Origin of the sequence: Vibrio sp. YT-15, assembly GCF_033337445.1 — a bacterium.
Lineage (GTDB): Bacteria > Pseudomonadota > Gammaproteobacteria > Enterobacterales > Vibrionaceae > Vibrio > Vibrio alginolyticus.
This window is the reverse complement of sequence record NZ_JAWOQR010000011.1, coordinates 115,344-167,590: the sequence shown is the minus strand read 5'-3', so window position 1 is coordinate 167,590 and position 52,247 is coordinate 115,344. Positions and strand designations below refer to the sequence as shown.

Below are 52,247 nucleotides of genomic sequence, written 5' to 3'. Positions count from 1 at the left end.
GAGCTTGCGACTTACATTAACGGTCAAACTGACCTAGTGAAAGCCTCAGTAGACCAAGACGGTAAACTGCAAATCTTCGCTGGCAACAACAAAGTTGAGGGCGAGGTCGAGTTTTCAGGCGGTCTATCTGGTGAACTAGGTTTGGGCGAAGGCAAAAAAGTAACGGTAGATACTATCGACGTAACCTCAGTTGGTGGCGCACAAGAATCTGTTGCTATCATCGATGCGGCACTGAAATACGTAGATAGCCACCGCGCAGAGCTGGGTGCTTTCCAGAACCGTTTCAACCACGCAATCAGCAACTTGGACAACATTAACGAGAACGTGAATGCGTCGAAGAGCCGTATCAAAGATACAGATTTCGCGAAAGAAACGACGGCAATGACCAAGTCACAAATTCTATCGCAAGCGTCAAGCTCAATCCTTGCGCAAGCGAAACAAGCGCCTAACTCAGCGCTAAGTCTGCTAGGTTAATCAATTTAACAAAGCAAGAAACCAAAGCCAGGCTCATCCCTGGCTTTTTGCTTATTGGCTATAACGATTCAGATGTGTCCTGACATTATGTTCGATAAGGCATTCATATCGATTAGATGATCTCTTTAAATTCCAATGTTTCTGCGATGGTGGCGCAGAGACACCTGAGTCAAGCAGCTGCGCAAAATGTTGAGTCACAACGCAACCTAACTTCGGGGTTTCGAATCAACTCGGCGAGCGATGATGCGGCAGGTTTACAGATATCGAATACTCTCCATGTACAAACGAGAGGGCTTGATGTCGCCTTAAGAAATGCGCACGACGCTTTTTCTGTTGCTCAAACAGCGGAGGGAGCATTGCACGAAAGCAGTGACATATTGCAACGCTTACGCTCTCTGGGGCTTCAAGCAGCAAACGGCAGTTATGACTCAAGTGATCGGCAAAGTATTCAATATGAGGTCGTAGCGCTGCAAGATGAGCTTGATCGTGTCGCGATCACGACAACATTTGCGGATAAAAACCTGTTTGATGGATCTTACGGTTCACAAAGTTTCCATATTGGCGCGAACGCTAATTCAATCTCTTTGACGTTACGTAACATGCGTAGCCACATCCCAGAGATGGGAGGGCAGCATTATGTTGGTGATGCGGTCGATAAAGATTGGCGAGTCACTAAAGATAACCAAACTCTCAAAGTCGAATACCAAGACAGTAAAGGGCAAACCCAAACGGAATCCATTGGACTCAAATTGGGTGACCGTATAGAACAGGTCGCCACTTACATCAATGCTCAACAATCGATAGTGAATGCTTCAGTAACGGAAAACAACGAACTGCAATTCTTCGCTTCTATGATGAAGGCGCCAGAGGGTGTGGTTCTCGAAGGGAGTTTAGCGGATGAGCTTGATGTGAGCGCTGGTCAATTAGTCACAATGGATGACATTGATATGTCGACGGCAGGTAAGGCTCAGCTTTCAGTTGGGGTGATTGATGCAGCAATTAAGTACGTTGATTCGCACCGAAGTGAAATTGGCAGCTTTCAGAACCGTGTAAACGGCTCGATGGATAACTTAAATACTGTGAATCGGAGTGTTACAGAGTCCAAGAGTCGAATAAGAGATACAGACTTCGCAAGAGAATCTACGGAAATGGTGCGTTCTCAAGTGCTCCAAGATGCGACAACTGCATTACTCGCTCAAGCGAAGCAAAGGCCGAGCTCAGCACTAGGCTTGCTCAGTTGAACGTGTTTCAGCGATGCACATCGCTCAGAAAAAAGTCAGATAATAAAAAACGCTGTCATTGGCAGCGTTTTTTTCGTGTTCGATTAAGTAAAAATTACTTAGTTACACGTAGAACTGGAGTTTCACCAACAGTTACAGAACCAGAAAGCTTGTTTAGCTCTTTGATTTCGTCCATGTTAGAGATAACAACTGGAGTTAGCGTTGACTTCGCTTTCTCTTCTAGAAGAGCTAGATCGAATTCAATTACAGTGTCGCCAGCTTTAACAGTTTGACCTTCTTCAGCGATACGCGTGAAGCCTTCGCCTTTTAGTTCAACTGTGTCGATACCGAAGTGAACGAAAAGCTCAACACCGTCGTCAGACTCGATAGAGAACGCGTGATTAGTTTCGAAGATCTTACCGATAGTACCGTTTACAGGAGCTACCATTTTGTTGCCTGCTGGCTTGATAGCAATACCGTCACCAACGATTTTCTCAGCGAAAACAACATCTGGCACGTCTTCGATGTTTACAATCTCACCAGAAAGTGGCGCGATGATTTCGATAGCACCAGCGTCAGCGCTGTCATCAGATACAAGCTTCTTAAGTTTGTCAAACAGACCCATTGTGTCATGCTCCTAAGGTTTGGTTTTATTCTGTCGAATTATAGTATACCAATATAGCTCATTAGACGACTTTTTTCGCCGTCTAATGGCCATTAAGTATTGAATTACTTGGTACTACCGATTACTGAGCTTTCTCAGCAATAAACTTTTCTACCACGGCTTCGATTTCTTCTGCTGTTGGTAGAGAAAGGGCTTCTTCAGCCATTGCTTTCACTTCTGCGAAGTTAGAGTTACGAACTACTTTCTTCACTTTAGGGATTGAAATGCCGCTCATTGAGAACTCGTCCAGACCCATACCTAGAAGTAGAAGTGTTGCACGCTCGTCACCTGCAAGTTCACCACACATACCAGTCCATTTACCTTCTGCGTGAGAAGCGTCGATAACTTGCTTGATCACTGTAAGTACAGCTGGTGATAGTGGGTTGTATAGGTGAGAAATCATCTCGTTACCACGGTCAACCGCTAGCGTGTACTGAGTTAGGTCGTTTGTGCCGATAGAGAAGAAAGACACTTCCTTCGCTAAGTGGTGTGCGATCGCAGCAGCAGCAGGAGTTTCAACCATAACACCGATTTCGATGTTTTCGTCGAACGCGTGGCCTTCAGCGCGTAGCTCTTCTTTGTACTCTTCGATCGCTTTCTTAAGCTCACGGATTTCTTCGACAGAGATGATCATTGGGAACATGATACGCAGTTTGCCGTGTGCAGAAGCACGTAGAATGCCACGTAGCTGATCACGAAGGATTTCACGACGATCCAGACTGATACGTACAGCGCGCCAACCTAGGAATGGGTTCATCTCTTTTGGAAGATCCATGTATGGGAGATCTTTATCGCCGCCGATATCCATAGTACGGATGATCACAGCTTGACCGTTCATTGCTTCCGCAACTTCTTTGTACGCTTGGTACTGTTCTTCTTCAGTTGGTAGCGCAGTACGGTCCATAAATAGGAATTCAGTACGGTACAGACCAACACCTTCACCGCCGTTACGAAGGATACCGTCACAGTCTTTCACTGTACCGATGTTACCGCAAACTTCTACACGGTGACCGTCAGTCGTTTCTGCGTGTAGGTCTTTCAGTTTCGCTAGCTCTTCTTTTTCAGCTAGGAATGCTGCTTTAACCGCTTTCGCTTCTTCTAGCTCAGCTTCTGATGGGTTAACAACAATCTTGTTGTTCATTGCGTCAAGAATCAGCATGTCGCCATTCTTAACTTTCTTCGTGATGTCGTTAGTACCAACGATAGCTGGAAGCTCAAGTGAGCGAGCCATGATTGAAGTGTGAGATGTACGACCGCCGATATCACAAGCAAAACCAAGCACGTAGTCTAGGTTGATTTGTGCAGTTTCAGATGGCGTTAGGTCGTAAGCAACAAGAATTACTTCTTCGTTGATATCGCTAAGCGAAACAATGTTGATGCCTAGTGCGTTCTTAACAAAACGAGAACCGATATCGCGGATGTCAGTTGCACGCTCTTTTAAGTATTCGTCATCTAGAGACTCAAGAGCACATGCTTGCTCTTCGATCACTGAGTGGATAGCGTGATCAGCAGTCATCTTGTCGTTTTTGATAAGTGCTAGGATTTCCTCTTCTAGCTCTTCGTCTTCAAGAAGCATGATGTGACCTTCAAAGATCGCTTCTTTTTCTTCGCCAAACGTTTCAAGCGCTTTTTGCTTGATAGTTTCTAGCTGAGCTGCAGATTTGTTACGAGCGTCAAAGAAACGCTGAACTTCAGCTTCTACTTGATCGTCAGAAATAGTGTTTGTGTTTAGGACAATTTCATCTTCTTGAAGTAGTAGTGCTTTACCGATTGCAATACCAGGAGATGCTAGGATGCCTGAAATCATAGCCTTACCTTAAGTTTGGTCAACTTTATAAAACGGGAGAATAATGGGTGCGCTAACGAATAGTTTTAGCTTAGTTTTGAGCCTATTTCCAACGAAGCCATTTTGCTTTCACAAAATGGCTTCTGGAGTAGGAGACCGGATTAGTGTAGTTGGTCCATTAGAGCAACTAGGTGGTCAACTGCTTGCTGAGCTTGTGGGCCTTCAGCAGAAATAGTAACTTGAGTACCTTTTACTAGGCCTAGTGTTTGTAGTTTGAACAGGCTCTTAGCGCTAGCGCTTTTACCGTTAGAAGTCACAGTGATGTCTGCGTCGAATGCTTTTGCTTCTTTAACAAACTGTGCAGCTGGACGAGTGTGAAGGCCGTTTTCTGCTGTGATTTCTACTTGCTTCTCGTACATGTGATATACCCCAATAAATGTATTTTTTTGTTAGTTTGTGACCAGATTTTAGCTTAACTGCTTTACATCTTGTGCGCTAGCACGGGAAGAGTTCAAAGCGCGTCAGTTCTGATACTAGTCAAAAGTTTGGTAACTACGCAACTGTTTGCGTGCGTAATCACTTTGAAACCTTTTTTTGTTCTGCTTCTTTATTTTGAAGCTAGAAATAAAACACCCTGATATTACCAAAGGTAGGGCAGGGATCAACAAAAAAGCCCCTAAACGGGGCTTTTTTAAACTAAAAATTGATTTGAACACATATTATTGTTGGTTCTCTTTTTCGGTAAAGATACCTGCAAAGAGTGCTGTACTTAGGTAACGCTCACCGGAACTTGGCAAGACAGTTACAATTGTTTTTCCTTCAAATTCAGGTAGTTCTGCAAGTCGGTTCGCTGCAACAACCGCTGCGCCAGATGAGATACCAGCTAGGATACCTTCCTCTTCCATTAGGCGGCGAGCCATCTCAATCGCTTCTTCTGAGGTAACTTGCTCAACACGGTCAATAATGTCTAAATCGAGGTTACCAGGGATGAAACCAGCACCGATACCTTGAATTTTGTGTGGGGCAGGTTGGATTTCTTCGCCAGCAAGTGCTTGTGCAATAACCGGAGACTCTGCTGGCTCAACTGCAACAGAGGTGATGGCTTTGCCTTTTTCACCTTTGATGTAACGGCTTGTACCTGTGATAGTACCGCCCGTACCAACACCAGCAACGAATACGTCGATTTCACCGTCTGTCGCTTCCCAAATCTCAGGGCCCGTAGTCTTTTCGTGGATTTCTGGGTTCGCTGGGTTGTCAAATTGTTGAAGAAGTAGGTACTTCTCAGGGTTGCTTGCTACGATTTCTTCTGCTTTAGCAATCGCCCCTTTCATGCCTTTCGCCGCTTCAGTCAGCTCAAGGTTCGCGCCTAGTGCTTTTAGTAGCTTACGGCGTTCTAGGCTCATTGATTCAGGCATGGTCAATGTTAGCTTGTAACCGCGAGCAGCCGCTACGAATGCTAGAGCAACACCAGTGTTACCACTGGTAGGTTCTACAAGCTCTACACCTGGCTTAAGAAGGCCCGCTTTCTCTGCTTCCCAAATCATGTTTGCACCGATACGGCACTTAACACTGAAGCTAGGGTTACGCGCTTCAATTTTTGCGAGAACTTTGCCTTTACTTACTTTGTTTAGACGAACGAGAGGTGTATTACCAATAGTAAGAGAGTTATCTTCGTAGATTTTGCTCATAGTGATGTTCCTTCATTACACGTTGTGTGAATATGGATAGAAGAATATGCGGTATGAAAAAAAGGGAAAAGGATTAAAAAGTTATATCTTATTAGGTTGGCCCAGAACTTGATAAAAGAAAAGGGAAAAGCTGGCGCTGATCCCTTTCCTTAATCTCTAATCGACTATCGTTGGTGCTTAAACTCCGCGACCCACATAGCGGTTGCACCACATATTGCTACAGGCATGACGATAAGGTTCAAAATTGGAATCGTTGTAAACACAGACACCAATACCCCAAAGCCATAGGCTTTACCTTGCTTTTGTTTCAATTTGTAACGCATGTCGTTAAATGGGATTTTATGGTTATCAAACGGGTAGTCACAATATTGAATCGCGAGCATCCAGGCGGTAAAGATAAACCATAAAAATGGGCCTACTGTTTGTCCAAGGGCAGGGATGAGCAATAATAGGAATAGGCCTATTGCTTTAGGTAAAATGTAAAGGAGCTTTCTCCACTCACGAGCTAAAACGCGAGGAACATCTTTCAGGACGGCAGTGAAACCATCATCATTTACTTTTTGTCCCGTTAAGTACTCTTCCACTTTTTCAGCCAAGAGGCCATTGAATGGCGCGGCGATAAAGTTCGCGAGCGTGCTGAAAAAATAGGAGAAGGTAGCGAGTATCGTCAGAGCGAGTAAAGGCCAAAGAATGTAAGTTAACCAGGATAAAAACTCAGGCAGCTGCCCAATCCAGCCTTCTATCCATATATTAAGGTTTGAAAATAGATAGAAGATGGCACCACCTACAAGCAAGATATTTGCAAGTAGAGGTAAGATGACAAAGCGCCTGATTTTAGGGGCAAGTGCCAATTGTATCCCGTATAGAAAATAACCGAACCCGGTTCTCTGCTGATTGTTTTGCTTCATGTCTATTTTGGCTTCGTGTAAATGAAAACTCATTGTACCTGTGAGGACTTTTCTTTCAATGCCCTGACAAATGACGTCTTGTTAAGTGGAATCGTGGCAAGAATCACAACAAAAAACGGAACTTCTTGCATTAAGTTGTTCTAAATCTACATATAGTTTTGGTAAAGTAAACGTATCATTCAGATTTATTGCACTTGGGTTGCTGCTCAAGGAACTGCGAGTAGTAAAAACAAGTATATTGAGAGTAAATAATGCAGGAATTGCGATTCGTACTCATTGTTGTTGGCGCATTAGCCATCGCGGCATTACTGTTTCATGGTTTATGGAGCAGTAAAAAAGAAGGCAAAGCAAAGTTTGGTAACAAGCCACTTGGTAAGCTGGATGTTGACCAAGAAGACAAAAATGATCTTGTTGAGAAAGAACGAGACTTCGCTCCCGCTCCTGAAGATGACTTTGAGATCATTCGCAAAGATCGCAAAGAACCAGATTTTGGGATGGCGAATTCTTTCGACAACAAGTTTGAATCTGACCCGTTATTCGGTGGTCCATCTGAAGTCAAACAGACGCAGCAGGAGCCGGATGACATCCCTTCATTTGTTGCAGAAAAAGATAAAGAAGAGGACGTTGAGCCTGTTGTTCAAGCAACAGTAGCTGAAGAGCCATTCCAGCCCGCTGTGGAAGAAGACGCTATTCCCGCCGCGTTTGATATTACGGAGAAAGAACAGCAAGTCGAAACGGTTAGTGAGCCTGTCGTTGCAGAGCCTAAGGAAGAGCCAAAGCCAGAACCTGAAATGCAAGTGATTGTATTGAATGTGCACTGTGCTGGTGAAGAGCCATTTGTTGGTACTGCTTTATTTGAAAGTATGCAACAAAACGGTCTAATTTATGGCGAGATGGATATTTTCCACCGTCATGTCGACTTGTCCGGTAACGGCAAAGTGCTGTTTAGCGTCGCTAATATGATGCACCCTGGTACGTTTGAGCATGCTGATCCTGCTGAGTTTACAACGAAGGGTATTTCATTCTTCATGACATTGCCTTGTTATGGCGAGGCTGAACAGAACTTCAACTTAATGCTCCGAACTGCGCAGCAAATTGCTGATGACTTAGGTGGTAACGTACTTGATGACCAGCGCAACTTAATGACGCCAGATCGTTTAGCATCTTATCGACGTCAAATAGTTGAGTTTAATGCCGCTAACGCATAATCTTAACAGCAAATAATAATAGGGCTCCGGATGGAGCCCTTTTTCTTGGATTTCCCAACCTCACCGATTGAAAATACACGGGGCTTTACTATGTCTGAATCAGTACTTCAGCGACTAGAAGAACTAAAAGAGTCGTTGCATTACCACGCTGTGCGTTACTACGTGGAAGATAACCCAGAGATCCCTGATGCCGAGTACGACCGTTTAATGCGAGAGTTACTGGATATTGAAGCTGAGAACCCTGACTTAATAACCGTAGACTCGCCAAGCCAACGTGTCGGTGGACAACCTCTCTCTGCGTTTAGCCAAGTGACACATGAAGTACCGATGCTTTCGCTTGATAACGCGTTTGATGATAGTGAACTTGATAGTTTCCACAAGCGCGCACAAGAGCGCGTGGGCAGCCAGAGTGTGAAAGAATACTGTTGTGAGCCTAAATTGGATGGACTCGCCGTAAGTTTGTTATATGAGAATGGCGTGTTAGTTCAAGCGGCCACTCGAGGCGATGGTACTACGGGTGAAAACATCACAGAGAATGTGCGTACGATTAAAGCCATTCCTTTAAAACTCAGAGGTAATGACTGGCCAAATCGTCTTGAAGTTCGTGGTGAAGTCTTTATGCCGAAAGCTGGGTTTGAAAAGCTCAATGAATTAGCAAGGAAGAAAGGCGAGAAAATCTTTGTTAATCCACGTAACGCTGCGGCAGGTAGCTTACGACAATTGGATTCACGTATTACGGCTTCTCGTCCGCTTAGCTTCTATGCATACAGTGTAGGCGTGGTGCAAGGCGCAGAATTGGCAGCAAGTCATTACGAACGCTTTTTGCAAATCAAATCTTGGGGACTGCCAATGTGTCCGGAAACTAAGCGAGTTGAAAGCTTGGCGGATGTAAAAGCTTACTACCAAGATATATTGCAGCGTCGTGATGCCCTCCCTTATGAGATCGATGGTGTCGTTATTAAAATTGACGATATTGCCGTGCAAGAGCGTCTGGGGTTTGTTGCTCGCGCTCCACGTTGGGCGATTGCCTACAAGTTCCCAGCACAGGAAGAAATGACGACACTGAATGAAGTGGAGTTCCAAGTCGGTCGCACTGGTGCGATTACACCTGTTGCTAAACTAGAGCCTGTATTTGTTGGCGGGGTAACGGTAAGTAATGCGACGCTTCATAACGCAGATGAGATAGAACGTCTGCAGGTCAAGATTGGTGATCACGTTGTGATCCGCCGTGCTGGCGATGTTATTCCGCAAGTCGTATCTGTCATCAAAGAGCGTCGACCAGAAACAGCTCGAGATATTGTTTTCCCAACTCAGTGTCCTGTTTGTGGTTCGCATGTTGAGCGGATCGAAGGAGAAGCGGTAACACGTTGTATGGGGGGCTTAGTTTGCCAAGCCCAACGCAAACAAGCGCTAAAACACTTTGTTTCTCGTAAAGCGTTAGACGTTGACGGTTTAGGCGATAAAGTGATCGAGCAGCTTGTTGATCGTGAGATGGTGAAAACTCCTGCTGACTTATTTAAGTTATCAGCGGGGATTTTAACCGTACTAGATCGCATGGGGCCAAAGTCTGCGCAGAATATTGTGAATGCGTTAGAAAAATCCAAAGAGACAACTTTACCTCGGTTTTTGTATTCACTGGGGATCCGTGAAGTTGGCGAGGCAACCGCAGCAAACTTAGCAATGCACTTTAAAACGTTGGGAGCGATCCAAAATGCTACCGAAGAGCAGTTGATTGAAGTGCAAGACATCGGTGCTGTGGTTGCTCAACATATTACGACTTTCTTTAGTGAAGAACAGAACCAAGCGGTGGTTAAAGATTTGCTTGAACAAGGAATTCATTGGCCAGAGATTAATACTACTGAGCAGGTGGGGGAATTACCATTAGAAGGTAAAACAGTAGTATTAACGGGAACACTTTCTCAACTGGGGCGTACAGAAGCCAAAGAAGCCCTCCAAGCACTGGGGGCTAAAGTGACGGGTAGTGTTTCTAAGAAAACCGATATTTTGTTTGCTGGTGAAAATGCAGGTTCGAAGCTCGCAAAGGCACAAGAACTGGGTATCGAAATTAAAACAGAACAAGACTTACTCGAACTGATGAATTAAGTCTTCTCAAAAAAGCTAAAAAATAACTAAAAGCCCCGTATGGTAAGCATGCGGGGCTTTTTATTGTTCATAATTAAGTGTTGTTTTATTGAGTAATTGATGCCTTTGTTCTTTTCAGTGATCAAGATCGAACCTTGGGTTATTGGTTTTTTTGGCTTTTTTAGTCTGCGAGTGACTTCAAGTTGATACTTTTAAGTTCAATTTAAGTATTTGATTTTAAATAATAATTTATTGTGTTGTGTTGATGTTGTTAAAAATAAGATCTGGATCAATAAGTTATATGGAACTTTGGAGTGGCTCATATTTTTTTAGAAAAAAAATAAGTTCCATTTGGATGTTTTTAGCTGCGAAGTTAGTCTTAATCACGTGGATACACGGTGTGTATGCAGGAACTAAAAAAAGCCAAATTAGAAATAATGAGGTTTGATCAGGAATTTACTTCTCTCCTTCGGCGGCCAACTAAAGGTGAGATAGAAAAATACAGCTATATCCATTTTTAGGAGTTTTTCCATGGACAAATTTTTTAAGGTTTCAGCGTTAACCGCAGCAATGTTTGGTGTTGTTGCTGTCGCTCCAGCTACAGCGTCTACTGAAAGTGCAGCAGGTGGCGAGTACGTAGAGAAAGTGAACGAATTTATGCAAGACTCAAGTCTGAATGCATTATTCATAGTTGATACTCGTTCACGAACTCGTACAACAGGTAAGCCCGGCGGTGAAAATGGTGACCGTTGGAGTCGTCTAAACTACTCTTCTTACAACGCAATTTTAGACTTCACTTCTGGCTACCACGATGGTTGGGTGGGCGCAGATGTTGCGGCTTACTACTCTGGCGATCTTTACAACGATAGTCTTTACAATTCAAACGAAGGCTACCTATGTAACGAAATCTCAACTTGTAACAACCTAGACTGGGGTGCAGGTGATGGTCAGCAGCTTAAAGTTTACAAAGCAGCGCTGAAATTCAAAGCAAACGAAAACTTTAATGCTCGTTTCGGTATGTTACAGGCTGGTGGTAACGGTACAATCGGTAACGTTTGGAGCTTTGTACCTGGTACTTACCGTGGTTTCGAACTGAACGCTAAACTTGGTGATTTCAACCTAAGCTACTTTGGCGCAGACCAATTTACAGCACCTTGGCTGCTTCACGAAGATGATTACGCACCAGCGCTTTGGTCTGACACTTCATGGAGCTACCTACACTCTCTAGGTCTAAATGGTAATCTAACTGACAGCCTGTTTATGCAACTTGGCCTAGGCCAAGCAACTGGCGTTCAATATGCAAATGGTGTTGACTGGGGTGCAGGTCAAGTGACTAGCTACCACAACGAGACTGATAACACATCTTACAAAGCGTATTTGAAGTACACAGTGAGCGATCGTACAACTCTAGCATTTGATTTCTACGGTGTTGATGACGATGTGAAATACGATGGTCTAGGTTTCCACACTGGTCTATCTTTGAATCAATCTTTCGGCAAGCTAGCTTGGATGTCTGAGTTGCGCTACACAGACACAGATAACCGTGCGGACTTCGTTCCTCGTACTATTCATACATATGGTATGAACAATGGTACTTGGTCTCAGTGGTGGGACGCGCTATCTGACTGGAACAAAGCGGGTGAGCTAGCATGGTACAACCGTCTATCTTACAACCAAGGTAACGGCTGGAACTACTACCTAGGCTTTGGTTACGGTACTGGCGCTGACTCTGCAGCAAGCGGAGCATCAGGTGACTGGGATTACGAAAGCGAATACGCAGTTAACGCAACAGTATCTTACTCACTACAAAGTGGCGCGCTTAAAGGTTCTACCATTCGTTTACACGGTACAATCCTAGAACGTGATGAGTACGCAGGTGCAGGCGATGCGGATGAGACAGACTTACGTCTACAAGTTCTTATCCCTTACAGCTTCCACTAATACTTAGTGAAATAATAAAAGGAGCCGCTAGGCTCCTTTTCTATTTCACTTCTTGGCCGTCGTATATTTTGCAATATAACGGTGGCAACATATGTACATTACCGTTTGGCAACTCACACTTTATCTCTGGGCCTAACGTACGACCACCGGATGCACCATTAGCATGAGTGGTTAACGGAATTATGGCAAAAGATATTACTAATAGACCAGATAAAAATCTCATAATAATCACCTTAATATAAACTTTAAATATCTACGTGCTTGTATAAACCGTGACTACGCAGAAAGGCAAGGTTGAATAGGGCTCTTATATCAAACTAAGCTCTTACTTCTTTACTATTCCCATTCCCCACCTCTAAATCGACACATTTCACTTGGAATATTCGTAACGTCGCCACTTGGCATCTTACATTCGACTATAGGTCCCAAATTAGTTGTACCGCCGTTTCCGTTGTTGTAGGCAAAGGAAGAAAAAGAAAAAATACCGCACAACATTAAAAAGAGAAGCTTATTCATAGTACATCCTCTTACTTACCAAATAAAAAGCACTCAACTTAAATGCTTATGCGTTAAGTATGTATCCGAGGATAAAAAGATCAAAAAATAATTCAATAAAGTTTTATTTTTTAAAATAAAATTAGATCGATAATTTACCTAGATATATTTCTATCTTATTGATTGTCGTGTGTTGAATAATTAAATAATAGGAAATGGTAGGTAGGGTATTAATAATATTACTAATACTTATTTTTTTCTCGATTTTAATTAAGGTAATGAAATGAAAGCAGTTGTTTAGATTAAAGTAATGGAGCATGATTTGCCCCATTACTTTGGCATAAATTAATTAGAATCAGGCTCAATGATTAAAATAATACCTTCAACATCGGTGATTCTTACGCGGGTACCGGCTGGAAGTGCTTGATCCGATTGTGCGGACCATGTGGTATCGGCTACCTTGATGCGATTGAGCCCGACGGAAAAGTCTTCTTCAAGGATAAGAGTACGCCCAATTAACTGCTTGTACTTTTGGTTCAGATCTCTTTCTTGGTCTTCTTGCTTGTCTTTAGACCATTGTCGTCGCCACCAAAGCCAGGTGGTGATTAAGCTGAAGCTTGCAAAGCAAAGCCATTGCAATTGCCAGCTCATTGGCAAAACGGTCATGAGTGCTCCAACGATAAGTGCAGACATCCCGAGCCAGAGAAAATACCCTGCGGTACCAAGTAGCTCAACTGCTAAAAGAGCAAAGCCAAACGCTAGCCAATGCCAGAAAGAGATACCTTCCAACAAACTAAAAAAGTCCATAAATTATTCTTTATCTTGCTGTTTAAACATTTCTGCTATCCCTGCAACCGAGCCCATTAGTCCGGTTGCTTCTAATGGAAGCATAATGATTTTACCATTTTCGGCTTGACCAATGCTTTTGATCGCTTCGGTATAACCCTGTGCAATGAAGTAATTGACGGCTTGCATGTCACCTTTTGCAATGGCTTCGGAAACCATGTAAGTCGCTTTTGCTTCTGCTTGCGCGGCACGCTCACGTGCTTCTGCATGGAGAATAGCAGACTGCTTTTCGCCTTCAGCTTTTAATATCTCTGATTGTTTATGACCTTCGGCCTTTAATATCTCAGCTTGGCGAACCCCTTCTGCTTCAAGAATTTCCGCACGCTTATTACGCTCGGCTTTCATTTGCGCATTCATTGCAGCGGTCAGATCGGCTGGTGGCTGGACATCTTTAATCTCAATTCGTGTGACTTTTACGCCCCAAGGGTTTGTTGCTTGGTCAACAATTGCCAGCAGCTTGGAGTTGATCATGTCACGCTGACTCAGCATTTCGTCCAACTCCATTGAGCCTAAAACGGTACGGATATTGGTGAGAGTTAAATTTCTGATGGCATGTTCCAAATCGTTGACTTCATAAGCCGCTTTGGCAGCATCGATGACTTGAACAAATCCGACGGCATCAATAACCACGTTAGCGTTGTCTTTTGAAATAACTTCTTGCGCTGGAATATCAAGAACGCGCTCCATCATGTTGACTTTTTGCCCTATCTTATCAACAAATGGAATGATCAAGTTTAAGCCGGGTTTTAGCGTATGGGTGTAGCGTCCGAAGCGTTCGACTGTCCAGTTATTTCCTTGTGGCACCGTCTTAATGGCTGAAGATAAGATAACTACAGCAAGAACGACGAAAATACCGATGGTAATCAGTGAATCAATTGGCATGAGTTATTCCCTTAAGTGCATAATGTTCGATCCATTTTTACCTATTTATAGACAATAGACAATTGAAGTTCTGAGACCTTTGAGAGGTTATTGGTTTTTTATATGACAAAGGCCGGAAACACCGGCCTTTGTCATGGCATGGTTTTACTCTCGCTATTTTGCGGGGTATTCAATCCAACTTGAACCATCAAGAGAAACATAATACTTCCCTTGTACTTCAATCACAGTAGAGCCTGAGTTCTGCGCGACAACTCGTGTTTCTGGTAGGTTCTCTGTCAATATTGAAGGGCTAAACGTCTTACTTTGATAAATGTTTTTATCCAGGATATTCGAAACGAGCTGCGACAATGCCAGATAGCTAGATGGCTCGCTTACGTGTTCGGTGTCGCCCTGACGCTGAATTCCTTCTCCGAAGATTTTAATTCCTACCGGTGTATGAATGATTGTCGGTGCAGGAATTTCTCGCATACCTGAAATTTGCATGCGGTCTCCTCGCATACCACCACCATGTTCTGGTACCAAAGCGACAACGATGTTGCGTTTTGAGGACTTTAAGGTTTTAAAGAACGCGTGGAGGTCATCAAGCAAATTCTTAAGGCGCATTTTGTAGCTAGCAATAGATGTGCTTGAGTTCGCATTGATGATCCTGTTGCCATCATGTAGTGAAATTGAGTTGTAGAGTGCCACGACTTTGTCATCACTACTGTTAAGTCTTTGCTGCCACCAGTTATCCAATACTTGCTTATCGCGGAAGATCGAAGAGCCATCAAAAGATTTTTGGTAAGGAGTTAAGCCTTCTTGAGACATAAGAGCCCCTTGTAAGTCGCCGTCTTTTTTGATCAATTCAAGGAAGCTATCAAAGACACCATTGTGGTTCATCAGTAAATTTTCTGTGAAGCCTAGTTCTTTCAAACTTTCGAACAAGTAGCACTGCTTTGATGGTGCTGGCTGGAACAGTTGACTGTGTTCTTGTTGACCACAATTGGCTCGTAGCAGACGAATGACAGCAGGCCCACTGTATGACGTAGCGGAGCTAAAATTGTCGAACATGATGTCAAACTCTTTGAACAGAGGATGATCAGCCAGTCCTGCAATTTCGATGTCATCCCACGCGACCGAACAAATACTCAAGAACAACAAATCAAAAGGAGCATCCATTGCGCTGCTGGTATCGAATGTCACATGTCGGGAAGCTTCTTTAGAAAAGAAATCTGCAGTTAACGTGTTGAGACTGGCATCATTAATTTCCGTTATTTGAGGTTGTTTGCTAGTAGTAACCTCGGTTGGTGGCTGTTGTTGAGTTACTTCTGCAGCCACTGTTGTCTGAGGTTCAGTCGTCATAGGAATACTTATATAGATCATCGCAATAACCACAAAGACTGAAACCCTAACAAACTTGCTCAAAATAAAGTACGCACCACACAAAGCGAGCAATCCGAGTATTGCTTGGAATGATAAAAATCGTCCCAAAAGCTCGACCAGATAACTCAATTCAAACTGCATTAACTGTCCCGCTTGAGCCCAAAGACGGTCTAGAGGAGGGAGATAAGAATCGTAATGCAAGAGCCACGCTGCGGCGACAAATGAAACGATATGGCGCACCGCATTTAGGCTTTTCATCGAGATAGGAAGCAAGATGAAGATCAACAGCGCAAAGTTTTCCATTGGATGGAAATCGATGATTCCTTGAAAATAGAGCGCTGTTTTTGCGATAAAGTAAATGTTCCACCAGCCCAATCCTATAGTGAGGGGGGTAGAGTCATGAGAATGCGATGTCATTACTTAAGCTTCTTGGTGTTAGTGGCTGATGTATCTAGCTCAAAATAGCGCGAGCGTTTTAAGTGTTTGTGGTAAAAGCGTCGGGTAGCGTTTACTAGGTCACGTAGAAAGTATCCTAGGAGTAGGCCAATACCTGAACTGATACACACGGTCAGTAAAAAATCGTTAATATTCATGAACGTTCCTTGAGCTCAATGGTTTTTTTCACAGCAAACAACGGAGGAACATCAACCATAGAATTAATGGCGTTATGGAATATTTTCCTCTCTGTCGCCAGAGCTGAAACGTCGTCGGATATGACGGCTTCATCTTGAACGATGAATTTTAACTCTGTTTCGATATCTAATTGAGTATCAAACGTGTGAGTTGAGTGAAATAAGTCTCTCACTGGGAACTCAAATATATTGTTGAGTGCAATGTCAATATCGCTATGTCGAATAGCACTGAACAAGACATATAGAGCTTTGTTGCAGGCTGTCACAACGTCGCCATCTCTTCGAATATGGCAAAGACGTAAACATTCCTCTGCCGTCATACCTGGTAATAAGTTCAGCTTGATAAGCGCAAAGTTCACATTTGAGTGTGTTGAGTGGGAAATGACGTCAATACAGTATTGGCTAAAGTCCTGGTTTTGTAAGTAGCCTTTGCTACCAAACTTAAGGTCATACTTTAAGAGCGCCTCTAAACTGTCAGGAATTGGGCGTGTAAGCATCTGGCCTTGAATTGCTTCAACCTGAGTCATAAAGCGCATTGGGGGGATTTGCGCGTGAGAAATGAAGTTTGCCCCCGAGCGAAGTAAGAACTTTTCATCTGCATATCTCAGACATTGTTGGGTCTCCCTGACAATAATCTTTAGCTGACGGCCATACGCGGACCTTAAACGGTAGCAATCTAACGCGATCTGTTGAACTTCGCTTTGGTTATCACAGCTGAAAACAATAGTTGAAGAGCGAGGGTTGTTTAACATCGCTATGAGCTCTTGATTACTCTCAGCCATACTCATCCCTTTTGGGACTTTCTCGCTTTCTCTGAAGGCTCCTCTGCTGATATATATTCTATCACTATCCGATTTGTCTTCCTGTATGGCACGAGGCTGATGGGTTTCGTAAGACGTTGCTTTTAGCTTCTTATCTTTAGTGTTAGAGAGAAGGTATTCGTCTTGGGAAATTACACCGTGTTTATTGGACCAAAAATCCACAAGATAGCAGTAGCGAGCATCATCAAATGATGTCATGGTCGCCAAACCGGCGATGTATCTATTATGAGAAATAAGAATGGGCTTTAATAGTGAAGTCGTCAGATGCCCATATATACAAACACTAATAGTGAGTTTTTTATTACTTGCTAGTTCATTTAAGTTTCGTAGGAAAACACTTACAAAATAATCATCACTTGATGATAGTAGTGAATCTGGAACTACTAATATATATGTGGAGAGTTTCTTTATATTTGTTTGGCGAATGTCTTTCACAAGATTTATAGCGTTCGGCGCTTTATTTGTGAATTTGTTGCTAAGAAAGAAACACTGTTCAATATGGAATGTGGATAACTCATTGAATTTGCATAAGGCTTCATCATTCAATGCAGACAAAAAAGTTTCCTTGTCTGTAAAGCTTGTAAGTGAAGTGTTGTTATTTTCTGGTAGCGTACTGAACAAATAATCAATGACCATTTGCTTATGTGTAAACAAGTTTACATAAACAGAACTTATCTCTTTTTCAGAAGTAATAGCGGATAACCCGGAGATTGCTGACATAAAAGGCCTTATATTCAATGGTTTACTGTCGTTGTGCGTTGTGGCTTACAATCCGCTGTATGCTAATCGTTACAATGTTAACTTTTCTTAGCGACAAGAAAATGACGCCAAGATATTAAACGAAATTGATCAAAAATTAAAATAGTTATAGCATTGCTTCATATGATGTTTATAAGTTTAAATTCAATAATTTTCAAGCCTATGATTTTGCTGTAAATTATTTATTTCACTTATATGTCGTAAATGGATAATTACAATTCACCTTCATAACCCCTGTTTCTGAAGTCAAACATCATTTAGGGATTTATTAATTATGTGAACTAATAAACAGCCCTGTTCACATTCATTAGCATTCTGTAAATATGAGACGCATAGTTCGATGCGTCAATTTTTTAACAATGGAATTTATACTGCAAAGAGTAATTGGCGGGATTGCCATTACCGCAGTTTAAACACCGTTATATTGTGAAAAAAATGTTGTGACTGAGTCTGCAAAAGATATTAATTCGATCTACTCTTCTTATAACTTAACTCAACATAAGTATATTGAAACAACAGAAAACGAGTCTTACGTGCAAGCTAAAAATAAGTGGTTGGTCTTTCAAGCCAACGGTGCTCGTAATGCTCTGTTTCAAGTGCGTATTAAGCAGACAGGTTTAGAGACTGAAGCGATATGAAACGCCTTCTTTTTGTTAGTTTAAAAGGTGGTTGTGGCTCAACGACCGTCGCTGCGAACTTGGCACAAGCATTAGTTAAGATAAACAAACAGGTACTGGCCATTGAGGTGGTGCCTAACAGTTTACTGCAAACTCATCTTGGCTTGCCGCAGGAAGAGAAAGATGGCTGGGCGAAACAACTTCTTTCAGATAAACCTTGGACCCAGGCTGGTTATGAAAGCCCACAAGGTGCACTTTTTTTACCGTTTGGCCATCTGAATTCTGAGCAGTTAAAAGCGTTTTTTAACGAGCGTTCTCACTACCTGTCAATGCTAGGTGAAATGACGTTGCAAGTGAGCGAAAACCGTGGTGAGCAGTGGCTGCTTTTTCACGCCGACTTAGCAGAGCTTACTGATCCTGAAGTGCGATCTTTTGTCGACTCAATGGATATGATTGTGGTGGTGGTAACGGCAGACGCCCTGAGTTATCTCACTCTTCAATCTTGGCTACAACATGAAGAGCTATCGAGATTGCTTCGCTCTGACAAATTACGTTTTTTGGTGAATAAGTATCAGCCTGAAACCGAAATTGGTCGTGATTTCATGTTGGTGCTGAAAAAGGAACTTAGCGAATCCTTGATTCCTGTTTCGATTCATCGAGATACGGCATTGCTTGAATGTGTGGCAAACCTGACGACCGTTCAACACTATTCGCCATCGAGCCAAGCCGCAAAAGATTTTCAGTCTTTTGCTTTTTGGTGTGTATCAGCGTTATCAAGCGCTCAGGACCAAAGCTAATTTATGCGAAGTCTTAATCTGATTTTTCAACGTTGGGTCGTGGACCAGTTCAGACTGCAGAAGAACGCTTACGAGCAAGCCTGGAATTGCAAAACAAACTGGGTTGGTGAGTGTGCTTTGTCTTTTTGGTTTTCATTGAGTTTTGTATTTTTAAAGCCAGTTATTTCGGGTGTTCCCTCATGGAAACTACCTTTGGTTTACTATCCAAACGTTAATTTTGCTGCGCCAAGATGGTTTGATCCTGTACGTTTTATTATCCAAAGCGTGTGGTTGCTTTGCTTCAAGCAAAACGTTAATACAGCATGGTCCAAAAAAACCAGCAGCTTAGCGATGACTTTAGCCGAGCAAATTCGCAATGCGTTCTACTTGCCATTCGAATTGGTTGCAAAAGGCGTCCGCTGGTTAGAACAGACAGCGAACAACATCAAAGATCCGCAAGTTCGAGAGCGTATTAAAGCAAGTAAGCCAGCGATGGCGTTGAACTACACCTTGCTGTTTTTCGTGGTGTTAATCGCTTTGCTTTGTTTTACGGTGCCATTTGGTTATCAGGCTCAGACTGTCTTTGTGCTGTTACTCTGGGCATTAGCGATGATGGTCCGTCGCATGCCGGGTCGTTTTCCTACCATGCTTTTGATCATCTTGTCGGTTACGGCCTCATGTCGATACTTGTGGTGGCGTTATTCGTCTACCCTGAACTGGGACGATCCTGTTGCTTTGTTTCTAGGGGGCGTTTTACTTCTAGCTGAGACGTATTCTTGGATTGTGCTGATGCTTGGCTATTTCCAAAATATCTGGCCATTGAATCGCAAACCAGTATCGATGCCACCGGATCAGTCAACTTGGCCAACTATTGACTTGATGATCCCTACTTACAACGAAGATCTTGATGTAGTGAAAGCGACGGTTTATGCCTCGTTAGGTGTCGATTGGCCGAAAGACAAACTCAACATCCACATTCTGGATGACGGCAAGCGTGATAGCTTCCGAGATTTCGCCAAAAGTGTAGGGGTGAACTACATCCGCCGCCCAACGAATGAACATGCGAAAGCCGGTAACATTAACTATGCGTTGAAGCAGACCAGCGGTGAGTTTGTTGCGATTTTTGACTGTGACCATATTCCTACACGAGCATTTTTTCAGCTCACAATGGGGATGTTCCTGAAAGATCCAAAGTTGGCGCTTATTCAGACGCCGCACCATTTTTTCTCACCGGATCCTTTTGAGCGTAACTTATCGAACTTTCGTAACGTGCCAAACGAAGGCAACTTGTTTTACGGCCTGATTCAAGATGGTAACGACTTATGGGATGCGACTTTCTTCTGTGGCTCGTGCGCTATTTTACGTCGAGAGCCTTTAGAGGAAGTCGGTGGTATTGCAGTCGAAACCGTGACGGAAGATGCGCACACGTCTCTGCGCATGCACCGTTTAGGCTATCGTTCTGCATATCTTAAGCAGCCGATTTCTGCTGGTTTGGCGACAGAAACATTGTCTGCACATGTTGGGCAACGCATTCGTTGGGCTCGCGGGATGGCGCAGATATTTAGGGTAGATAATCCATTGACTGGAAAGGGGCTTAAGCTCTCTCAACGGCTTTGTTACGTCAATGCCATGTTGCACTTTCTATCTGGTATCCCGAGGATTGTATTCCTGATCGCACCCTTGGCTTATTTGTTGCTGCATTCCTACGTGATTTATGCACCAGCGCTGGCGATCATTTTGTACGTATTACCCCACATGATTCACGCCAGCATGACCAACTCTCGTATGCAGGGTGACTACCGTTATTCGTTTTGGGGTGAGGTATACGAAACCGTGCTTGCTTGGTATATCGCAAGGCCAACAACGGTGGCTTTGTTTGCGCCCCATAAAGGGACATTCAACGTAACGGCAAAAGGCGGTTTGGTTGAAAAGTCTCACTACGATTGGGTGATCTCCCGACCATATTTGGTTTTGGTTGCACTCAACATTCTGGGCTTCGCTGTAGGGATTTACCGAATGGGGTGGGGGCCTCAAGACGAAATCGGTACGGTTATCGTGAATCTCGTTTGGACGATGTACAACTTGTTGATTTTAGGTGCTGCTGTCGCCGTTGCGGTAGAAGCCAAGCAAGTGCGAAAAGATCACCGAGTAGAGGTGGCGATTCCTGTCGCGGTAAGGCTTCACTCAGGACACTTGATTCAAGCGCAGATGAAGGATTTCTCTTTGGGTGGCGTGCGCATTGAAATAGACGGAGTCGATGAACCAACCTGTGCGTACCTACTTGGCCAAACCTTAGAAGTGATCCTCAATCGCGGTGGTCAAGAGTTCGTGTTCCCGATGACGGTTGCCTATGCTCATAAGGGGATATTTGGTTTACAACTCAACGAATTGTCTCATCAACAACAAATCCAATACGTCCAATGTACATTTGCACGTGCAGATACGTGGGCGAAATGGCAACAAGGCTATCAATCAGATAAGCCTCTCTCGAGTATGCAGGCTGTACTGCAAGTCGGCTTTAATGGATACAAACGCTTGTTGCAACATTGCCCTAAATTTGTTCAGGCCAGTGTGGATGCACTTTTATTTTGTATCGAATTTATTTGGTCACTAAGACCTCGTTATGTCCCAATCAGGACCTCAAGTCATGCTAAATAATAAAAAACTAACAGCGTTGACGACGGCTATCACTCTCATGTGTATGTCGGGCAGTCTCGCGGCACAAGAAGTAAGTCAGCAACAACCAACGCCTTTGGCACAGCAAGATGCTGAAAATTCGACCGTATTTAAGCGTGTCATTCCATTTAGTCAATTGGGTTATAGTGGTTCAATTGCTATTCAAGGTAGTGAGGCCAGTGCTTATATTGGTTTCGGTTCGCGACTTGATGAGGTGGTGTCTAATGCCACGTTGTACTTTGACATCACACCTTCACCAGCGTTGCTCTCTTTGGTTTCTCACGTCAAAGTGTATTTGAACAACGAGCTTATGGGAGTGGCGTCAATCGTCGATGGTCAGCAAGGTAAAAAATTGAGCTTATCGATGCCGCTGGATACTCGTTACTTCAGTAACTACAACCAAATTCGCTTTGAGTTGATTGGGAATACTCAGAAAGAGTGTGCCAATCCAAATGACTCGAGCATTTGGGCTGAGATCAGCCAAAGCAGTCGAATTGAAATGTTCGCCCAAAAGACAATGTTGGAAAGTGACTTGAGCTTGTTGCCAGCGCCGTTTTTTGATGTCCGTGATTTCAGCCAGTTAAATCTGCCTGTCGTTATGGGCGGCAAATACGATCTGGATGATGTCAAAGCTGCCGGTGTCTTGAGCTCTTACTTTGGTGCTCTTGCGGGTTGGCGTGGCGCTCAATTCCCTTTTAGTGTCGACACGTTACCTAAGCGCAACGCCATTGTCTTTGTTACCAATGACAACAAACCTGAGTTTCTGAGAGATTTTCCAGACACGGATGGGCCTCGTCTTCAAGTCATCACTCACCCAACTGACCCGTACGTGAAGCTTCTTCTAGTGATAGGCCGTGACAGTAAGGATCTTAACGTTGCGGTGCAAGGTTTGGCGTTGGGAAACCAACTTCTTACTGGGCCAATCGCGAAGATTAATGAAGTCAAACAAATCAAACCACGAGTCCCGTACGATGCGCCAAACTGGGTGAGTACGGCTCGTCCCGTTGCATTATCTGAATTAGTCGAACAAAAAAGCATGTTGCAAGTGGAAGGCCGAACGCCTCCTCCAATCAATGTGAGTTTGCGCTTACCACCCGATCTCTTTACTTGGCAGAGCCGTGGTATACCGATGGATCTTAACTATAGGTATTCGCCACCTGCTGCGGATCATTCTGGTTCTCGCCTGACTTTGAGCATCAATGACCAGTTCATTGAGGCGTTTAACTTAACCACAAAAGGCCAAGGTGGTGAGTCTAACCGTGTGCGTGTTCCTCTGTTAGATGACAGTATTCTGAGTGGTGATGCGCTTGTTCGTATTCCGGCCTTTAAAGTTGGCAGTAAAAACCAAATCGAGTTTGAGTTTGGCTTTGCGTCGGTGACTGATGGGCAATGTCAGGTGACGCAACCAAGTAAGCAATACGCGGTCATTGATGGTGACTCTACGGTGGATTTTAGTGGTTTCCCTCACTACATCGAAATGCCAAATATGCGCGCTTTCGCTACTTCTGGCTTCCCTTACACGCGCATGGCCGATTTGTCAGAAACTGCGATTGTTGTTCCAGAGAGAGCACCAAAAGAAGTGTTGCAGACCTTCTTAAACGTCATGGGGTCGTTAGGAAGTGATTCTGGGTACCCAGGTATTCAGGTGCTTTTGACAGATAAATGGAATGCTGAGCAACTAAAAAATAAAGACATCCTGACGATTGGTGTTGTGGATGCACTAGAAGAAGCCGCTAATAACCCTGACCAAGTAAACTTAGTGGTTAAAGAAGGTCAGAGACAAATTCGCCTGCCAAGCAAAAATGAAAAGCAGCTCGGAATGAACTGGATGAGTCCAAGTGATGCTCGTCAAGTGGCCGCGGATTATGTTTCTGTTGAGGCAGAAGGCTCTTTTGCTGCTATTTATGGTGCAGAATCGCCATTTACGAAAAAACGCAGTGTCATTTCTATGATGGCGGCTCACCCGTCAGATTTTTCGTCGGTTGATCGCGCGTTGGCTGACTCCGGTAAAGTGGAGCACATGTTTGGCTCGGTAGTGACGTTGAGAAATAACGAAGTAGCAAGCTACAACGTGGGTTCGCACTACTATGTTGGTAAGCTTCCTGTGTGGCAGCTCGTTTGGTATCACTTCTCTAATCACCCAGTCATCGTTGCGTGCTTTGCCGCCTTGCTAGTGGTCATTGTAACCATTGTGCTTTGGCGCGTATTACGTCAAGTCGCGTCTAGACGTTTAGAAAAAACTGAGGAAGAGGAATAATGAAAAAACTCATCTCATTCCTTATGTTGTTCGTGTCTCCTTACTTGTGGGCTAACACCTGCGAGTGGCCACAATGGGAAACATTTAAGTCGGTATACATGGAGCAAGGCCGAGTCGTTGATGGCAGTGACGAGCGTATGATTACAACCTCGGAAGGCCAATCTTACGCATTGTTTTTTGCCTTGGTTGCCAATGACCCTAAAACCTTCGATCAGGTTTTAAAATGGACTCAATCACATTTAGCTGGTGGGGACTTGACGGCAAGGCTTCCCGCTTGGTTGTGGGGAAGAAAAGAAAATGGTCAGTTCGGAGTGTTGGATTCTAACCCAGCGTCAGATTCTGATTTGTGGATAGCTTACTCCCTTGTTGAGGCGGGGAGATTGTGGAATAACTACTACTATCAGACCCTTGGACATCTGATCGCGAGTCGTATTTTACGTGAAGAAACCGTCAACATAGCGGGAGTTGGAACGGTATTGTTGCCAGCTCCAACGGGCTTTGATGCCGACGGCCAGTACCGTGTGAATCCGAGTTATGTTCCGTTACAACTGATTGCTCGTATGCAGTCGCTGTACCCGCAATACAACTGGGATTCAATGTACAAGGCAAGTGTTCACATGCTAGAGAAAACGATGCCAGCTGGCTTTAGCCCAGACTGGGCAGCATTGAGAAATGGTCGTTATAGCTCAGATGTGGTTACAGGGCCGATGGGCAGTTACAACGCGATCCGCACTTATCTTTGGGCGGGTATGCTAAATGACCAAGTTTCAGAAAAAGCAGTACTAGTACAAAAAATGCAGCCGTTTGTCGCGGCAACCAAAGCCCTTGGTGCGCCAGCGAGAGAAGTAAATACTGAAACGGGTAAATATACCCAAGCAGGAAGCGCAGGTTTTTCTGCTGCGGCTCTTCCGTTACTCGCGGCTTCTGGTGAATCTACGCTGTTGGAGACGCAGTTTCGTCGTGCTCAAAATGAACTTGTGGTGGACAAAAACGATCATTATTACGACAACGTATTAAGTCTATTTGGGCTTGGTTGGCATGAAGAACGTTACCGTTTTGGTGTGCAAGGTGAATTGCTTCCTGTATGGAGCGAGAGATGTCAGTAACAGGACGCGTGTTATGGTGGATTCCACTGGTTGCTTTGGCGGCTGGTGGCGTCGGCACTGTGCATGCAGAAAGCTTTAGCTCAACACCTCTGACAAAGTCGCAGCTCGCACAGGTCTACAAGCCTATCGAGCTGGTTCAATTTTCCACATCATTAGCACGAGTTGACTCGGTTGAGTGGTTGGTTGAGCAGCTAAAACTGGCGGATGCGATTGGCCGAGATGATATTGTCGAGAGTACTCTGGAGAGGCTGTTCGCGATTGAAGAAAGCAATCCAACGGGGCTTTTCTATCAAGCGAATATGTATCTGAAACGTAAGCAGCCAGAATTAGCAAAACCGGTATTTGAGCGCTTAATCAGACAGGCGCCTCATTCGACTCAAGCGAAAAACTTGTCATCGATTATGGCTATTCAGGGAGAGAAAAGAGCGGATTATCAGCGCGCTCAGTTGCTTGCAAAATCTGGTCGTTACGATGAAGCGATTCAAGCTTACAAAGCCCTTTTCCCAAATGGAATGCCATCACCAGCGTTACAACTGGAATTCCTACAGTTGCAAAGTAATTTGCCAGGCAGTTGGAGCTCGGTAAAACAGGGACTGGAACGTTTAAATGCAAATTATCCTAGTGTTCCGTCTTTTCAACTCGCGTTAGCCAACCACATTCGCAAAGAGAATCCTGCCGATCCATGGATTCTCGATACCTATAAAAAGTTAGCGCTTGCTCCTTCGGTTGGAACAAATGCGGCAACGTCGTGGTTGCGTGCATTGGATCAATTGCCTATTTCAGATCAAGTTGTTCAGCAATATGCCATTTTAGCTAGTTACTACCCGTCTGACATGGAGATTCAAAGAGCGAATCAAAGCGCGAAAGATCGCTGGAAAAAGGAAAAGGAACTACGAAAAGACCCCACCTATCTCGCTAAGCTCAAAGGGTTAGCGTTGCTCGAGGAAGATAAAACCGACCAAGCAGAAGCTCAGCTGCGTTATGCGTTGACGACTCGTCCGCAAGATCCTGAATTGCTTGGTGCTATGGGTAAGGTTTATCTACGTAGAGGGCAGCAACAAAAAGCGCTCGGATACTTTAAACAGGCTCAGCACTTAGATCATAATCCTGACTCGGCCTCAAAATGGGCAGCGCTAATCGAGACTTCTCAATATTGGGCGTATCTTGATCAAGGTGATGCCTTGGTCGAAAAAGGCCAGTTTAAGCAAGCAGAAAGCGCTTATCAAAAAGCGATTCAAGTAGATAAATCCCAACCTTATGCTTATTCATCATTAGGCTCTTTGTATCTGGTACAAGAAAATTATGCCGCGGCAGAGAAGGTTTTCAAACAAGCTTTGCAACTGGATAGCAGCAATAGCTCTGCATTGCGTGGTCGCTTAGATGTCCGTATTCAGCAGCAAGATTGGTCTGGCGCGGAAGCACTCGCGCGCAGTTACTCAGCCCCACAGCAGAAAGTGGTCGCTGAAAAAATAGCGAGCATCAAGTCGGAAGTTATTTTGACTCGTCTGCGGATCGCAATCGCTCAAAATGATCAGGCAACGATGAAAGCGTCCGTAGAGGAATTGATTGCGCTACAGCCAACCTCCCCATGGTTAAGGCTTGATATTGCTGACGTGGTTCATTCAATGGGCGACAAAGTACGCGCGGATACGCTGATGTCCGATTGGGCTACATCTAGTAATGACCCTGAAATGAAATTTGCTTACGCGCTTTATCTCGCGCAGGACTTCAACGTGAATGAGGCCATCGCTGAGCTAGAGAGTATCGCACAACATGACATGACAGACGCGATGCAGCGCAATTTAACCCGCTTGAAGCTTGATGCTCAGTTGAGAGACATTCAAACGCGTTACTTAGCTTCTCCCGAATCAGTAATGGCGACATTACGTGCGCTAGAGTCGGATTATCAAGGTCAAATTCAACCGCTCGCTCGTCTAGTGAGTGCGTGGTTAGACATTGATGAAGTTAAGGAAGCTGAGAGGATTTTCCAAAACATTTCGCTTTCAGAAGATTGGTCAACCGATGACAAACTGGCTTACGGCAGCATGATGGTAAGCTTGAATCACTTTGAAGATTTTGATCGTTGGTACGCGGACTTAGCATTAAATTCCGCAACACAAGATTTAAGTGCTTCGGAAGCATTACAGCTTGATGAACTCAAAACCCGTCGACTGTTGAGTCAAGCGGATCTGATGCTGGTTAATCAACAGCCTAAGCTTGCGTTGGATTTGTATGAACAAGTTTCTTTAAAGCCTGAGCCATTTAAAACTCAAGCAGAAATTGGCATGTTGCAAGCTAGTGCTTTGACTGGATATGAAGCGACGTATCACGACATGCACCTCATTTTGAATAAAAAGCGCGATAGCTTAGCTGCGGCACAGTTGATGACAGTGGCCGCGGTGTTTAATCAACAAGGCTATCGAAATGACGCTAATGCGCTAAATCAGTTGTTGGATGCGATGCCTGATGCTGACGCATTAGCATTTCGCAATAGCATGTCTATAGCAATGGAAAATCAACAGTGGGCGTTAGCTGAAACACGCGCCTATCAAGCCTTAAATCGTGACCGAATGGATAAAAATCGTGAACGTGAAGAGGCGAAAAAAGAACCCCTAAGCTTACGCGAGCTATATGATACTGCTGACGACTACTGGTTGACTCGTAACGTCAAATCGGACATCGATAAACTGCATGATCGGAGTGATGGGCATGTCATGATTGGCTGGGATTACAGTGCACGAGATAGCCGTAATACTTCGAATCAAGTGCCCATAGAAGCCCGAATCCCGATAGAGAGCTGGGATGGGCACCTGTTGCTAAAAGCCGATTATGTTTCTATCGATTCAGGTCAGTTGGACTATTATGAAAAAACCACCGATTCTGACAGCACTTCGTTCCAAAATGACGCATCAGGTATGGCATTTGGAGTGGGCTGGCAGGCTGAAGATTGGTTGGTCGATATCGGCACGACACCAATTGGTTTCGACCATACCACATGGGTTGGTGGTGTGCGCATCAATGGGGACCTGGGTGAGTTCGGTTGGACGGCAGAAGCTTCGCGTCGCCCAGAGACCAGTAGCGCGCTTTCTTATGCTGGAATGTCTGTCCCTAGCGGCACGACTGACCCTCAAGGGACTAAATGGGGCGGAGTTGCTCGTACTGGTGTGAAGTTGAGCTCAAGTTGGGACATTGGTGGCCCTTACGGTTTTTGGAGTAGCTTGCAGTATCATGTTTTGACTGGTGAAAAGGTTGAGGACAACACTCGTTTAGGCGTGCTAGGTGGAGCGTACTACAAGTTAATTGCAACGGATGACCAGCGTTTAAGTATAGGTACGAACTTAATGTACCTTGATTACGACAAAAATCTGGGTGAGTACACGCTAGGTCACGGTGGCTACTACAGCCCGCAAAGTTACTTCTCGGTGTCTTTACCTATCAACCTTTATGGCCGATACAACAGTTCTTGGTCATATCAATTGAGTGCATCCGTCTCTAACTCTTGGACTAAGGAAGACGCGCCATACTTATCGACAGTAGCGGAGTCAGACAAAGGTGGTGGTTTTGGTACGTCGTTGCAAGCGGCGGTGGAAAAGCGAGTCAGCAAACGTTGGTATCTTGGTGCGTTAGTCGATGTACAACGTTCTGAGTTTTATACACCAAACCATTTCATGCTTTATGCCAAGTACACCTTTAATGATCGCTGGCAACCAATAGAGTATCCGCCAGCAGCACCAACGTTGTATAGCGACTTCTAACAAAAAACAAAGGCCGGAAATCCCGGCCTTTGTTGTCTTATTCCTAGAAGAATGCGACGCTTAGTACAAAATTGAGTAAAGCTGGCGACGATATTTGCTTGCTAATGCGTTACCTTGACCTAGCGCACTGAGAATATCCATAAAAGTCTTCTTCACGTCACCGTCTTGGGCGCCCAAGTCTTTTTTAAGAATATTCCACAGCAGTTCCAACGCTTCTTCATCCCGACCAACTTGGTTGTATTGTACCGCCAATTCACAAGCGAGTTCGAAGTTTGCCATGTCTGCTGCGTATGCTTGTTCTAGTCGCTGTAACTCAGGGCTATCTGCAGCTTGCAAATGCAGCTCGAGCTTGGCTATTAGGCTCTTGTAGTAGTTATCTTGATACTCGAGAGGGATAGCGTTCAGTAGTTCTTGGGCAATATCAAATTGTTTGGTTTCTAGCAAACAATCAGCCATCGCGAGTTTCACATCACCACGCTCTTGCAGCTCTGGCGGCAAAGTGTGGATGATGCTCAAAGCCTGAGCATGCTCACCTTGCTGAAGAAGTTCACTGACTTGTTTTAATAGTTGTTCATCTGGGCTTGGCAAATGCTTTTGTAGCATGGTGGCAATGGCATCAATTGGCTGGGGGCCTCCCAGACCATCGACGGCTTGACCATTTATAAACAGCGCGATAGTTGGCAATACTTGCACGCCAAATTGAGACGCTAAAGCGGGCTGATCTTCACAATTTAGTAGAGCAAGCGTAAATGCACCGTTGTACTGTTGAGCAAGAGATTGCAACTCAGGGAGTATCTGTGCGCTTTCTGGCTGAGCGTTAGCCCAAAAGTGGATCAAAACGGGCGTGTTCATTGATCCTTCAAGCGTTTCGCGAAAGTTCTGTTCTGTTATCTCAACGATAAATGGGGATTGCATCAGAGTATCCTTGCCTTGTGTCTTGTCGTTGATATTAGATATGGAGTTGATTTAGGTGAAATTCAAGCGACATTCACCATCAATAATGAATCATTCTATTTTGAGAAAACGTGAGGTAATAGAGTGAGGTTATTGCTGCTCAGGTGTTAGATAAAAAGAAAACGCTGCCGAAGCAGCGCAATTCTAATGCTATTTGTTAGTGCGGTATCAAAATAGGATGAACATGGTCAACACTACACCCACACTAAGCCAGTTAAGCTGATTTAATGTCATTGTTGCCTCGCAGTAGTATAAACATTGCTACAAAACGTAATGGGTGGCGATACCAAATCTAAGCAACTCAATCACTTTGGGCGAAAGAATCCCCGCTGAATTGCGTAGAAATTGATTCGTTTAGTTGAGGTTTTTTTAACCTACATGTTCATAATGACATCACATTGTTACGGTGAAATTACATTTCGACAAAACTTTTTTATGCAGCCTGTCGCAAAATTTTATCAAGTACACGGGTTGGTAATAGTCTTTTCAAGACTGCGAATAATTTAGTCGGTGTAGTAATTCGATAACGAATTTTCGGTGAAACGCTAGTTAATGCATGAAGAACTGGTGCGATGCAAGACTCTGCAGGCAAAACAAATCGATTATTAGACTTGTCGTTGTTGAGTCGCTCTCTTTGTCCTTCATAAGCATGACGATGGGGGCTAGATTCAATATCAACCCACTTCTCAAAGGCTCGTAATGCATTGTTTCTAAATTGAGTTTCGATCGGTCCTGGTTCTATCAATGCCACTTTGATATTCGTATCCGCAAGCTCTAGCCTGAGCGTATCTGTCCAGCCTTCTAAGGCAAATTTTGATGCATTATAGGCACCACGGTATTTCATTGCGGCAAAACCAAGAACAGAGCTGTTTTGTATGATGCGTCCTTCGCCTTGCTGGCGCATATGAGGAAGCACCTCTCTGACCAACTGGTGCCAACCAAAAAAGTTGGTCTGAAATTGATCTTGAAGAGCCTCGGTGGGTAAGTCTTCCAGTGCTCCGGGCTGACCATAGGCACCATTATTGAACACTGCGTAAAGCTTACCTTCTGCTAACTCTAGCGCTTGCTTCACGCCCGAAGAAATGCTTTCTGGGCTATTTAGGTCTAGATTGATGCAGGTTAGCCCTTCATTAATTAGGCGCTGGACATCTTGTTCTTTCCTACAAGATGCAATGACATTAAATCCCTTGTTTTGTAGGGCGTGAGCGCACACGTAACCGATGCCGGTTGAACAACCCGTAATAAGAATCGACTTTTTCATAATTTAATTTAAGACTCAGAAACCTTGATTAGAGCCATCATTCATCAGCTCCGGTCATGAAGCAAGTGCTTGAGTGCTGGCTCTATTCTGGAGTAGCTAAATTTAAAGCCCAGTTCGGTGAGTTTTTTGGGTTTGGCTCTCATGCTATCAAACAATAAGCAGGAAGATTCTCCCATTAGGAGTTCCATCGCCCATTTAGGCGTGAACAAGATATGCGGACGTTTTAGCGTTTTAGCTAGTGTGCCGCTGAATATACGATTAGTCACAGGATGGGGGGCGCACATATTGAATGCACCGTGGGCATGTGGTGTTTCAAGCAAGTACATGATGGCGCGGACCATATCTAGGATGTGAATCCAAGGCATGTACTGATTACCGTTCCCAAGTGGGCCGCCTACGCCAAGCTTGTAAGGTAATAGCATTTTTGCCAACGCACCACCATTAAGGCCGAGTACCACGCCAGTTCTCAGTAGACAAACCCGTGTTTGTTCCGACTCTGCGCGCTTGGCTATTTGCTCCCACTTTGCACAAACCTCGTGAGGAAAGTCGTCGCTATTAACATGTAAGCACTCATCAAACGGATGGTCTTGTTGATCACCATAGTAGCCAACTGCCGAGCCACTAATAAAAACAGAGGGAGGTTCGGTACTTGCGTGGATCAGCTCAACAATTTGCTCGGTAATTTTCCAACGACTTTTGCAGATTTTTTCTTTTTGCTCGCTGGTCCACCTTTTATCCGCAATAGGCTCACCTGCAAGATTAATGACGGCATCAACGTGATTGAGATCGGCGAACGACTCGAGCGAGTCAAGGTATTCGATATTACCCAGATCAGCATGCTGTAGGCGTTGTTTTGCTCGCTCTGGAGAGCGTGTAAGTAGCATAACCTGGTGAGTTGATAGCAGCTTGAGCAACTCCGAGCCAATAAACCCAGTGCCACCTGTGAGTAATATCTTCATGTTATCTCTTTGAATGTACACGTATTAGAACATTATAGTCGTTTTGTGCTTAGCTTGATCATCTCAACACCATTATTTCTGGGATAGTGACAAGCTGACAGAGAGGCTATTAACTTCACATATTAGAAAATATGTAACTAAATGTTATAGATGGCGCTAGTGCATTCACGGTAGAAGAGTGAAATCTATGCCAGACTAAAAGTTATCGCTCATTGGAACGAGCGTAATCAGTTTGCATAATCAAGGAGGATAGGCATGGAAGCATTTGTTGCGCTTTTTCGAGCGCTCCTCAATAGTGCTCGTGACTTATTACCCATCATCATTGTTATCACTTTTTTTCAATTAGTCGTTTTGCAAGAGCCGCTGCCCAACCTGGTCTCCATTCTTTTTGGCTTGTTGCTTGTCGTTTTAGGATTAACCTTTTTTATCTTTGGCCTAGAACTTGGTCTTTTTCCTATCGGAGAGAGTATGGCTCAAGCCTTTGCAAAAAAAGGCAGCGTGTTTTGGTTATTAGTCTTTGCGTTTTGTTTGGGGTTTGGCACCACGATAGCTGAACCTGCATTAACCGCGGTAGCGGAAGAAGCCTCAGAAGTTGCGGCAGAGGGCGGAATGATCGCTAACTCAGAGCAGTCCATGCAGGATTACGGAGAAGGACTTCGAGTAACAGTAGCTCTCTCAGTGGGGATAGCCATCGTTATCGGCGTTTTGCGTATCTTAAAAGGGTGGCCGATTCATTACATGATCATTGGTGGCTACGTCGGCGTTGTAATACTGACGTGGTTTGCACCTGAAGCCATTATTGGCGTTGCTTACGATTCCGGAGGTGTAACCACGTCCACCATAACAGTACCTTTGGTCACTGCACTGGGTGTCGGTTTAGCGTCTTCTATTAAAGGGCGTAACCCTATGGTGGATGGCTTTGGTTTAATCGCTTTTGCCTCGCTGTTACCGATGATGTTTGTGATGGTTTACGGAATGGTCGTAACATGATTTCAATTGATCATTTCCTAGACACTTTGTTATCGACCGTTCGAGACGTCGTTCCCATCGCCAGCATTATTTTTGGTTTTCAGTTAGCGGTGTTAAGGCGTCCTGTTAGCAACCTTAAGAAAGTTTTGCTTGGGTTCGTTTATGTGATTTTCGGGTTAGCTCTTTTTTTACTTGGATTAGAAATGGCGTTGTTTCCACTTGGGGAGACGATGGCTGTGCAATTAACGGCGCCGGAGTTTTTACAAGAGTTCAAAGTATCGGTAGGGAAAGCCTTAATGTGGGTCGACTATTATTGGGTTTACACCTTCGCCTTTTTTATAGGCTTTAGTACCACGATTGCAGAGCCTTCTTTAATCGCTGTAGCGATAAAAGCAAACCAAGTCTCTGGAGGCAGTATCAGTATTAACGGCTTGCGCGTAGCCGTTGCGTTTGGGGTGGCAATTGGTATTGCATTAGGTAGTTACCGGATTGTCGTGGGCGATCCCATTCATTATTACATCATCGCGGGTTACATCGTCGTTGTGATTCAAACGTTTTACGCTCCTAAGCTTATTGTTCCACTCGCCTACGATTCTGGAGGCGTAACAACTTCTACCGTCACTGTCCCACTTGTAACTGCATTAGGGTTAGGGCTTGCTTCGACCGTCCCTGGAAGAAACCCAATGATTGATGGCTTTGGCTTGATCGCGTTTGCCAGTCTATTTCCTATGATCTCTGTGATGGGCTATGCGCAAATAACCCAGTGGCTGAATAAAAACGTCTCGGAGGAAGAAGAAAATGCGCTTTAAATTGATACTTGCGTTTGTGGAAGACAGCAAAACAGACAAGGTGTTGGACGCTGCACGCGATGCTGGTGCGACCGGTGCTACGGTGATTAACAATGCTCGCGGACAAGGTTTAAATCAAAAGCGAACGTTTTTTGGTTTAACGCTAGAAGTGCAAAAAGATGTGCTGCTGTTTGTGGTCGAGGAACATCTCGCTCGACACATATTAGAAACCATTAATGAGGTTGGTGAATTTGACAGAGAGTCGGGACAGGGGATTGCTATTCAGATCGATATTGAAGATGCAGTCGGTGTCGCGCATCAAGTCGAGACATTGACCAAAGTAGTCGAGGATGAATTATGAGTGATCAAACGATAATTAGAGTTCGAGATGTTATGGCGGCAACGTATGTGATGGTTGATGGACTGATGACCGTATACGAAGGCATAACGCTAGCGAAAAAATACCAAGTCAAAGCGCTGGTGGTGAAAAAGCGAGATGATAATGATGAATATGGCATCGTGTTGATGAATGATATCGCCAAAAAGGTGCTGGCGAATAATCGTTCTCCTCAGCGCACAAATATTTATGAAATCATGACCAAGCCCGCTTTGTGTGTCGAACCAGATATGAACGTAAAATATTGTGCCCGTTTGTTTGAGCGATTTGGCATAAGCAGAGCGCCGGTCATTGAAAGTGGCGAGGTCATTGGGATGGTGAGTTATAACAATATTGTCATCAATGGTATGGTGCGAGAAGAAGTGTAATAGGTTGATATAAATGAAAAATCAACGAATTTTTTCTCAAGTCAGCGACTGTTACAAAGAACTAAAATATTTAATATATGTTAGGTTGCATATGTGTTAATTCACCATTATTCTTTGCGCCCTAAGCCTAATGTCGAGGAATCTGTATCATGCCTTTAGTCTCTTGCCCCGTGTGTGAGAAACAAATCTCAAAACGCGCTCATGCATGTCCAGGATGCGGAGAGCCCGATCCGCTGCACCATCTAGCCAAATCAAAATTTATGTCGATGGTGTTTTGGATACTGGTGTTGGTTGGAACAGCGTATGCAGCATGGTTCTATGTTTTGCCTATGGTCATTGAATCATTGCGCTATCAGTAGTATTCAAACCGTCGTAGGTTGAGCTGCTAAAAAAATGCCGTAGAATGACCTCATACTTTTTGAGGAGACAATGTCGTGAAACTATTTTTTGCCTCAGATCTGCATGGCTCTTTGCCAGCAACTAAAGAAACCATTGAGCTATTTCTGGCCTCTGGTGCGCACCACCTGATTTTGCTAGGAGATACGCTAAACCATGGGCCGCGAAACCCTATTCCGGAAGGCTACAACCCTCCACAGGTAGCAGACTTATTGAACCAATACAGTGATCAAATTATTTCTGTACGTGGCAACTGTGATAGTGAAGTGGACCAAATGCTATTGAAGTTTCCAATGATGATGGATTACTCATGGGTGCTACTTGAATCTGGCAAGAGAATCTTTTTGACTCATGGTCACTTGTACAACTCTGAAAAACGGCCGCCACTGCGCGAAGGTGATATCATCGCCCACGGGCATACACATGTTCCCGTCGCAGAGATGCAAGATGGAGCCATTATATTCAACCCAGGCTCGATGACATTCCCACGTAATGGCTTACCGAGAAGCTTTGGTACTCTAGAAGACAATAAGCTAACGGTAAAAACGCCAGAAGGCGAAGTATTAGCACAAACCATGATTTAACGGTTTTACTAAGTAAAAAAATAGGGAGCGAATTGCTCCCTATTTTGTGTCTGAATGTCCTAAATCGCGTTCTGGGTCGATAATGTCTCTAACGCGCTGTTTTAGCACCTTGGCTTCAGGAAAGCCGCTGTCTTTTTTCCGTTCCCAAATTTGCTGGCCATTACAGAAAATTTCGAAGCGACCACCTGTGTCTGGGTGTAAGCTGATTGTTTCTATTTCTTCACTAAAAGTATGCAGTAATTCTTGCGATAGCCAAGTTGAACGCAACATCCAGTTGCACTGGCGGCAGTAATAAATATCAATGATTGCTTTATCCATGAAACTTTCCTTTTAATCTTTTTAAACCAGCAACTTGATGCCCACCGCAAACGTGAGAATTTCGAATGCAACTTTAATCACTCTGTTACTGTATCGAGTCGCGGCCCATGCGCCTAAACTGCCGCCTAGAAAAGAGCTTAACAATAAAACAGGTAACCAAGCCCAGTGAATAGGCGCCCCTGCCTGTACGACGGCAATGCCTCCAATGCCATTCCAAAACAGGCCGACACAAATCATGGTGTAAGCAACGGCTTGTTTGTAGTCGTAACCAAACCAGCGCACCAAAAATAGTGTCACGAGCAAACCAGAACCTGCGGTAAGAGATCCGTTAATGATGCCGATGAACAGTAAGCCAATTCCACCAATAACCCAACCAATAGGATGACGGTTGCGTATTACTTCAGCTTGGCCTAGCGATGTCTTAAATCGCGAGTAGATACCCAGCGCTAGGATCATCGTGCCGAGCATCTTTTCCGCGATACCATCAGGGATCTGTACAATTAAGTTAGCCCCTAAAATCACGCCAATACTGCCGGACAAGATAAGGTAGAGCGCGACTTTCCATTTAATAGTGCCTGATCTTAAATGCGTGCTTGCTGCGCCTAAGCCTAAAGCGACCGAAGCCACTTTATGTGTGCCTAGCGCAACGGAGAACGGTAAGCCGAGAAAGATGAGTAAAGGGAATTGAAGCAAGCCTGCTCCGCCACCGGAAAGTGAAGCCAGCGTGTTGGCGATTAGTGAACCGAAAAAGAGAGTAGTGGTATCTAGCCAATCCATAAGCAAAACAAAGGGGGCGTCTTGCCCCCTTATCATCCAATCAAAATTAGTTTTTAAACAGTACCGAAGAACCGTGGTTCAAGCTAGTGAGCAATAGTGTTTTTTCGTTCACGACGTCAATACGACGACTTTGCTCCGCATCTAGCTTAAAAATTTGAGTAATTAAACGTAGCTGTGCTTCGGAAAAGTCTTTTGATTGAGAAGATGAAATATCTTTAAACTCCGAAGGCGAGACCAACAAATAGTTGTCACTTACTTCCCAGCGGCCTTTTTCCGAGATATTTATCGTTGATTCTGCGGTTGAACCTTGAGCGAATAGTTTTATATTTGCTACGCGAATATAGTCACCATTAGGGAGATATTTCACGTTTGATTCAACATTAACTCGGCGTAGTGGGCCGACAGTATCGTCAGGCAAGCTGTCTGTAATGACTGTCACCATGGTCGACTGCCATTCGTTTGCTGTGAGGAGCTGCTCCACTTTTAGGTCACTTCCCCAATACAACCAACTACTGAAAAGAACGGATACGGCCAAAACCGCAGATGCTAATTTAATCTTCATATTGGCCTCCTTTATTTGCAGATGTCTGTTGGATCGTTTTGACCTGCGAAAATACGCAGTGTTACGTTCTCGTAAGAGTGGTTACTGTCATGAATGTAGTTCAGAATCAGCTGGTTATTTTGTCCACCAGTGGCAATCACTTCAACTGGCAACGAGTCTTCTGCATGGTGCTTCACGTAGCGCTCAATGCATTGCTCTATTGAAGGCAACCAGTTGTTGATTTGAGGGTGATTTACAGGTGTCATCACCGGTACACTTTGATACTCACCAATCTGACGGAATTGGGATTCCGCAGGGTTCGTGAATAACAATACGCAAACAGGAAGCAGCAGAGACAAAAAGATAATGACACGCGGTAGCCAGTTAATCGTGTTAGATGCTGGCTTCGGCTGAGTTTTAGTCGGCTCTACTTGAGGCTCAAGATCAGCAGTAGTATCGGTCACTATCTCTGTTGGTGGTGTATCGCTCGCTTCTAACTCCACTGCTGGCGCTTCTTGTTCAGAAGCGGTTTCTTCAACGTCAGTGTTAGAGTCAGTAGAAAATGGGCTCAAGCGTTCCACTGAACAAATGAGTTGGTAGCCACGTTTAGGTACCGTTTTAACAAACTCTGGAGATTTTGTTGAATCCTTCAACATCTTACGCAGAGTAGAAATCGCTTGAGTCAGGCTTGAGTCATCCACCTCAAAACCTTGCTCACGCCAAACAAACTCGTGAAGCTCGTTACGGGTTAAAACTTCGTTTGGTCTCTCTGCCAACATCAGAAGTATACGGCTTTCGTTGCTTCCTAATCGTACAACGTCGTTGCCGTTTTGTTGGTCAGCGAGCGAATTACTATTTGGATCAAAGGTGAACCTTTGAGCAAGTAGAAATTTGGTGCCAATGTTAGTCATTTAGTTCTTCTTAGATGGATGATGTTGTAATTATGGTGATTTATGTCACAAAATTACCGGGGCGCTTGGAGTGCGCACGACATTTTAGATGCTTTTAGACGGGTAGGATAATTAAAATTTTCTAAAAAAACACCGTTTTTAGCAATATTGACCTTGAATTTACATTTGTCAGCCACATGTTAAATGACATCTCGGTAAGGTGATTTCAAGGGGAAAGTCACAAACTTGTCCCTATGAAAAAGCCAATTAGTTTAGATGTTATGGAGCACACATGAGCGAAACCGTATCTCAAAATAAAGAAACTCGTGGTTTTCAATCAGAAGTAAAACAACTACTGCATTTAATGATCCATTCTCTTTATTCAAATAAAGAGATCTTTTTGCGCGAGCTGATCTCTAACGCATCAGATGCATCAGACAAACTGCGCTTTCAGGCGTTATCTAACCCAGATCTATACGAAGGTAATGCAGACCTTTGCGTGAAGCTGTCGTTTGATGAAAGCGCAAATACCTTAACCATTTCTGATAACGGTATCGGTATGAGCCGTGATGATGTGATTGAGCACTTAGGAACAATCGCAAAATCTGGAACAGCCGAGTTTTTCTCAAAGCTATCTGAAGAGCAGAGCAAAGACTCTCAGCTTATTGGTCAGTTTGGTGTTGGTTTCTACTCGGCATTTATCGTTGCTGACGCCGTTACCGTGCGCACTCGCGCTGCGGGTCTAGCCGCTGATGAAGCGGTACAATGGCACTCAGCGGGTGAAGGTGAGTACACCATCGAAAACATTACCAAAGAGTCACGTGGTACCGACATCATTCTTCATATGCGTGAAGAGGGTAAAGAGTTTTTGAATGAGTGGCGTCTACGTGACGTTATCAGTAAGTACTCTGATCACATCGGCATTCCTGTTTCAATCCAAACTGTCGTTCGTGATGACGAAGGCAAGGAAACAGATGAGAAAAAGTGGGAGCAAATCAACAAAGCCCAGGCACTGTGGACGCGTAACAAATCTGATATTTCAGAAGAAGAGTATCAAGAGTTCTACAAGCACGTATCACATGACTTTGCCGATCCCTTGGTCTGGAGTCATAACCGTGTAGAAGGTAAAAACGACTACACGAGCTTACTATACATCCCATCGAAAGCACCTTGGGATATGATGAACCGCGACCACAAATCAGGCTTGAAACTGTACGTACAGCGCGTATTCATTATGGACGATGCAGAGCAATTTATGCCGTCATACTTACGCTTCGTACGTGGTTTAATAGACTCAAACGATTTACCGCTAAACGTATCGCGTGAGATTTTACAAGACAATAAAGTGACTCAGTCTCTACGTAATGCTTGTACTAAGCGCGTGCTAACGATGCTCGAGCGTATGGCCAAGAATGACGAAGAGAAATACCAATCATTCTGGAAAGAGTTTGGTCTTGTGATGAAAGAGGGCCCTGCGGAGGACTTTGCAAACAAAGAGAAAGTTGCAGGTTTATTGCGCTTTGCTTCAACTGAAGTGGATTCTTCTGAGCAAACTGTGGGCTTGGCGTCTTACGTTGAGCGCATGAAAGAAGGTCAAGATAAGATCTACTACTTGACGGCAGACAGCTATGCAGCTGCGAAAAACAGCCCTCACTTAGAACTGTTCAAAGCGAAAGGCATTGAAGTTATCTTGATGTACGACCGCATTGATGAGTGGCTGATGAACTACTTAACTGAGTTTGATGGTAAACAGTTCCAGTCAATCACTAAGGCTGGGCTTGATCTAAGTCAGTTTGAAGATGAAGCAGAAAAAGAGAAGCAAAAAGAAACCGAAGAAGAGTTTAAGTCGGTTGTAGAGCGCACGAAGTCTTACCTAGGCGATCGTGTGAAAGAAGTTCGTACGACCTTCAAACTCGCATCCACGCCTGCTGTTGTGGTAACGGACGATTACGAAATGGGCACTCAAATGGCGAAGCTTCTTGCGGCAGCTGGTCAAGCTGTACCGGAAGTGAAATACATCTTTGAGCTAAACCCTGAGCACGAATTGGTTAAGCGTATGGCTGACGAAGCCGATGAAGAAGCGTTTGGTCGCTGGGTTGAAGTTCTGCTTGGTCAGGCAATGCTAGCGGAGCGAGGCTCTATTGAGGATCCAACAGAGTTCTTAGGAGCCGTTAATCAACTTTTGACTAAGGTGTAATAACCTCTGCAAATCAAAAAGCTCGCATTTCGCGAGCTTTTTGTTTGTTGTCGCAAAATTTTGCATCTCAAGTGCTGAGTTAATAATCAATAGGGCGTGAAAGAGGGTACTGTTAACATTCTTTAGTCTTAATACACTCTTTGCTCAGAGAACCTGTGATAGAATCTGCGACTTGAATGTGAGTAATAAGGCGTGTATTTTTGCTCGCCTATATACGTTATACCGAAACTTATCGTTGCAGGTGCTTCTCAGGTTTGATGTCTAAGAGGTCAGCTATTGTGAGCTTCGGTATAAATCTTAAATATTAAAGAGGATAAATCATGCGCATCATTCTTCTAGGTGCTCCAGGTGCAGGTAAAGGCACACAAGCAAACTTCATCATGGAAAAATACGGTATTCCACAAATCTCTACTGGTGATATGCTTCGTGCTGCTATCAAAGCAGGTACAGAGCTTGGTAAACAAGCTAAAGCTGTTATTGACGCTGGTCAGCTAGTTTCTGATGAAATCATCCTTGGTCTTATCAAAGAGCGCATCGCTCAAGAAGACTGTGCAAACGGTTTCCTACTAGATGGTTTCCCACGTACTATCCCTCAAGCTGACGGCCTAAAAGAAATGGGCGTAGACGTAGACTACGTTATCGAATTTGACGTTGCAGACGATGTGATTGTTGAGCGTATGGCTGGTCGTCGTGCTCACCTTCCTTCTGGTCGTACTTACCACGTGGTTTACAACCCGCCTAAAGTGGAAGGTAAAGATGATGTAACTGGTGAAGATCTTGTTGTTCGTGATGATGACAAAGAAGAAACAGTACGTGCTCGTCTAGGTGTTTACCACGAGCAAACTGCACCGCTAATCAACTACTACGGCAAAGAAGCTGAAGCAGGCAAGACTAAGTATCTTAAGTTTGATGGTACTAAGCAAGTAGCTGAAGTTAGTGCGGATATCGAGAAAGCACTATCTTAATTTGCTGAAGTCAAAAATTTAATATTTTGATATATTGAAAGCGGCCCAAGTGGTCGCTTTTTTTAGTTTACTCGTAAACATATATCTAATTAACTTCAGCTCGGCTATTCGTTACTTCGAGGTTACTTAAATATATGAACCAAGCCGTTTACCATGAATAGGATGTTATGAAAGAGAATAATAAACAGGGTGTACTCCTAGTTAACCTGGGAACTCCTGACGCACCAACCGCTCCTGCCGTAAAGCGTTTTTTAAGTCAGTTTCTTCATGATCACCGAGTGGTAGACATGACTCGATGGCTTTGGTGTCCACTATTGCACGGCGTTATCCTTCCTATCCGAGCTCCTAAAGTTGCCAAACTCTATCAATCAGTATGGATGGAAGAGGGCTCGCCGTTGATGGTGTACTCTAAACGCCAAACTGAAAAGTTAGCACAAAAGCTTGATATACCTGTAGAGCTTGGTATGACGTATGGTAACCCAAGTTTACAATCAGGCTTTGAAGCCCTATTGGCGCAAGGCGTTGATGAAGTCATTGTTTTACCGTTGTATCCGCAATACTCGGGAACAACAACGGCAGCGGTTTCTGACGGAATCACTAAAGCATTTAAAAACCTGCCTGTGATGCCAAGCTTTAGCTTTATTCGTGATTATTACAATCACCCGAAATATATTGAAGCGTTAGCGCATTCAGTTCGTGAACATTGGCAAAAGAATGGTCAGGGAGATTACCTGCTGTGTTCTTATCATGGTATTCCAAAACGCTATGCTGACAATGGTGATGTTTACCCACAGCATTGTGAAGAGACGACTCGCTTGCTTGGGGAAGCGTTAGGTTTAAGTGAACAACAAATTGGCATGACGTATCAGTCCCGATTTGGGAGAGAAGAGTGGCTTCAACCTTATACCGATAAGACCCTAGAGGCACTTCCTGCAAAGGGTGTGAAAAATATTAATGTTGTGACCCCTGCATTTTCTTCAGATTGTTTAGAGACGTTGGAAGAGATCTCGGAAGAGTGTAAAGAGATTTTCCTTGAAGCAGGTGGTGAAAACTTTACCTACATCCCTTGTTTGAACGATAGTGAACTTCATATCGAGATGATGGTTGAGTTAGTTAAATCTAAACTTTAGATACAAAAAAGGGTCGCAATAGCGACCCTTTCTACGTTTAGTTGAGCGATCAAGCGACTTGTACTTGCTGCTCTTCTACTTGCTCTGCCGTGCTGTGCGTATTTTCAGCGCCATGCATCCAGCGAACGAGTGTATTAGAGAACAGGAGCAAGATTACGCCACTTACGGTTGCGCTGACCGCAATACCACTAAAGATAGCCATAGCGCCTAACTCGCCTACGTGAGAACCCACATAGCCCGCAACATAGTTAGCAATCGCATTACAGCCAAACCATGCACCCATCATAAGTGAAGCTAAGCGAAGCGGTGCTAATTTAGTCACCAATGAAAGACCAATTGGAGATAAACACAGCTCGCCTAATGTGTGGAAGAAGAAAGCGCCGACCAACCATAACATCGATGTTTTTACTGTTGTATCTCCACCTTGTTCTAGCACTGCGCCAACCATACAAAGGAAACCAATCGCCAAGAAAAATAGTGCCATCGCAAATTTCACTGGCGAAGTAGGTTCACGTTTACCCAATTTTACCCAAAGGACAGCCAGAACTGGCGCTAGAGTAATAATGAAAAATGGGTTTAGTGATTGGAACCACGCAGCAGGAACTTCGAAACCACCAATCATGCGATCAGTATATTGTTGAGTGTAGATGTTCATCAGGCCACCAGCTTGTTCAAAGCCTGCCCAGAAGACAATAGTGAATAAGCTCATGACCAGAATTACTTTTAGTCGATTCACTTCTTCTTTGGTGAGTGGCTGCTTCGTGGTGGCGTTTTTGTTATTTAGATCTCGTTTCGCCGCTGGTTCGCGGCCAATATCACCAAGCCATGATTGAGCCAGTACCATTTGCATCACTAGGCTAACCAGCATACCCACACCAGCGGCAACAAAGCCAGCTTTCCAACCGTAAGAGGTTGTCACAGAGCCAGAAACGACGCCGGCAAGTAATGCACCTAAGTTGATACCCATATAAAAGATAGTGAATGCGCCGTCACGACGGTTGTCACCTTCTTGATAAAGGTCGCCAACCATGGTTGAGATATTTGGCTTAAAGAGACCGTTACCAGTGATAAGTAGGCCAAGACCTAAATAGAAACTGTGTAGCGAACCAATACCTAAAGCATCAGCAGGAAGTGCAAGAGTAAACTGGCCGATGGCCATTAACGCGCCACCAAGCAAAATTGAGCGACGTTGACCTAAATAGTTATCTGCTAGGTAACCACCGATAAGAGGCGTGATATACACAAGCCCTGTGTATATGCCGTATAGGTCTAATGCGTCTTTGGTTGACCAGCCAAGGCCGCCATTCATTGTTGTATCAGTAAGGTAAAGCACGAGAATGGCACGCATTGCGTAGTAAGAAAAGCGTTCCCACAGTTCTGTACCGAACAATAAGAACAGGCCACGTGGATGACCAAAATATTGATGTTGGTTTGACATAAGCTCTTCTAATAATAGTTATTACATTTTTTAACGACTTCTACGTATACAATGCAATTCAACGAGTGACAAATAATAAAATTTTGCCATTCAACTATTTTTGTTTGTTAAGTGGCTGTTTTTGATTGGATTTGCAGATTATATGATGGTGTATTGGTTGTGTTACAAACTTAATTTCCATTTTTGCCTATGGACTTCTTTATCGTAAGTTACTGAAAAATGTCGTTAATGCGAGCGATGTATAATCATACTTTTATAGATAAACTGAATATCAATGACTCAACTTTGGCTTAATGCTAGGATAAAAACAAAATAGAATTGGCTAGTAAAAAGATGAAACGTTGGTATCTACTTTATTGTAAACGTGGGGAGCAGGTTAGGGCGAAACAACACCTTGAAAATCAAGGTGTAGAGTGCTTTTATCCAACTGTAGAAGTTGAGAAGATTTTGCGCGGTAAAAGACAAAAAGTCGAGGAACCGCTGTTTCCTTGTTACGTATTCGCTTACTTTGATTATGAGCAAGGGCCAAACTTCACCTCAGTCCGCTCTACTCGAGGTGTTGTTGACTTTGTGCGTTTTGGTGCTCAACCGAAAGAAGTTCAAGGTGACTTGGTCTTCGAATTGATGCAGCTAGAAAAGTGTTGTAATGACAATACCGTTTCTGAATGTATGCCAAAACCAGGCGATCAAATTAGAGTTAAAAGCGGTCAATTTGCGGGCATAGATGCCATCTTCCAAGAACAAGATGGTGAGAAACGCTCAATTATGCTAGTTCAGATGATCACCAAGCGTGTGCCTGTCAGCATAGACAATAGTGATTTAGATTTAAAATAGCCTAATTCCATCAAACATAAAAAGAGGTGCAAAAGCACCTCTTTTTGATCGTATCTAATTTTCTGTCTGTTTTAAAAGGGTTGGACGAACCGACCCTTATCTTTATCGTAGAGAATTAGTATGAGTCGTTGTGAACGGTCTGTACTGCACGACCTGATGGGTCAACACAGTTTTGGAACGATTCATCCCATTCAATCGCCTTCGCTGAAGAACACGCTACTGAAGGGCCTCCTGGTACACACTCTGCTGCTGATGGAAGTGGGAATAACTCTTCAAAGATTTCACGGTACACGTAGCCTTCTTTTGTCGTTGGCGTGTTGTATGGGAATCGATATTGAGCTGTTTCCATCTGCTGGTCTGTCACTTTCTGTTCCGCGACTTCTTTCAGCGTATCGATCCAGCTGTAGCCAACGCCATCAGAGAATTGCTCTTTTTGACGCCATGCGATCGATTCTGGCAGGTAGTGCTCGAAGCACTCACGAAGGATGTGTTTCTCCATTTTACCGTTGCCACACATCTTGTCTGCTGGGTTCAAGCGCATTGCTACATCTATGAACTCTTTATCTAGGAAAGGTACGCGTCCTTCAACTCCCCATGCTGCCAGCGACTTGTTAGCACGAGCACAGTCGAACATGTTCAGAGCAAGCAGTTTACGCACTGTCTCCTCGTGGAACTCTTTCGCGTTTGGCGCCTTGTGGAAGTAAAGGTAGCCACCAAAGATTTCGTCAGCGCCCTCACCAGACAATACCATCTTGATACCCATCGCTTTGATCTTACGACCCATTAAGAACATAGGTGTTGATGCGCGGATAGTCGTCACGTCATACGTTTCAATGTGGTAAATCACGTCACGAATCGCGTCCAAACCTTCTTGAATCGTGTACGTCATTTCGTGGTGAACGGTACCAATTTGGTCGGCAACTTCGCGAGCTGCTTTCAGGTCAGGCGCGCCTTCTAGGCCAACAGCAAAAGAGTGCAGTTGAGGCCACCAAGCTTCAGACTTTTCATCATCTTCAATACGCATCGCTGCAAAGCGTTTTGCTACCGCAGATGTAATAGAAGAATCTAGACCGCCTGAAAGAAGTACACCGTAAGGCACGTCAGTCATTAGTTGGCGTTTAACAGCCGCTTCTAGCGCTTCAGTCAATTCTTCTTTGCTAGTGCTGTTACCTTGTACTGCTGCGTACTCGTTCCAGTCACGAACATAGTAACGTGTTGGCTCAGTATCTTTAGAGCTGTAGTAGCTACCAGGAGGGAATTCACTTACTGTTTTACATACTGGAACAAGAGCCTTCATCTCTGATGCCACATAGTAGTTACCATGCTCATCGTGACCTTGATAAAGAGGGATAATACCAATATGGTCACGGCCGACTAAATACTCATCTTTTTCTTCGTCGTAGAGCACAAAAGCGAAAATACCGTTTAGTTCTTCAAGGAGATCTGCCCCCATATCTTGGTAAAGTGCAAGAATGACTTCACAGTCTGAATCGGTTTGAAATTCGTACTTTCCTTCGTAACGATCACGAATTTCTTTATGGTTGTAGATTTCACCATTGACGGCAAGGATGAGCTTCTTATCAGGGCTGTATAGCGGCTGTGCACCACTATTTAGACCAACTATCGCCAAGCGCTCGTGCGCTAAAATAGCACGCTCTGAAGAGTAAATCCCAGACCAGTCTGGGCCACGGTGACGAAGTTTTTTCGACATCTCTAATGCGATAGGGCGCAATGCGGCTGCATCGCTTTTAATGTCTAAAATGCCAAATACTGAACACATACTACATCCTTACTAAACTAAACAATTTCTAATCGGTATGGTTTAAATTTGCCATTACTAATAAAAAAAGCAACGTTTTGTGATTAAAAAAATGATAAAAGGCCTTGTTGTATGGAAAATATTTAACTCAACCGTTGTTTTGGTGAATGAGATCAAGGTTTGGTATAAAAACTATACAAAAAAGGCTTTCTATCAATAGAAAGCCTTCCGAAAAATATCAGTGCTGTTGCTTATTTAATTGGTGTGAATTTAGGCTGAAGTTGTTTACAGACGTGTCGAGCAAAACCGCTACCAGCTTCACTATAAATATTGAATGCTGCGTCAACGCCATTTTCAAGTAAGCCTTCCAATTGATCTGGGTATTCGGCGATAGCGGCAATTTGCCCCTTATATTTTCTGCGTTTAAGCTGCTCAAGTGCTGTTTGGTTACCTTGATGATGTGGCATTGCAAGCAGAACCAGTTTTACATGACCTGTATCTAAAATTCGCTCCCAGAAATCCGGGTCGGTGGCATCACCAGAAATAACATTTCTTCCTTCTGAACGATGATGATGTGCAGCGTCTTCACGAATTTCTATACCCAATGAAATTTTGCCATAGCGTGAGCGTAGCTCATCATAAGCGCCCGTCCCAATACGCCCCATACCTAAGATCAATACTTGGGCATGACCTGGGTTGATGAGTTGGTCGCGTTGATTGAGCTTTTCTACCGCTGTCTCTTGCAGCCACTTACCTGAATGTTGATAAATTTTATGGCTAAGGCGGTTAAGTGGCGCGGAAATTACAAAGGATACCGACACCGCAACCGCAATCGCAGCAAGCATATCACTTGGCATCCAGCCCATTTTATAGGCCAACCCAGCAACAATCAGACCAAACTCACTGTAGTTAAATAGTGATAAAGAGGCGAGCAAAGAGGTACGTACTCGAAACTTAAAATGATTAATAGTGACGAAGTACAAGAGTCCTTTGATTGGTAGCAGTAAGATAAATAGCAGGGCGAGAACGACGCCATTCACGCTCAATGAGGCGGATAAACCAATGTTTAAAAAGAAGCAGACTAAAAAGAGCTCCTTCATATTGAATAATGACTTGGATAGTTCTGAGGCTTTTGGGTGACCTGCGAGTAGCATGCCTAAAATTAGCGCGCCCAAGTCTGGTTTCATCCCGACCAACTCGAATAGCCCAGCACCGATAACGAGCGCGAAGAAAATACCGAATAGCACTAGCATTTCGCCGTGGCCAACTTTATCGAGCAGCTTATAGAATAGAGGACGAAGGAAAGGCAGTGCGAACAAACCGATGGCATACCATTCTGGGACTTTTCCGGTTGAAGCAGTCAGGAATACTACGGCAAAAATATCTTGCATAACCAAGATACCGATCGCGAGTGTGCCGTAGGTCGCGTTCATTTCGCCTTTTTCTTGCAATGCTTTTACGGCAAAAACGGTACTAGAGAACGATAGTGCAAAAGCTAAAAGCAGGATTTGGCTGCCGTCCATACTGGCTAGCGAAGTCAAGCCCAGTAGTTTTAAGCCGGATAACGCTAGGGCAAAAAAAGCGGTAGAGAGTATGTTGTGGGCGGTTGCCCCTCCCCATATTTCTTTGGACAGCAGGGTTTTTACATCGAGTTTGAGTCCAATAGTAAACAGAAGAAGAGTAACACCAAGATCTGCGAGAGTGACGATAACGTCATTGCTTTGGTAACCAAATGCATGCAAGCCAAATCCAGCTAGTAGAAAACCAACGAGGGGAGGGAGGCTGCATTTAAGCGCAATAAAACCAGCTAAAAAAGCGGCTGTAATTAGAATAATTTCCATACTGTTAAGCTGTATTCCTGATATACAAAAACGGGCTGTGAAAACACAGCCCGAGATTGTAACTCAATTGGTTGTATAAACTTAGTCTTCCAGTAACTTTTGTAACAAAACTCCGTTCAGCATAGCGCGTTTAATCATCGCAAATGCGCCCATCGTTGGCTGCTTATCAATGTGAGAAGCTACGATAGGGAGGTCGTTATGGAAAGTTTTAAGAGATTGATTCTCTACATTGCGTTGAATTGCAGGGAAAACAATATCTTGTGCTGCAGTAATATCGCCAGCAATTACAATTTTCTGTGGATTAAATAAGTTAACCGTAATCGCAATCGCTTTACCTAGCTGGTTGCCCACTCGCACTAAACTCTGTTTCGCAAGTTCATCACCATTCATTGCGTGCTGACATACCGCTTCAATTGTGATGTCTTCAAGGTCGGTTAAGCTTGATTCGTATCCTTGAGTAATCAGTTGCTTCACTCGTTGAATAATCGCTGGGTTTGCAGCTACGGTTTCTAAACAGCCAAAGTTTCCACATTGGCATTGCTCACCAAGCGGGTCAATTTGGATATGACCAATTTCACCGACGTTGCGGTTAAAACCAAGAAAAACCTGGCCGTTAACGATAATACCTGCGCCAGTACCGCGGTGGACGCTAACCAAAATAGAATCCTGGCAGTCTTGGCTTGCTCCAAAGTAGTGCTCAGCCAACGCCATGCCACGTACGTCGTTGCCAACAAAGCATGCTGTATTAAACTTCTCTCCAACAATTTCACCGAGAGCAAGATTATCGATATCGGTATTAGGCATGTATTCGACCACGCCAGTTGTTGGGTTAACAAGGCCCGGTAAAGTGATGCCGATAGCGATGAGTTGATCAATTTTGTCTTCGCAACGGCTTACGAAATCTTTTAATAAATCGATAAGCCCTGCGATTAAGTCTGCTTGGTTAGTGTAGTGCAATTCATGCTGATCTTCTGCAAGCGCGGTGCCACCTAAATCGTATAAACTGAACTGTACGTAATCTCGACCTAAGCGAACCGCAATAGAGTGGAAGGGTTTGACTTCGGTGGTCAGAGAGATTGCACGACGACCACCAGTTGAAGCTTGCTGGGCGACCTCCTTAATAAGGCCGCGCTCTAAAAGTTGGCGGGTTATTTTGGTAACACTAGCAGGTGCGAGCTGGCTCACATCTGCGACTTGAATACGGGAGATAGGACCTTGCTGATCAATCAGCCTATATACCGCAGCGCTGTTAAGCTGTTTTACTAAATCTACATTACCAATCTGTCCGCCATTCATGCTTAATTTTGCTCGTATTGTCCGTTAACAACCGTCGCTTTTACTTTAAAGTCACGATCGAAAATAGTCAGGTTTGCAACCATCCCTTTTCGAACTCGGCCAAGGCGATCCTCAACACCAATTGCTGTTGCTGGGTATAACGTGGCCATTCGTAGAGCTTCGTCTAAAGCGATCCCCGCGTGCTCAACTGAATTCTGAACTGCTTCAATCATTGTCAAAGCTGAGCCGCCTAGCGTGCCATTTTCATCAACACACTTACCATCTCGGTAATATACTTTCTTACCGACAAAAATAAAGTGATCAATGTTAGCACCTGCTGGAGCTGTGGCATCCGTCACCAAAACAAGCTTTTCACCTTTGATTTTATGAGCAATTCGGATGTTTGCGTAGTCGACGTGAAAACCATCAGCAATAATGCCAGCGTATACGTCAGGAGTATCGTAAATTGCACCAACAACTCCTGGTTCACGACCAACCATTGGTGTCATTGCATTAAAGAGGTGTGTAGCAAAAGTAATGCCTGCTTCAAAGCTTTTACGTGCTTCGGCGTAGGTTGCATTTGTGTGGCCAATTGAAACCACGATGCCAGCAGCCTTTAATCGCGCAATATGCTCTGGGTCGTTATGCTCAGGTGCTAGCGTTACTTTCGCTACGATATCGGCGTTTGCGCAGATAAGGTCGATCATGCTTTCGTCTGATGGGCGAATAAAATCGACGTTATGGATGCCTTTTTTCGCGACGTTAAGGTAAGGACCTTCGAGGTGTAAACCAAGCGATTGATTTTGATACTTGTTGTGGTACTCACGAGCTGCGGCAATTGCAGTTCGCATATCTTCATCAGATGACGTAATGAGTGTTGGCAGGAAGCTAGTACAGCCAGATTTGAGGTTTGCCTGGTGCATGATTTGCATGGTTTCAGGGGTAATTGCATCGTTTAGCATTACACCGCCACAACCGTTCAACTGCAGATCGATAAAGCCTGGACTTAGATTAGCGCCTGCCAGGTCTTTTACTTCGATGCTTTGAGGTAGCTCAGAAACCGGCACAATAGATTGAATAAGATCGTTTTCGATGATGACCGCATGATCGGTAAGAACATCACTACCGGTATAAATTTTACAGTTACTTAGCGCGTACATAGTCAGCTAGTCCTTATAGATGAGAATTCAATTTCTATATCGTTATCTAAGTAGAGACTGCTTCAGTCATATGGGTACTTAGTTTGTATCACTGAATTAGATAACGAGTCACATACAGCAAGTCGCGTTTTATCGATGTTATTGTCATAGTAACTAACTGAAAAGTAATAATTGTATGGTTTTTTATGATTCTTTTTCAGAGCAAAGTTACAGTGATTTACCCGCCTAGATACCAAAATAACACTGATTCTGCCTTGCATAAAGTGCGAGAATATTATCTTTAAAACGCCATTTTTTCGTATAATAAAATAAGTTTTATGATCTCGCTAGCAAAAACCTTCCGAAAGGGCAAATTGTGGTGATTATGATCACAAACGGTGAGCTTTTAATTTGCGGAGCAAAATTAATATCATAAACTTAGGATGACTAAATTGGACGGCTGAAATAAGTCATTCAACATAACATCTAATCCTATAGGGGGAACTTAAGGTGAACATTCTCGGATACTTCCAGAAGGTGGGTAAGGCGCTTATGGTGCCGGTTGCCACACTTCCTGCAGCAGCAATACTCATGGGTATTGGCTACTGGATCGACCCAAATGGCTGGGGCGCAAACAGTGCACTTGCTGCATTTCTTATTAAAGCTGGTGCAGCGATCATTGACAATATGTCAGTATTGTTCGCTGTTGGTGTTGCTTACGGAATGTCTAAAGACAAAGATGGCGCCGCTGCACTTTCAGGTTTCGTGGGCTTCTTAGTTGTCACAACGCTTTTGGCCCCTGGTGCAGTATCACAAATTCAAGGCATTGACCCAAGTGAAGTACCTGCTGCATTTGGTAAAATCAATAACCAGTTCGTCGGTATCTTGGTTGGTATTGTTTCTGCTGAGTTGTACAACCGTTTTTCTCACGTAGAGCTGCACAAAGCACTGGCGTTTTTCTCTGGCAAGCGTCTTGTACCGATCCTAACGTCTTTTGCTGGTATCGTTATTGCGTTCATCCTGATGTACGTTTGGCCATCAGTTTACGGCGGTCTGGTAAGTTTTGGTGAAAGCATTCAAGGTATGGGTGAAGCAGGTGCAGGTGTTTACGCATTCTTCAACCGTCTTCTAATTCCTGTTGGTCTGCACCATGCACTAAACTCAGTGTTCTGGTTTGATGTTGCTGGTATTAATGACATTCCAAACTTCCTTGGCGGTGCGAAATCATTAGCTGAAGGCACGGCAACGGTAGGTGTTACGGGGATGTACCAAGCGGGCTTCTTCCCAATCATGATGTTTGGTTTACCAGGCGCTGCTCTAGCGATGTACCATACTGCGAAATCAAAGAATAAAGAGAAAGTGGCATCTATCATGATTGCAGCTGCGTTTGCTTCATTCTTTACAGGTGTAACAGAACCACTTGAATTTGCATTCATGTTCCTTGCTCCAGGACTGTACGTTCTTCACGCAGCGCTGACTGGTCTATCAGTTTATATCGCGGCATCAATGCAG

At 44.1% G+C, this 52,247-nt stretch carries 45 protein-coding genes (1 of these 45 only partly in view); 22 read left to right on the top strand and 23 right to left on the bottom strand.

Annotated features, from left to right (window positions below):
• Both R7D93_RS18990 and R7D93_RS18985 read left to right on the top strand, forming a co-directional pair.
• Nucleotides 1-474: flagellin (locus R7D93_RS18990; protein WP_225473918.1), on the top strand; the 474-nt coding region annotated here is incomplete at its 5' end.
• A gap of 116 nt (nt 475-590) precedes the next feature.
• On the top strand, nt 591-1,715 hold the full coding sequence (locus R7D93_RS18985; protein WP_213868276.1) for a flagellin: 1,125 nt from the start codon (nt 591-593) through the stop codon (nt 1,713-1,715).
• 94 nt (nt 1,716-1,809) lie between these two features.
• On the opposite strand, the gene crr is transcribed toward R7D93_RS18985, so the two are convergent.
• The 5 genes from crr to cysZ all read right to left on the bottom strand — a co-directional run bounded on the left by crr (nt 1,810) and on the right by cysZ (nt 6,740).
• Nucleotides 1,810-2,319 (bottom strand): PTS glucose transporter subunit IIA, encoded by a 510-nt coding sequence (gene crr, locus R7D93_RS18980; protein ID WP_005382041.1) that lies wholly within the window; start codon nt 2,317-2,319, stop codon nt 1,810-1,812.
• Between the two features lie 121 nt (nt 2,320-2,440).
• The gene (gene ptsI / locus R7D93_RS18975; protein ID WP_005389298.1) at nt 2,441-4,165 is read right to left on the bottom strand and encodes a phosphoenolpyruvate-protein phosphotransferase PtsI; all 1,725 of its coding nucleotides are present in this window, start codon (nt 4,163-4,165) and stop codon (nt 2,441-2,443) included.
• Between the two features lie 140 nt (nt 4,166-4,305).
• Entirely contained in the window at nt 4,306-4,563 is a 258-nt protein-coding gene (locus R7D93_RS18970) for an HPr family phosphocarrier protein (RefSeq protein ID WP_005382043.1), read from the bottom strand.
• Between the two features lie 300 nt (nt 4,564-4,863).
• Nucleotides 4,864-5,832, bottom strand: a complete 969-nt coding sequence (gene cysK / locus R7D93_RS18965; protein WP_005382045.1) for a cysteine synthase A — start codon at nt 5,830-5,832, stop codon at nt 4,864-4,866.
• 164 nt (nt 5,833-5,996) lie between these two features.
• Nucleotides 5,997-6,740 (bottom strand): sulfate transporter CysZ, encoded by a 744-nt coding sequence (gene cysZ / locus R7D93_RS18960; RefSeq protein WP_025998633.1) that lies wholly within the window; start codon nt 6,738-6,740, stop codon nt 5,997-5,999.
• A gap of 251 nt (nt 6,741-6,991) precedes the next feature.
• Between cysZ and zipA the strand changes: the two genes are divergently transcribed.
• From zipA to R7D93_RS18945, 3 genes are all read left to right on the top strand, one after another.
• The gene (gene zipA / locus R7D93_RS18955) at nt 6,992-7,948 is read left to right on the top strand and encodes a cell division protein ZipA (RefSeq protein WP_065274252.1); all 957 of its coding nucleotides are present in this window, start codon (nt 6,992-6,994) and stop codon (nt 7,946-7,948) included.
• 90 nt (nt 7,949-8,038) lie between these two features.
• Nucleotides 8,039-10,051, top strand: coding sequence for an NAD-dependent DNA ligase LigA (ligA, locus tag R7D93_RS18950; protein ID WP_017819968.1), 2,013 nt, complete (start codon nt 8,039-8,041; stop codon nt 10,049-10,051).
• Nucleotides 10,052-10,561: 510 nt separating this feature from the next.
• Nucleotides 10,562-11,971, top strand: a complete 1,410-nt coding sequence (locus tag R7D93_RS18945; RefSeq protein ID WP_005382055.1) for a hypothetical protein — start codon at nt 10,562-10,564, stop codon at nt 11,969-11,971.
• Nucleotides 11,972-12,011: 40 nt separating this feature from the next.
• Here the strand turns inward: R7D93_RS18945 and R7D93_RS18940 are convergent, their stop codons facing one another.
• The 6 genes from R7D93_RS18940 to bcsE form a co-directional block, all read right to left on the bottom strand.
• Entirely contained in the window at nt 12,012-12,194 is a 183-nt protein-coding gene (locus tag R7D93_RS18940; RefSeq protein WP_213868278.1) for a hypothetical protein, read from the bottom strand.
• 617 nt (nt 12,195-12,811) lie between these two features.
• Nucleotides 12,812-13,273, bottom strand: coding sequence for an NfeD family protein (locus R7D93_RS18935; protein ID WP_017634826.1), 462 nt, complete (start codon nt 13,271-13,273; stop codon nt 12,812-12,814).
• 3 nt (nt 13,274-13,276) lie between these two features.
• Entirely contained in the window at nt 13,277-14,194 is a 918-nt protein-coding gene (locus R7D93_RS18930; RefSeq protein ID WP_213886802.1) for an SPFH domain-containing protein, read from the bottom strand.
• 153 nt (nt 14,195-14,347) lie between these two features.
• Nucleotides 14,348-15,973, bottom strand: coding sequence for a cellulose biosynthesis protein BcsG (gene bcsG / locus R7D93_RS18925; protein ID WP_225497012.1), 1,626 nt, complete (start codon nt 15,971-15,973; stop codon nt 14,348-14,350).
• Nucleotides 15,973-16,149, bottom strand: coding sequence for a hypothetical protein (locus R7D93_RS18920; RefSeq protein WP_172797322.1), 177 nt, complete (start codon nt 16,147-16,149; stop codon nt 15,973-15,975). The genes bcsG and R7D93_RS18920 overlap by 1 nt, the downstream gene beginning before the upstream one ends.
• A complete protein-coding gene (bcsE, locus tag R7D93_RS18915) occupies nt 16,146-17,729 on the bottom strand; it encodes a cellulose biosynthesis protein BcsE (RefSeq protein ID WP_225497014.1) in 1,584 nt (527 codons plus the stop codon). Before bcsE ends, R7D93_RS18920 begins: the two co-directional genes overlap by 4 nt.
• A 479-nt stretch (nt 17,730-18,208) precedes the next feature.
• Between bcsE and R7D93_RS18910 the strand changes: the two genes are divergently transcribed.
• Genes R7D93_RS18910 through R7D93_RS18885 form a run of 6 tightly spaced genes read left to right on the top strand, consistent with a single transcriptional unit; the run spans nt 18,209 to nt 28,955 of the window.
• The gene (locus R7D93_RS18910; RefSeq protein WP_031781222.1) at nt 18,209-18,406 is read left to right on the top strand and encodes a hypothetical protein; all 198 of its coding nucleotides are present in this window, start codon (nt 18,209-18,211) and stop codon (nt 18,404-18,406) included.
• Nucleotides 18,403-19,182, top strand: a complete 780-nt coding sequence (gene bcsQ / locus R7D93_RS18905) for a cellulose biosynthesis protein BcsQ (protein WP_021484815.1) — start codon at nt 18,403-18,405, stop codon at nt 19,180-19,182. The genes R7D93_RS18910 and bcsQ overlap by 4 nt, the downstream gene beginning before the upstream one ends.
• 3 nt (nt 19,183-19,185) lie before the next feature.
• Nucleotides 19,186-21,819, top strand: coding sequence for a UDP-forming cellulose synthase catalytic subunit (gene bcsA / locus R7D93_RS18900; RefSeq protein WP_213912463.1), 2,634 nt, complete (start codon nt 19,186-19,188; stop codon nt 21,817-21,819).
• Entirely contained in the window at nt 21,809-24,094 is a 2,286-nt protein-coding gene (gene bcsB, locus R7D93_RS18895; RefSeq protein WP_225497016.1) for a cellulose biosynthesis cyclic di-GMP-binding regulatory protein BcsB, read from the top strand. The genes bcsA and bcsB overlap by 11 nt, the downstream gene beginning before the upstream one ends.
• Complete coding sequence (bcsZ, locus tag R7D93_RS18890; RefSeq protein ID WP_161441528.1) at nt 24,094-25,200, top strand: cellulose synthase complex periplasmic endoglucanase BcsZ; 1,107 nt, start codon at nt 24,094-24,096, stop codon at nt 25,198-25,200. The genes bcsB and bcsZ overlap by 1 nt, the downstream gene beginning before the upstream one ends.
• Nucleotides 25,191-28,955, top strand: coding sequence for a cellulose synthase subunit BcsC-related outer membrane protein (locus R7D93_RS18885; RefSeq protein WP_225497018.1), 3,765 nt, complete (start codon nt 25,191-25,193; stop codon nt 28,953-28,955). The genes bcsZ and R7D93_RS18885 overlap by 10 nt, the downstream gene beginning before the upstream one ends.
• Before the next feature lie 60 nt (nt 28,956-29,015).
• Here R7D93_RS18885 and R7D93_RS18880 read toward each other — a convergent pair whose 3' ends face one another.
• The 3 genes from R7D93_RS18880 to R7D93_RS18870 all read right to left on the bottom strand — a co-directional run bounded on the left by R7D93_RS18880 (nt 29,016) and on the right by R7D93_RS18870 (nt 32,129).
• Nucleotides 29,016-29,870, bottom strand: a complete 855-nt coding sequence (locus tag R7D93_RS18880; RefSeq protein ID WP_005388628.1) for a co-chaperone YbbN — start codon at nt 29,868-29,870, stop codon at nt 29,016-29,018.
• A 472-nt stretch (nt 29,871-30,342) separates the two neighbouring features.
• Nucleotides 30,343-31,170, bottom strand: a complete 828-nt coding sequence (locus R7D93_RS18875) for an SDR family oxidoreductase (protein WP_025766996.1) — start codon at nt 31,168-31,170, stop codon at nt 30,343-30,345.
• Nucleotides 31,171-31,214: 44 nt separating this feature from the next.
• The gene (locus tag R7D93_RS18870; RefSeq protein WP_005382076.1) at nt 31,215-32,129 is read right to left on the bottom strand and encodes a TIGR01777 family oxidoreductase; all 915 of its coding nucleotides are present in this window, start codon (nt 32,127-32,129) and stop codon (nt 31,215-31,217) included.
• 255 nt (nt 32,130-32,384) lie between these two features.
• On the opposite strand from R7D93_RS18870, the gene R7D93_RS18865 reads away from it, so the two are divergent.
• The 6 genes from R7D93_RS18865 to yfcE all read left to right on the top strand — a co-directional run bounded on the left by R7D93_RS18865 (nt 32,385) and on the right by yfcE (nt 35,631).
• Nucleotides 32,385-33,119 (top strand): DUF1538 domain-containing protein, encoded by a 735-nt coding sequence (locus R7D93_RS18865; RefSeq protein WP_005382077.1) that lies wholly within the window; start codon nt 32,385-32,387, stop codon nt 33,117-33,119.
• On the top strand, nt 33,116-33,907 hold the full coding sequence (locus tag R7D93_RS18860) for a DUF1538 domain-containing protein (RefSeq protein WP_005382078.1): 792 nt from the start codon (nt 33,116-33,118) through the stop codon (nt 33,905-33,907). The genes R7D93_RS18865 and R7D93_RS18860 overlap by 4 nt, the downstream gene beginning before the upstream one ends.
• Complete coding sequence (locus R7D93_RS18855; RefSeq protein WP_206959848.1) at nt 33,897-34,247, top strand: P-II family nitrogen regulator; 351 nt, start codon at nt 33,897-33,899, stop codon at nt 34,245-34,247. The genes R7D93_RS18860 and R7D93_RS18855 overlap by 11 nt, the downstream gene beginning before the upstream one ends.
• Nucleotides 34,244-34,651: a CBS domain-containing protein gene (locus R7D93_RS18850; RefSeq protein ID WP_005382085.1), complete on the top strand. Its 408-nt coding sequence runs from the start codon at nt 34,244-34,246 to the stop codon at nt 34,649-34,651. The genes R7D93_RS18855 and R7D93_RS18850 overlap by 4 nt, the downstream gene beginning before the upstream one ends.
• Before the next feature lie 149 nt (nt 34,652-34,800).
• Nucleotides 34,801-35,010: a hypothetical protein gene (locus R7D93_RS18845; RefSeq protein WP_005382086.1), complete on the top strand. Its 210-nt coding sequence runs from the start codon at nt 34,801-34,803 to the stop codon at nt 35,008-35,010.
• Between the two features lie 75 nt (nt 35,011-35,085).
• Nucleotides 35,086-35,631 (top strand): phosphodiesterase, encoded by a 546-nt coding sequence (yfcE, locus tag R7D93_RS18840; protein WP_017634822.1) that lies wholly within the window; start codon nt 35,086-35,088, stop codon nt 35,629-35,631.
• A 39-nt stretch (nt 35,632-35,670) separates the two neighbouring features.
• On the opposite strand, the gene R7D93_RS18835 is transcribed toward yfcE, so the two are convergent.
• From R7D93_RS18835 to R7D93_RS18820, 4 genes are read right to left on the bottom strand one after another with little or no spacing between them, the layout of a single operon-like run.
• Entirely contained in the window at nt 35,671-35,949 is a 279-nt protein-coding gene (locus R7D93_RS18835) for a SelT/SelW/SelH family protein (RefSeq protein ID WP_005382088.1), read from the bottom strand.
• Between the two features lie 21 nt (nt 35,950-35,970).
• Nucleotides 35,971-36,726 (bottom strand): sulfite exporter TauE/SafE family protein, encoded by a 756-nt coding sequence (locus R7D93_RS18830; protein ID WP_053307523.1) that lies wholly within the window; start codon nt 36,724-36,726, stop codon nt 35,971-35,973.
• 46 nt (nt 36,727-36,772) lie between these two features.
• Complete coding sequence (toxS, locus tag R7D93_RS18825; protein WP_005382091.1) at nt 36,773-37,288, bottom strand: transmembrane regulator ToxS; 516 nt, start codon at nt 37,286-37,288, stop codon at nt 36,773-36,775.
• A gap of 11 nt (nt 37,289-37,299) precedes the next feature.
• Nucleotides 37,300-38,178: a transcriptional regulator gene (locus R7D93_RS18820; RefSeq protein ID WP_005382092.1), complete on the bottom strand. Its 879-nt coding sequence runs from the start codon at nt 38,176-38,178 to the stop codon at nt 37,300-37,302.
• Nucleotides 38,179-38,449: 271 nt separating this feature from the next.
• Between R7D93_RS18820 and htpG the strand changes: the two genes are divergently transcribed.
• The 3 genes from htpG (at nt 38,450) to hemH (ending at nt 42,449) form a co-directional block, all read left to right on the top strand.
• Nucleotides 38,450-40,354, top strand: coding sequence for a molecular chaperone HtpG (htpG, locus tag R7D93_RS18815; RefSeq protein ID WP_225497020.1), 1,905 nt, complete (start codon nt 38,450-38,452; stop codon nt 40,352-40,354).
• Between the two features lie 320 nt (nt 40,355-40,674).
• A complete protein-coding gene (gene adk, locus R7D93_RS18810; protein WP_005382094.1) occupies nt 40,675-41,319 on the top strand; it encodes an adenylate kinase in 645 nt (214 codons plus the stop codon).
• Nucleotides 41,320-41,486: 167 nt separating this feature from the next.
• Nucleotides 41,487-42,449, top strand: coding sequence for a ferrochelatase (gene hemH, locus R7D93_RS18805; protein WP_005382095.1), 963 nt, complete (start codon nt 41,487-41,489; stop codon nt 42,447-42,449).
• Nucleotides 42,450-42,498: 49 nt separating this feature from the next.
• Here the strand turns inward: hemH and R7D93_RS18800 are convergent, their stop codons facing one another.
• On the bottom strand, nt 42,499-43,887 hold the full coding sequence (locus R7D93_RS18800; RefSeq protein ID WP_005382097.1) for a peptide MFS transporter: 1,389 nt from the start codon (nt 43,885-43,887) through the stop codon (nt 42,499-42,501).
• 333 nt (nt 43,888-44,220) lie between these two features.
• On the opposite strand from R7D93_RS18800, the gene rfaH reads away from it, so the two are divergent.
• On the top strand, nt 44,221-44,721 hold the full coding sequence (gene rfaH / locus R7D93_RS18795; protein ID WP_005382098.1) for a transcription/translation regulatory transformer protein RfaH: 501 nt from the start codon (nt 44,221-44,223) through the stop codon (nt 44,719-44,721).
• A 115-nt stretch (nt 44,722-44,836) separates the two neighbouring features.
• Here the strand turns inward: rfaH and asnB are convergent, their stop codons facing one another.
• The 4 genes from asnB to nagA all read right to left on the bottom strand — a co-directional run bounded on the left by asnB (nt 44,837) and on the right by nagA (nt 50,756).
• Nucleotides 44,837-46,501 (bottom strand): asparagine synthase B, encoded by a 1,665-nt coding sequence (gene asnB, locus R7D93_RS18790; protein WP_130546539.1) that lies wholly within the window; start codon nt 46,499-46,501, stop codon nt 44,837-44,839.
• 230 nt (nt 46,502-46,731) lie between these two features.
• Nucleotides 46,732-48,321 carry a cation:proton antiporter family protein gene (locus tag R7D93_RS18785; RefSeq protein WP_047102890.1) on the bottom strand — a complete coding sequence of 530 codons (1,590 nt, stop codon included), beginning with the start codon at nt 48,319-48,321 and terminating at the stop codon, nt 46,732-46,734.
• An 81-nt stretch (nt 48,322-48,402) separates the two neighbouring features.
• Complete coding sequence (nagC, locus tag R7D93_RS18780) at nt 48,403-49,617, bottom strand: DNA-binding transcriptional regulator NagC (protein WP_130546540.1); 1,215 nt, start codon at nt 49,615-49,617, stop codon at nt 48,403-48,405.
• Between the two features lie 2 nt (nt 49,618-49,619).
• Entirely contained in the window at nt 49,620-50,756 is a 1,137-nt protein-coding gene (gene nagA, locus R7D93_RS18775; RefSeq protein WP_005384983.1) for an N-acetylglucosamine-6-phosphate deacetylase, read from the bottom strand.
• Nucleotides 50,757-51,245: 489 nt separating this feature from the next.
• Between nagA and nagE the strand changes: the two genes are divergently transcribed.
• Nucleotides 51,246-52,247, top strand: the 5' portion of a protein-coding gene (nagE, locus tag R7D93_RS18770; RefSeq protein ID WP_005384985.1) for an N-acetylglucosamine-specific PTS transporter subunit IIBC. Its footprint extends 492 nt past the window's final position; 1,002 of the gene's 1,494 nt are visible here — the first part of the coding sequence; it begins with the start codon at nt 51,246-51,248; the stop codon falls past the right edge of the window.

Excerpts from the sequence above, each read along its gene's own strand:
- R7D93_RS18985 (WP_213868276.1), top strand. The coding sequence starts at position 591 with ATGATCTCTTTAAATTCCAATGTTTCTGCGATGGTGGCGCAGAGACAC.
- crr (WP_005382041.1), bottom strand. The coding sequence starts at position 2,319 with ATGGGTCTGTTTGACAAACTTAAGAAGCTTGTATCTGATGACAGCGCT.
- ptsI (WP_005389298.1), bottom strand. The coding sequence starts at position 4,165 with ATGATTTCAGGCATCCTAGCATCTCCTGGTATTGCAATCGGTAAAGCA.
- R7D93_RS18970 (WP_005382043.1), bottom strand. The coding sequence starts at position 4,563 with ATGTACGAGAAGCAAGTAGAAATCACAGCAGAAAACGGCCTTCACACT.
- cysK (WP_005382045.1), bottom strand. The coding sequence starts at position 5,832 with ATGAGCAAAATCTACGAAGATAACTCTCTTACTATTGGTAATACACCT.
- cysZ (WP_025998633.1), bottom strand. The coding sequence starts at position 6,740 with ATGAAGCAAAACAATCAGCAGAGAACCGGGTTCGGTTATTTTCTATAC.
- zipA (WP_065274252.1), top strand. The coding sequence starts at position 6,992 with ATGCAGGAATTGCGATTCGTACTCATTGTTGTTGGCGCATTAGCCATC.
- ligA (WP_017819968.1), top strand. The coding sequence starts at position 8,039 with ATGTCTGAATCAGTACTTCAGCGACTAGAAGAACTAAAAGAGTCGTTG.
- R7D93_RS18945 (WP_005382055.1), top strand. The coding sequence starts at position 10,562 with ATGGACAAATTTTTTAAGGTTTCAGCGTTAACCGCAGCAATGTTTGGT.
- R7D93_RS18940 (WP_213868278.1), bottom strand. The coding sequence starts at position 12,194 with ATGAGATTTTTATCTGGTCTATTAGTAATATCTTTTGCCATAATTCCG.
- R7D93_RS18935 (WP_017634826.1), bottom strand. The coding sequence starts at position 13,273 with ATGGACTTTTTTAGTTTGTTGGAAGGTATCTCTTTCTGGCATTGGCTA.
- R7D93_RS18930 (WP_213886802.1), bottom strand. The coding sequence starts at position 14,194 with ATGCCAATTGATTCACTGATTACCATCGGTATTTTCGTCGTTCTTGCT.
- bcsG (WP_225497012.1), bottom strand. The coding sequence starts at position 15,973 with ATGACATCGCATTCTCATGACTCTACCCCCCTCACTATAGGATTGGGC.
- R7D93_RS18920 (WP_172797322.1), bottom strand. The coding sequence starts at position 16,149 with ATGAATATTAACGATTTTTTACTGACCGTGTGTATCAGTTCAGGTATT.
- bcsE (WP_225497014.1), bottom strand. The coding sequence starts at position 17,729 with ATGTCAGCAATCTCCGGGTTATCCGCTATTACTTCTGAAAAAGAGATA.
- bcsQ (WP_021484815.1), top strand. The coding sequence starts at position 18,403 with ATGAAACGCCTTCTTTTTGTTAGTTTAAAAGGTGGTTGTGGCTCAACG.
- bcsA (WP_213912463.1), top strand. The coding sequence starts at position 19,186 with ATGCGAAGTCTTAATCTGATTTTTCAACGTTGGGTCGTGGACCAGTTC.
- bcsB (WP_225497016.1), top strand. The coding sequence starts at position 21,809 with ATGCTAAATAATAAAAAACTAACAGCGTTGACGACGGCTATCACTCTC.
- bcsZ (WP_161441528.1), top strand. The coding sequence starts at position 24,094 with ATGAAAAAACTCATCTCATTCCTTATGTTGTTCGTGTCTCCTTACTTG.
- R7D93_RS18885 (WP_225497018.1), top strand. The coding sequence starts at position 25,191 with ATGTCAGTAACAGGACGCGTGTTATGGTGGATTCCACTGGTTGCTTTG.
- R7D93_RS18880 (WP_005388628.1), bottom strand. The coding sequence starts at position 29,870 with ATGCAATCCCCATTTATCGTTGAGATAACAGAACAGAACTTTCGCGAA.
- R7D93_RS18875 (WP_025766996.1), bottom strand. The coding sequence starts at position 31,170 with ATGAAAAAGTCGATTCTTATTACGGGTTGTTCAACCGGCATCGGTTAC.
- R7D93_RS18870 (WP_005382076.1), bottom strand. The coding sequence starts at position 32,129 with ATGAAGATATTACTCACAGGTGGCACTGGGTTTATTGGCTCGGAGTTG.
- R7D93_RS18865 (WP_005382077.1), top strand. The coding sequence starts at position 32,385 with ATGGAAGCATTTGTTGCGCTTTTTCGAGCGCTCCTCAATAGTGCTCGT.
- R7D93_RS18860 (WP_005382078.1), top strand. The coding sequence starts at position 33,116 with ATGATTTCAATTGATCATTTCCTAGACACTTTGTTATCGACCGTTCGA.
- R7D93_RS18855 (WP_206959848.1), top strand. The coding sequence starts at position 33,897 with ATGCGCTTTAAATTGATACTTGCGTTTGTGGAAGACAGCAAAACAGAC.
- R7D93_RS18850 (WP_005382085.1), top strand. The coding sequence starts at position 34,244 with ATGAGTGATCAAACGATAATTAGAGTTCGAGATGTTATGGCGGCAACG.
- R7D93_RS18845 (WP_005382086.1), top strand. The coding sequence starts at position 34,801 with ATGCCTTTAGTCTCTTGCCCCGTGTGTGAGAAACAAATCTCAAAACGC.
- R7D93_RS18835 (WP_005382088.1), bottom strand. The coding sequence starts at position 35,949 with ATGGATAAAGCAATCATTGATATTTATTACTGCCGCCAGTGCAACTGG.
- R7D93_RS18830 (WP_053307523.1), bottom strand. The coding sequence starts at position 36,726 with ATGGATTGGCTAGATACCACTACTCTCTTTTTCGGTTCACTAATCGCC.
- toxS (WP_005382091.1), bottom strand. The coding sequence starts at position 37,288 with ATGAAGATTAAATTAGCATCTGCGGTTTTGGCCGTATCCGTTCTTTTC.
- R7D93_RS18820 (WP_005382092.1), bottom strand. The coding sequence starts at position 38,178 with ATGACTAACATTGGCACCAAATTTCTACTTGCTCAAAGGTTCACCTTT.
- htpG (WP_225497020.1), top strand. The coding sequence starts at position 38,450 with ATGAGCGAAACCGTATCTCAAAATAAAGAAACTCGTGGTTTTCAATCA.
- adk (WP_005382094.1), top strand. The coding sequence starts at position 40,675 with ATGCGCATCATTCTTCTAGGTGCTCCAGGTGCAGGTAAAGGCACACAA.
- hemH (WP_005382095.1), top strand. The coding sequence starts at position 41,487 with ATGAAAGAGAATAATAAACAGGGTGTACTCCTAGTTAACCTGGGAACT.
- R7D93_RS18800 (WP_005382097.1), bottom strand. The coding sequence starts at position 43,887 with ATGTCAAACCAACATCAATATTTTGGTCATCCACGTGGCCTGTTCTTA.
- rfaH (WP_005382098.1), top strand. The coding sequence starts at position 44,221 with ATGAAACGTTGGTATCTACTTTATTGTAAACGTGGGGAGCAGGTTAGG.
- asnB (WP_130546539.1), bottom strand. The coding sequence starts at position 46,501 with ATGTGTTCAGTATTTGGCATTTTAGACATTAAAAGCGATGCAGCCGCA.
- R7D93_RS18785 (WP_047102890.1), bottom strand. The coding sequence starts at position 48,321 with ATGGAAATTATTCTAATTACAGCCGCTTTTTTAGCTGGTTTTATTGCG.
- nagC (WP_130546540.1), bottom strand. The coding sequence starts at position 49,617 with ATGAATGGCGGACAGATTGGTAATGTAGATTTAGTAAAACAGCTTAAC.
- nagA (WP_005384983.1), bottom strand. The coding sequence starts at position 50,756 with ATGTACGCGCTAAGTAACTGTAAAATTTATACCGGTAGTGATGTTCTT.